The 56,293-nt window shown below is 66.1% G+C and carries 55 protein-coding genes, 1 tRNA gene and 1 pseudogene (2 of these 57 cut by a window edge); 27 read left to right on the top strand and 30 right to left on the bottom strand.

Annotated elements, in window-relative coordinates:
- From CH339_RS06890 to CH339_RS06925, 9 genes and pseudogenes are all read left to right on the top strand, one after another.
- Positions 1–237: the 3' portion of a hybrid sensor histidine kinase/response regulator gene (locus CH339_RS06890; protein ID WP_111433594.1), read on the top strand. 2,076 nt of this gene lie to the left of the window's left edge; only the last 237 of its 2,313 coding nucleotides appear in the window; its start codon lies off the left edge, out of view; the stop codon is at positions 235–237.
- Between the two features lie 224 nt (positions 238–461).
- Complete coding sequence (locus CH339_RS06895) at positions 462–1,274, top strand: Crp/Fnr family transcriptional regulator (RefSeq protein ID WP_111433595.1); 813 nt, start codon at positions 462–464, stop codon at positions 1,272–1,274.
- Positions 1,271–3,250: pseudogene (locus tag CH339_RS06900) on the top strand (heme lyase CcmF/NrfE family subunit); the annotation flags it as partial. The gene CH339_RS06895 and the pseudogene CH339_RS06900, both read left to right, overlap by 4 nt.
- 54 nt (positions 3,251–3,304) lie before the next feature.
- Positions 3,305–3,760 (top strand): cytochrome c-type biogenesis protein, encoded by a 456-nt coding sequence (locus CH339_RS25095; protein ID WP_245408112.1) that lies wholly within the window; start codon positions 3,305–3,307, stop codon positions 3,758–3,760.
- A complete protein-coding gene (ccmI, locus tag CH339_RS06905; protein ID WP_111433596.1) occupies positions 3,757–5,196 on the top strand; it encodes a c-type cytochrome biogenesis protein CcmI in 1,440 nt (479 codons plus the stop codon). The genes CH339_RS25095 and ccmI overlap by 4 nt, the downstream gene beginning before the upstream one ends.
- 167 nt (positions 5,197–5,363) lie before the next feature.
- Positions 5,364–6,377, top strand: a complete 1,014-nt coding sequence (locus CH339_RS06910; protein ID WP_201240958.1) for a phage minor head protein — start codon at positions 5,364–5,366, stop codon at positions 6,375–6,377.
- Positions 6,378–6,420: 43 nt separating this feature from the next.
- Entirely contained in the window at positions 6,421–6,870 is a 450-nt protein-coding gene (locus CH339_RS06915) for a hypothetical protein (RefSeq protein ID WP_146610126.1), read from the top strand.
- Between the two features lie 331 nt (positions 6,871–7,201).
- Complete coding sequence (locus CH339_RS06920) at positions 7,202–9,598, top strand: cytochrome c3 family protein (RefSeq protein WP_184443339.1); 2,397 nt, start codon at positions 7,202–7,204, stop codon at positions 9,596–9,598.
- A 148-nt stretch (positions 9,599–9,746) separates the two neighbouring features.
- On the top strand, positions 9,747–10,169 hold the full coding sequence (locus CH339_RS06925) for a Rap1a/Tai family immunity protein (protein WP_146610127.1): 423 nt from the start codon (positions 9,747–9,749) through the stop codon (positions 10,167–10,169).
- Positions 10,170–10,265: 96 nt separating this feature from the next.
- Here CH339_RS06925 and CH339_RS06930 read toward each other — a convergent pair whose 3' ends face one another.
- A complete protein-coding gene (locus CH339_RS06930; RefSeq protein ID WP_111433600.1) occupies positions 10,266–11,153 on the bottom strand; it encodes an aldo/keto reductase family oxidoreductase in 888 nt (295 codons plus the stop codon).
- A gap of 110 nt (positions 11,154–11,263) precedes the next feature.
- Here CH339_RS06930 and CH339_RS06935 point away from each other — a divergent pair, with 110 nt between their 5' ends.
- On the top strand, positions 11,264–12,154 hold the full coding sequence (locus CH339_RS06935) for a LysR family transcriptional regulator (RefSeq protein ID WP_245408110.1): 891 nt from the start codon (positions 11,264–11,266) through the stop codon (positions 12,152–12,154).
- A 75-nt stretch (positions 12,155–12,229) separates the two neighbouring features.
- On the opposite strand, the gene CH339_RS06940 is transcribed toward CH339_RS06935, so the two are convergent.
- A complete protein-coding gene (locus CH339_RS06940) occupies positions 12,230–13,600 on the bottom strand; it encodes an MFS transporter (protein ID WP_111433601.1) in 1,371 nt (456 codons plus the stop codon).
- 33 nt (positions 13,601–13,633) lie between these two features.
- The gene (locus tag CH339_RS06945; protein ID WP_111433602.1) at positions 13,634–14,314 is read right to left on the bottom strand and encodes a RibD family protein; all 681 of its coding nucleotides are present in this window, start codon (positions 14,312–14,314) and stop codon (positions 13,634–13,636) included.
- 249 nt (positions 14,315–14,563) lie between these two features.
- Between CH339_RS06945 and CH339_RS06950 the strand changes: the two genes are divergently transcribed.
- Positions 14,564–15,004, top strand: a complete 441-nt coding sequence (locus tag CH339_RS06950) for a cytochrome P460 family protein (RefSeq protein ID WP_111433603.1) — start codon at positions 14,564–14,566, stop codon at positions 15,002–15,004.
- A gap of 53 nt (positions 15,005–15,057) precedes the next feature.
- Here the strand turns inward: CH339_RS06950 and CH339_RS06955 are convergent, their stop codons facing one another.
- The 5 genes from CH339_RS06955 to CH339_RS06975 all read right to left on the bottom strand — a co-directional run bounded on the left by CH339_RS06955 (position 15,058) and on the right by CH339_RS06975 (position 18,721).
- On the bottom strand, positions 15,058–15,453 hold the full coding sequence (locus CH339_RS06955) for a (R)-mandelonitrile lyase (RefSeq protein ID WP_111433604.1): 396 nt from the start codon (positions 15,451–15,453) through the stop codon (positions 15,058–15,060).
- Positions 15,454–15,577: 124 nt separating this feature from the next.
- Complete coding sequence (locus tag CH339_RS06960) at positions 15,578–16,216, bottom strand: NADPH-dependent F420 reductase (RefSeq protein WP_111433605.1); 639 nt, start codon at positions 16,214–16,216, stop codon at positions 15,578–15,580.
- An 84-nt stretch (positions 16,217–16,300) separates the two neighbouring features.
- Positions 16,301–17,062, bottom strand: coding sequence for a carboxymuconolactone decarboxylase family protein (locus CH339_RS06965; RefSeq protein ID WP_111433606.1), 762 nt, complete (start codon positions 17,060–17,062; stop codon positions 16,301–16,303).
- Positions 17,063–17,202: 140 nt separating this feature from the next.
- On the bottom strand, positions 17,203–18,099 hold the full coding sequence (locus CH339_RS06970) for a LysR family transcriptional regulator (protein ID WP_111433658.1): 897 nt from the start codon (positions 18,097–18,099) through the stop codon (positions 17,203–17,205).
- 142 nt (positions 18,100–18,241) lie between these two features.
- The gene (locus CH339_RS06975; protein WP_111433659.1) at positions 18,242–18,721 is read right to left on the bottom strand and encodes a (R)-mandelonitrile lyase; all 480 of its coding nucleotides are present in this window, start codon (positions 18,719–18,721) and stop codon (positions 18,242–18,244) included.
- A gap of 380 nt (positions 18,722–19,101) precedes the next feature.
- Between CH339_RS06975 and CH339_RS06980 the strand changes: the two genes are divergently transcribed.
- From CH339_RS06980 to CH339_RS06990, 3 genes are read left to right on the top strand one after another with little or no spacing between them, the layout of a single operon-like run.
- A complete protein-coding gene (locus CH339_RS06980; RefSeq protein ID WP_111433660.1) occupies positions 19,102–19,455 on the top strand; it encodes a cyclophilin-like fold protein in 354 nt (117 codons plus the stop codon).
- Between the two features lie 53 nt (positions 19,456–19,508).
- Positions 19,509–20,651 (top strand): Gfo/Idh/MocA family protein, encoded by a 1,143-nt coding sequence (locus CH339_RS06985; RefSeq protein WP_111433607.1) that lies wholly within the window; start codon positions 19,509–19,511, stop codon positions 20,649–20,651.
- A 33-nt stretch (positions 20,652–20,684) separates the two neighbouring features.
- Positions 20,685–21,431 carry an SDR family oxidoreductase gene (locus CH339_RS06990; protein WP_111433608.1) on the top strand — a complete coding sequence of 249 codons (747 nt, stop codon included), beginning with the start codon at positions 20,685–20,687 and terminating at the stop codon, positions 21,429–21,431.
- 124 nt (positions 21,432–21,555) lie between these two features.
- Here CH339_RS06990 and CH339_RS06995 read toward each other — a convergent pair whose 3' ends face one another.
- Complete coding sequence (locus CH339_RS06995; protein ID WP_111433609.1) at positions 21,556–22,020, bottom strand: cyclophilin-like fold protein; 465 nt, start codon at positions 22,018–22,020, stop codon at positions 21,556–21,558.
- Positions 22,021–22,230: 210 nt separating this feature from the next.
- Positions 22,231–22,854: a class I SAM-dependent DNA methyltransferase gene (locus CH339_RS07000; protein ID WP_111433610.1), complete on the bottom strand. Its 624-nt coding sequence runs from the start codon at positions 22,852–22,854 to the stop codon at positions 22,231–22,233.
- 363 nt (positions 22,855–23,217) lie between these two features.
- Between CH339_RS07000 and CH339_RS07005 the strand changes: the two genes are divergently transcribed.
- On the top strand, positions 23,218–23,877 hold the full coding sequence (locus tag CH339_RS07005) for a ChrR family anti-sigma-E factor (protein WP_111433611.1): 660 nt from the start codon (positions 23,218–23,220) through the stop codon (positions 23,875–23,877).
- A gap of 4 nt (positions 23,878–23,881) precedes the next feature.
- Positions 23,882–24,655 carry an SDR family NAD(P)-dependent oxidoreductase gene (locus CH339_RS07010; protein ID WP_111433612.1) on the top strand — a complete coding sequence of 258 codons (774 nt, stop codon included), beginning with the start codon at positions 23,882–23,884 and terminating at the stop codon, positions 24,653–24,655.
- Positions 24,656–24,697: 42 nt separating this feature from the next.
- On the opposite strand, the gene CH339_RS07015 is transcribed toward CH339_RS07010, so the two are convergent.
- The 3 genes from CH339_RS07015 to CH339_RS07025 are packed head-to-tail and all read right to left on the bottom strand — an operon-like array spanning position 24,698 to position 28,052.
- Positions 24,698–25,888: an SAM-dependent methyltransferase gene (locus CH339_RS07015; protein ID WP_170138430.1), complete on the bottom strand. Its 1,191-nt coding sequence runs from the start codon at positions 25,886–25,888 to the stop codon at positions 24,698–24,700.
- A gap of 41 nt (positions 25,889–25,929) precedes the next feature.
- The gene (locus tag CH339_RS07020) at positions 25,930–26,730 is read right to left on the bottom strand and encodes a DUF1365 domain-containing protein (protein WP_111433614.1); all 801 of its coding nucleotides are present in this window, start codon (positions 26,728–26,730) and stop codon (positions 25,930–25,932) included.
- The gene (locus tag CH339_RS07025; protein WP_111433615.1) at positions 26,727–28,052 is read right to left on the bottom strand and encodes an NAD(P)/FAD-dependent oxidoreductase; all 1,326 of its coding nucleotides are present in this window, start codon (positions 28,050–28,052) and stop codon (positions 26,727–26,729) included. The genes CH339_RS07020 and CH339_RS07025 overlap by 4 nt, the downstream gene beginning before the upstream one ends.
- 185 nt (positions 28,053–28,237) lie before the next feature.
- Between CH339_RS07025 and CH339_RS07030 the strand changes: the two genes are divergently transcribed.
- From CH339_RS07030 to CH339_RS07040, 4 genes are all read left to right on the top strand, one after another.
- Positions 28,238–28,648, top strand: a complete 411-nt coding sequence (locus CH339_RS07030; protein WP_111433661.1) for a DUF2177 family protein — start codon at positions 28,238–28,240, stop codon at positions 28,646–28,648.
- A 203-nt stretch (positions 28,649–28,851) separates the two neighbouring features.
- Positions 28,852–31,182 carry a methyl-accepting chemotaxis protein gene (locus CH339_RS07035; RefSeq protein ID WP_111433616.1) on the top strand — a complete coding sequence of 777 codons (2,331 nt, stop codon included), beginning with the start codon at positions 28,852–28,854 and terminating at the stop codon, positions 31,180–31,182.
- Positions 31,183–31,194: 12 nt separating this feature from the next.
- Positions 31,195–31,365 (top strand): hypothetical protein, encoded by a 171-nt coding sequence (locus tag CH339_RS24615; RefSeq protein ID WP_170138432.1) that lies wholly within the window; start codon positions 31,195–31,197, stop codon positions 31,363–31,365.
- Between the two features lie 97 nt (positions 31,366–31,462).
- Positions 31,463–32,269: an IclR family transcriptional regulator gene (locus CH339_RS07040; RefSeq protein WP_201240956.1), complete on the top strand. Its 807-nt coding sequence runs from the start codon at positions 31,463–31,465 to the stop codon at positions 32,267–32,269.
- Positions 32,270–32,711: 442 nt separating this feature from the next.
- Here CH339_RS07040 and CH339_RS07045 read toward each other — a convergent pair whose 3' ends face one another.
- The 3 genes from CH339_RS07045 to CH339_RS07055 form a co-directional block, all read right to left on the bottom strand.
- Positions 32,712–33,497, bottom strand: coding sequence for an SDR family NAD(P)-dependent oxidoreductase (locus CH339_RS07045; protein WP_111433617.1), 786 nt, complete (start codon positions 33,495–33,497; stop codon positions 32,712–32,714).
- The gene (locus CH339_RS07050; protein WP_111433618.1) at positions 33,484–35,175 is read right to left on the bottom strand and encodes a thiamine pyrophosphate-binding protein; all 1,692 of its coding nucleotides are present in this window, start codon (positions 35,173–35,175) and stop codon (positions 33,484–33,486) included. The genes CH339_RS07045 and CH339_RS07050 overlap by 14 nt, the downstream gene beginning before the upstream one ends.
- 65 nt (positions 35,176–35,240) lie before the next feature.
- Positions 35,241–36,065: a phytanoyl-CoA dioxygenase family protein gene (locus CH339_RS07055; RefSeq protein WP_111433619.1), complete on the bottom strand. Its 825-nt coding sequence runs from the start codon at positions 36,063–36,065 to the stop codon at positions 35,241–35,243.
- Positions 36,066–36,254: 189 nt separating this feature from the next.
- Between CH339_RS07055 and CH339_RS07060 the strand changes: the two genes are divergently transcribed.
- The 4 genes from CH339_RS07060 to CH339_RS07075 are packed head-to-tail and all read left to right on the top strand — an operon-like array spanning position 36,255 to position 40,223.
- Entirely contained in the window at positions 36,255–37,223 is a 969-nt protein-coding gene (locus CH339_RS07060; protein WP_146610128.1) for a Bug family tripartite tricarboxylate transporter substrate binding protein, read from the top strand.
- 56 nt (positions 37,224–37,279) lie between these two features.
- Positions 37,280–37,741, top strand: coding sequence for a tripartite tricarboxylate transporter TctB family protein (locus CH339_RS07065; protein WP_111433621.1), 462 nt, complete (start codon positions 37,280–37,282; stop codon positions 37,739–37,741).
- A gap of 8 nt (positions 37,742–37,749) precedes the next feature.
- Positions 37,750–39,264, top strand: coding sequence for a tripartite tricarboxylate transporter permease (locus CH339_RS07070; RefSeq protein ID WP_111433622.1), 1,515 nt, complete (start codon positions 37,750–37,752; stop codon positions 39,262–39,264).
- A complete protein-coding gene (locus CH339_RS07075) occupies positions 39,261–40,223 on the top strand; it encodes an NAD-dependent epimerase/dehydratase family protein (protein WP_170138433.1) in 963 nt (320 codons plus the stop codon). Before CH339_RS07070 ends, CH339_RS07075 begins: the two co-directional genes overlap by 4 nt.
- A 21-nt stretch (positions 40,224–40,244) precedes the next feature.
- Here CH339_RS07075 and CH339_RS07080 read toward each other — a convergent pair whose 3' ends face one another.
- The 6 genes from CH339_RS07080 to CH339_RS07105 all read right to left on the bottom strand — a co-directional run bounded on the left by CH339_RS07080 (position 40,245) and on the right by CH339_RS07105 (position 47,750).
- Positions 40,245–41,438: an acetate/propionate family kinase gene (locus tag CH339_RS07080; RefSeq protein WP_111433624.1), complete on the bottom strand. Its 1,194-nt coding sequence runs from the start codon at positions 41,436–41,438 to the stop codon at positions 40,245–40,247.
- Positions 41,438–42,856, bottom strand: coding sequence for a bifunctional enoyl-CoA hydratase/phosphate acetyltransferase (locus tag CH339_RS07085; protein ID WP_111433625.1), 1,419 nt, complete (start codon positions 42,854–42,856; stop codon positions 41,438–41,440). The genes CH339_RS07080 and CH339_RS07085 overlap by 1 nt, the downstream gene beginning before the upstream one ends.
- A gap of 55 nt (positions 42,857–42,911) precedes the next feature.
- Positions 42,912–45,266: a DUF3141 domain-containing protein gene (locus CH339_RS07090; protein WP_111433626.1), complete on the bottom strand. Its 2,355-nt coding sequence runs from the start codon at positions 45,264–45,266 to the stop codon at positions 42,912–42,914.
- Between the two features lie 4 nt (positions 45,267–45,270).
- Positions 45,271–46,035, bottom strand: coding sequence for an enoyl-ACP reductase FabI (gene fabI, locus CH339_RS07095; protein ID WP_111433627.1), 765 nt, complete (start codon positions 46,033–46,035; stop codon positions 45,271–45,273).
- Between the two features lie 268 nt (positions 46,036–46,303).
- Positions 46,304–47,080: an SDR family NAD(P)-dependent oxidoreductase gene (locus CH339_RS07100; RefSeq protein WP_111433628.1), complete on the bottom strand. Its 777-nt coding sequence runs from the start codon at positions 47,078–47,080 to the stop codon at positions 46,304–46,306.
- Between the two features lie 37 nt (positions 47,081–47,117).
- On the bottom strand, positions 47,118–47,750 hold the full coding sequence (locus CH339_RS07105; protein ID WP_146610129.1) for a hypothetical protein: 633 nt from the start codon (positions 47,748–47,750) through the stop codon (positions 47,118–47,120).
- Between the two features lie 286 nt (positions 47,751–48,036).
- Here CH339_RS07105 and CH339_RS07110 point away from each other — a divergent pair, with 286 nt between their 5' ends.
- Positions 48,037–48,465 (top strand): Hsp20 family protein, encoded by a 429-nt coding sequence (locus CH339_RS07110; RefSeq protein WP_111433630.1) that lies wholly within the window; start codon positions 48,037–48,039, stop codon positions 48,463–48,465.
- 95 nt (positions 48,466–48,560) lie between these two features.
- Positions 48,561–48,833, top strand: coding sequence for a BQ00720 family protein (locus tag CH339_RS07115; RefSeq protein WP_170138434.1), 273 nt, complete (start codon positions 48,561–48,563; stop codon positions 48,831–48,833).
- Between the two features lie 107 nt (positions 48,834–48,940).
- Here the strand turns inward: CH339_RS07115 and ptsN are convergent, their stop codons facing one another.
- The 8 genes from ptsN to CH339_RS07155 form a co-directional block, all read right to left on the bottom strand.
- Entirely contained in the window at positions 48,941–49,405 is a 465-nt protein-coding gene (gene ptsN / locus CH339_RS07120) for a PTS IIA-like nitrogen regulatory protein PtsN (RefSeq protein ID WP_111433631.1), read from the bottom strand.
- 104 nt (positions 49,406–49,509) lie between these two features.
- A complete protein-coding gene (gene hpf, locus CH339_RS07125) occupies positions 49,510–50,082 on the bottom strand; it encodes a ribosome hibernation-promoting factor, HPF/YfiA family (protein ID WP_111433664.1) in 573 nt (190 codons plus the stop codon).
- A gap of 365 nt (positions 50,083–50,447) precedes the next feature.
- Entirely contained in the window at positions 50,448–52,040 is a 1,593-nt protein-coding gene (rpoN, locus tag CH339_RS07130; RefSeq protein ID WP_111433632.1) for an RNA polymerase factor sigma-54, read from the bottom strand.
- Positions 52,041–52,117: 77 nt separating this feature from the next.
- The gene (lptB, locus tag CH339_RS07135) at positions 52,118–52,960 is read right to left on the bottom strand and encodes an LPS export ABC transporter ATP-binding protein (RefSeq protein WP_111433633.1); all 843 of its coding nucleotides are present in this window, start codon (positions 52,958–52,960) and stop codon (positions 52,118–52,120) included.
- A 164-nt stretch (positions 52,961–53,124) separates the two neighbouring features.
- Positions 53,125–53,697, bottom strand: coding sequence for an LptA/OstA family protein (locus tag CH339_RS07140; RefSeq protein ID WP_111433634.1), 573 nt, complete (start codon positions 53,695–53,697; stop codon positions 53,125–53,127).
- Entirely contained in the window at positions 53,694–54,464 is a 771-nt protein-coding gene (lptC, locus tag CH339_RS07145) for an LPS export ABC transporter periplasmic protein LptC (RefSeq protein WP_111433635.1), read from the bottom strand. The genes CH339_RS07140 and lptC overlap by 4 nt, the downstream gene beginning before the upstream one ends.
- A 150-nt stretch (positions 54,465–54,614) precedes the next feature.
- On the bottom strand, positions 54,615–55,229 hold the full coding sequence (locus CH339_RS07150) for a ribonuclease D (RefSeq protein WP_111433636.1): 615 nt from the start codon (positions 55,227–55,229) through the stop codon (positions 54,615–54,617).
- 127 nt (positions 55,230–55,356) lie between these two features.
- A tRNA-Leu gene (locus CH339_RS07155) sits at positions 55,357–55,443 on the bottom strand.
- 160 nt (positions 55,444–55,603) lie between these two features.
- Between CH339_RS07155 and CH339_RS07160 the strand changes: the two genes are divergently transcribed.
- Positions 55,604–56,293: the 5' portion of a complex I NDUFA9 subunit family protein gene (locus CH339_RS07160; protein WP_111433637.1), read on the top strand. The gene runs 282 nt beyond the window's last position; the window shows 690 of its 972 coding nt (coding positions 1–690); it begins with the start codon at positions 55,604–55,606; its stop codon lies beyond the right edge, outside the window.

The following is a 56,293-nucleotide window of genomic DNA, read 5'->3' on the forward strand; positions in this document are numbered from 1 at the left end:
GGCGAGGAGGTGGTCGAGGAGGTGCTGCGTCTCAGGCCCGACTGCCCGGTGCTGATCGCTTCCGCCTATCACCCCGAAACGCCGGGCGAGGCGGCCGGGCGCCACGTGGCGTTCCTGGAAAAGCCGGCGGATCCGGCGGTCTTTGCCCGCACCCTGCGTGCCCTCCTCGATGAGGCCCAGGGACCTGGCGATGCTTCCGACCCGGCGGCCCCGCGGCTCCGGCGAAACCGCCCGTAACACTTTTTAACAATTCGGCGGCGCGCCGGAAAAACCGGCGTTACATGCAAGACCTAGCATAACTTCCGTTGCCTCCCCCCGCAGCAGCAGGCGCCTGGCGGCGGATCGTCGTCTCTCCGGAACGCTCTCAAAATGTTCCGAAAAGCCGCCAGGTGCCGGCAACGGGTCCGGCCGCAACGCGCATCGCTGCGCCAACCAGAACAAAAATCTTTGGAGTTACCGCCGTGCCGCAGGAAGGGCCAGACCGGCTTGCCCGTTCGGTGACGGCCGGCCACGACTGTCCGGCCTGTCCCCTTGAGGGCTGCAGCTTCCGCGCGGTCGTTGCCGAGGCGGCGGCGCGCCGGACGGTGCGTCCGCAGCACCAGTACGCGATTTCCCGCGGCGAACGCATCATGGAAGACGGCCCGGCCTGCAAGCGCATCTGGGTCGTCGTCAGGGGACTTGTCGCGCTCGCCACCGTCCTGCCCGACGGGCGGCGCCAGATCACCGACCTCAGCGCGCCCGGCGACGTCATCTGCCCGGTCGGCGCCCTCACCGGCACGGAAAGCTGGGTCGAGGCGCTCGGGCCATCGGTGGTTTGCCAGGTTGCCCTCGCCGACCTGATGGCGCTGAACGGCCACGCTCACAGCCTGATGGCCGGGCTGTTCCGCCACACCCACCGCCAGCTCGAACGCCACAACGGAAACATGGTCATGCTCGGCCGCTTCGACGGCATGGAGCGGGTCTGGCAGTTCCTCGTCGAGATCACGCGGCGGCTCGGCCGGGAGGGCACCGGCGGCCACCGTGTCGACCTGCCGATGAGCCGCGAGGACATCGCCGACTATCTCGGCCTCAACTCCGAGACCGTCAGCCGGCTCTTCAGCCGCATCCGCAAGACCCGCCTGGTGACCTTCATCTCGCCGACGGAGTTCATCGTCCACGACCTCGCCGCGCTGGAGCGCCGCCTGCCGACCTCGGCCCAGCCGACCGAGTGGCTGTTCGGGCGCATCCTGTTCGGCTGGCACGCCCCCGACCCGGCAGAGGAAGCCCCCCGATGATCGTCGAATTCGGACATTTCGCCCTGTGCCTGGCGTTCGTCGTCGCGCTCGCCCAGGCAGTCGTGCCGCTCATCGGCGTCGCCCGCGGCCATGCCGGCGCCATGCAGCTTGCCGACAAGGCGGCCGAGATCCAGTTCCTGGCGATCGCCGCCGCCTTCGCCGCGCTCACATGGGCCTACGTCCAGTCGGACTTTTCCGTCGCGACGGTGGCCGCCAACTCGCACTCCACCAAGCCGCTCATCTACAAGATCTCCGGCGTCTGGGCCAACCACGAGGGCTCCATGCTGCTGTGGGTGCTCATGCTCGCGCTCTTCGGCGCGCTGATCGCCCTGTTCGGCGGCAATATCCCGACCTCCATGCGCGCCAGGGTGCTTTCCGTCCAGGCGATGATCGGCGTCGGCTTTCTCGCCTTCATCCTCATCACCTCCAACCCGTTCCTGCGCCTTGCCAACCCGCCGATCGACGGGCGCGGCATGAACCCGCTCTTGCAGGATCCCGGCATCGCCTTCCACCCGCCCTTCCTCTATCTCGGCTATGTCGGCTTTTCGACGGCCTTTTCCTTCGCCGTCGGCGCGCTCCTTGCCGGCCGCATCGACCCGAGCTGGGCGCGCTGGATGCGGCCCTGGATCCTGATCGCCTGGGCCGGCCTGACGCTCGGCATCGCGCTCGGCTCCTGGTGGGCCTATTACGAGCTCGGCTGGGGCGGCTTCTGGTTCTGGGACCCGGTGGAAAACGCCTCCTTCATGCCCTGGCTCCTGGGCACCGCGCTGCTCCATTCCGCCATCGTCGCCGAAAAGCGCGACGCCCTGCAGAAATGGACCATCCTGCTCGCCATCCTGACCTTTTCGCTGAGCCTCATCGGCACCTTCCTGGTCCGCTCCGGCGTGCTCTCCTCCGTGCATGCCTTCGCTGAGGATCCCGAACGCGGCGTCTTTATCCTGGCGCTGCTCGCGCTCGCCATCGGCGGCTCGCTCGGCCTCTTTGCCTACCGGGCATCGGAGATCCGGGGCGGCGGGCTCTTTCAGCCAATTTCGCGCGAGGGCGGCCTCCTCCTCAACAACCTGTTGCTGGCGGCGGCCTGTGGCGCCGTCTTCATCGGCACGCTCTATCCGCTGTTCCTGGAGATGGCGACCGGCGCCAAGATCTCCGTCGGCGCACCCTTCTTCAACCTGACCTTCGTGCCGATGTTCGTTCCTGTCGCCTTCGTCGCCGGCATCGGCCCGTTCCTGACCTGGAAGCGCGCCGACCTTCGCCCGCTCGCCCAGCGCCTCGGTGCACTCCTCTGCCTCGTCGTCATCGGCGCCATCGTCGTCGCCCTCCTCGACGGGTTCAGAAAACCCTTTGGCGTTGCCGCGCTCGCCGTCGGCGTCTGGCTACTGCTGGCGACCCTTTTCGACCTGTTCTCCCGCGCCGGCTTCATGAAGGTCGGTGTCCTCACCGGCCTCAGGCGGCTGATCGGCCTGCCGCGCACCGCCTGGGGCCTTTTCTTCGGCCATGCCGGCCTGGCGATCGCCATATGCGGCATCGCCCTGGTCTCGACCTGGTCCGAGGAAGCGATCCAGGTCCAGCGACCGAACGAGACGGTCAGCGTCGGCGGCTACGATTTCACGCTGCTCGGCGTCAAGAACGCAAGCGGCCCGAACTACCGCTCCGAGATCGCCACCATCGAGGTCGCGCGCCATGGCGAGATCGGCGGCGTGCTGAGGCCGGAACGCCGCTGGTACCCGGTCGAGGCCAAGTCGACGACGGAAGCGGCCATCGACACGCGCTGGCACGGCGACCTTTACGCCGTCATCGGCGAGCCCGACGGCAAGGGCGGCTTCGTCACCCGCTACTACTACAACGCCGGCGTCGCCTGGATGTGGTTCGGCGCCGTCCTCATGGCCTTCGGTGGTCTCATCTCCCTGACAGACCGGCGCCTCAGGGTCGGTGCGCCCTCCCGGCCTGGCACGGGCCAGGGAGCGCGCCCGAAACTGGGGCGCCGCAAGGCCCGCGCGGCTGCCGCCGCCACCGCCCTTGCCGCCCTGGCCATCGGCCTTGCCGTCCTTGCCGCGCCGCCCGCAAACGCCGCCGGGCTCCAGGCCGACGAGTTCCTCGCCGACCCGAAGCTGGAAGAAAAGGCCCGCGAGATCGGAACGGAGCTGCGCTGCCTCGTCTGCCAGAACCAGTCGATCTTCGATTCCAACGCCACCCTGGCGCACGATCTGCGCATGCTGGTGCGCGAACGGGTGAAGGCCGGCGACGACGCGGACAGCGTCAAGCAGTATGTGGTCGCCCGCTATGGCGACTACGTGCTGCTGCGGCCGCCGGTGAAGCCGCTGACCTATGTGCTTTGGCTCGCCCCGGTGCTGTTCCTCGTGCTTGCCCTGTTCCTCGGCCACCGCGTGCTCAGCGCCCAGAAGCGGCGCGCCGGCGCATCCGGGTCGGGGCTTTCTGACGTCGAACGCGCGCGGGCCCAAAAAATCCTGAAGGGAGATGCCGCATGACGCTCTGGATCGCCATCGGCCTTTGCCTCGCCCTTGCCGTCCTCTGGCTCTGCCGGCCGTTCCTGCGCCGCTCCGCCGGCGTTGTCGGCGAGGCGGACTTTTCCATCTCCGTCTATCGCGACCAGCTCGACGAGGTCGACCGGGACGAGGCGGAGGGCCGCATCGCCCCCGCCGAGGCCGAGGCCGCCCGCGCCGAGATCGAGGCGCGCACGCTCAAAGCTGCCAAACGGCTCGACCCCGTCGCCCATGTGGCGCGGCGGGCGCCGGTGGCCGGAACCCTCGTCATGCTCCTCGTCGCCGGCGGCTCCCTCGGGCTTTATCTCCTCCTCGGCGTGCCGCAACTGGCGGACCAGCCGCTTGCCGAGCGCAAGGCCGAGGTGCTGCAGCGCCGCGCGGCCGGCGGCGACATGAAGGCCCAGGTCGCGCTCCTCATCGAGCGGACCAAGGCCGACCCCAAGGATTTCGAGACCTGGTGGACCCTCGGCCGCGCCTACCTCGCCCTCGACAACCCGACGGAGGCGACCGGCGCCTTGAAGCACGCCGTGGAGCTTTCCGACGACGATCCGGGGGTGCTGACCGCCTATGCGGAGGCCGTGACGCTCGCCAACGGCAACAAGGTCAGTTCAATCGCCGAGATCAGCTTCCACAAGGTCCGCGAAAAGCGCCCGAAGGACCCCCGCGCCCGCTACTACCTTGCCCTCGCCAAGGCACAGCGGCAGGATTTCGACGGCGCGCTACGCGACTGGATGGCGCTGAAGGCGGAGTCTGCGCCCGGCGCGCCCTGGCTGCCGCTGGTCCGCCGCGATATCGCCAACATGGCGCGGTTTTTAAAGCGCGACCTCAAAACCCTGATGCCCGACGCCACCGAGGCCGAACTTGCCCGCGCCGGCTCCCTGTCCAAGCCCGACGAGGGCGGCGAGGACGCCTCCACGCGCATCAAAGAGCTTGAGAAAAAACTCGCGGCCGAGCCGAAGGACTTCCGCGGCTGGATCGAGCTGGCGACGCTGCGCGCGGAAACCGGCGCCAACGACAAGGCGCTCGACGCCCTCAACGCCGCCCGAACCCGCTACGCCGCCGCGCCCTTCATCCTCAGCCAGCTCGACGCCACCGCCCGCAGCCTCGGCCTCGACCACCTGGAAAGCGCCGAACCGGCCGTCAAAGGCCCGACCGCCACCGACATCGCCGCGGCATCCGAAATGACCGACGAGACCCGCGCGGCCATGATCGACGGCATGGTCGAGGGCCTGGAAGCCAAACTCGGCGAAACCCCCGACAACCCCGACGGCTGGATCATGCTCATCCGCTCCTACTCGGTCCTGAAGGAGCCTGGACGGGCCGCCACGGCGCTTGAAAAGGCGCGGGGGCATTTCGAGGGGAACAAGACGGTGCTGGCGGCGCTGGAGGAGACGGCGCGGGAGTTGGGGATCGGGGAGTAGGGAGGGGTGTCACGCCCGGTGCTTTTCAACCGAGTCATACTGAAGGCAAATGGATCGATAGCTCGAACTTATCCTCGTTCCGTTAAGTCGCGGTAGAATAACACCCGACGATGACAACGTATGGTCCTCATCATTGGGAGGATCATCTGAAATTCGGAAAGGGTTCCATGGATAGGGGCGCCATCGCTTATCGTAAAGCTTTCGAAGCATATATGCGCAAAGGAACGCCCTTCGCGTTGACTCTCAAAGAGACACACCCCACGACCCATTACGTCTGGCGTACACGCGGGGATCGAAAAGTCAGACCAAGTCATGCGAAAAATAACGGCAAAATATTTGCCTGGGACGATCCTCCCTCGACCGGCCATCCTGGGGAAGAATATGGGTGTCGCTGTTGGGCTGAACCGTACGACCAAGATGTCGCCGAATATTTCAACATTGCATTGACGAACGTGTTCGATATTGGGCCGCCATGGGGCAGTTGGGATTTTATCAAGCACTATTTTCAAGGCCAGGGAGCGAGCGTAACCGTTCGGCAGACGGGGCATTTGGTCAAAGTTGTTGCCGAGCACAAACGAATTGTGATCGATGATCCAACGAGGTTGTCTGGGCAAATCGCCGATGCCGCTCGGAAAAACATTGGGGAGAGTTTTAAAGCAGAATTTGGAAGATCTTACGCAATGCAAAGCATCGTATTCTCCCTTGGAGATACGAATATCTCAGGCGATTATAGTTGCATATGTGACGAAATAAATGGAATGCTTGAAATCAGCGGAAGTATTAACTTTAGAATTCGTGACGAATTTCGAGACCCTCTTGACATCGGAACGGTTTTGCCAGAGCGAATTGCAAAGATTGACGAGAAAATTTCCGAAATGGTCAAGGATATAGCAGACGCGACCTACGATGCGGCTGTATATGCTATCGAGATTGCCAACGATGTTGCTTCAAACGTCGAGAAAGAGATTGGCAAGCTTGATCGCTTCCTTCGCGATTATATTTCTGACAAGGTGAAACGCGAAATCTTACGCCGCCGAAAGAACGCTATTGACGTTCTGGAAGTTAAGGATCTGCGCGAAATTCCGGGTGGCACGCCATATTCAATCGTCGACGATTGGAGTGCTACCGTTTCGGCAAGGGTCAGTCATGACAAAGGCAAGAGCCGCTTCACGGCGTCATAGGTCCCTGCCGCTTCGCATCCTGAGGCTTTTGATCAAAACGGCCTTGGTCCTCGTTATCCTCGCCGGCCTCTACATCCTTGTCGTTCTCGTCGCCAGGCGCCACGCCTGCACGGAGCTCCCGGGTGGTGCTCGCATCGGCTTTGCCTCGGTGCTGGATTTTTCCGACGGCGAGGAATGGCCGCCGGCGATGAGGCTGCAGGACGGCTCCGGGCGGGTTCTGTATGTCGGCAACGGCGACGTCCGGTTCCACCGGGTTCCATCCAATCCGGGCAAGGTCGTACTCACATTCGGCGAGAACGGCGAACAGCGCCTGGCCATGGAGGGTGAGGAACTGATGACGGCCCTCTATCCCGAGCGTTGGGCCGCGGTCAAAAAGGAACGTCCAGAACGGACGTCGATCATGTTGACGGACCTTTTCACGATCCACCATCAACTGATCTACAACGGCACTTTCGGCAAGAAATGGTGCAGGACGCCTTGGTTCCCGCAATAGGGATCGGCCCGACCAGCCGTCATTGCGAACGAGCGGAGCGAGTGCGGCAATCCAGGGGCCGCGCGCTCCGAGCGAGTGGCTCTGGATCGCCGCGTCGGCCTGGCGGCCTCCTCGCGATGACGCCGGGTCAGGTCTGAACCGTCAGAATGCATCGTGCCGCCGCGTCCGCAAGCCAACAGTCCCTCCCATTCACATATTGAGAATCGTCAATTCCTGACCCACGTCAGGGTCGTTTGCGCGAACCCTCTCTAGCCTTTCCTTCCGTGGAATCGGCTCTTTGCACGCCTCCGCTCATATGCAGGCGCGCGAACTCCGGCATGGAGGGAAAGACGTGATACGCAAACTTGCGCTTCTTTGTGTCTTGACGGCGATGATGGCGGGGCCCGCCCTTGCCGCCGACGAGGCACCGGCTGAAAAGCCGAAATTCGAGACGGTGTCGGCCGAGCTCGCCAAGGACAAGGGCTGCCAGTCCTGCCATGAGGGCATCGAGCGGTTCTCCGAGGGTGACATGATGGAGACCATCGAGGCGACCGGCGTCGACTATGGCGATCCGGGCGGCTGCGTCGTCTGCCATGGCGGCGATCCGGCGGCGACGACCAAGAAGGCGGCCCATACAGGCGCCCCCGCGGAACTCACCGAAGCCGGCGGCCCGCACATGTTCTATCCCGATCCGGGCGCGCTCTGGGGCGCCTCGGAGCGCGCCTGCGGCCAGTGCCACGGCGACTATTCGGAGCGCCTCTCCAAGGCCCTGATGAACACCGAGGCCGGCAAGCTGCAGGGCAATTTGTGGTCCTGGTCGGTGCAGAAGGACCACAAGGTGGTCTGGGCCAACTACAACCTGAAGGACGAGGATGGCAAGACTCCGGTGGTCGGCACCGACGTCTACAAGGAGTACATGACCAAGTTCGCCACGGACCATCCGGACCAGATGCCGAGCGAGGTCGAGCAGGTGCCGGACGTCGACGTCGACGCCATCTCCAAGCATCCGGAAATGGCCGGCATCACCTATTCGCGCCAGCAGTGCCAGCGCTGCCATGTCGGCGTCACCGGCCGCGAGAAGCGCGGCGATTTCCGCGGCTCCGGCTGCTCGTCCTGCCACGTGCCCTATTCCAATGACGGATTCTACGAGGGCAAGGACCCGACGATCGCCAAGGACCAGCCGGGCAAGCTGCTGATCCACAAGATGCAGGCGACCCGCAAGACCAAGGTCAAGCACGCCAATGTGGAATATTCCGGCATCCCGTCGGAAAGCTGCAACTCGTGCCACAACCGGGGCAAGCGCATCGGCGTCAGCTACCAGGGCATCATGGAGTTCCCCTACGGCTCTCCCTATGACGCCAAGGGCGGCAAGCAGCCGAAGCTGCACACCAAGAACTACCTGTTCATCAAGGACGACCTGCACCACCAGATCGAGAGCCGGCCGGGCAACCCGAAGGGCGGGCTGCTGTGCCAGGACTGCCATACGTCCATCGACATGCATGGCGACGGCAATTTGCCGGGCACGACCCTCGCCCAGGTCGAGATCGAGTGCGAGGACTGCCACGGCACGGTGTCGAAATATCCCTGGGAGCTGCCCGTCGGCTACGGCGAGGAGCATAACAAGGATGTCGGCGACAAGGGCCGCGGCCTCACCGAAGACCTGCCGGACTTCATGTACAACGCCACAGTCTACGAGCCCGAGGACGGTTATCTGTTGACTGCCCGCGGCAACCCGTTCGGCAACGTCGTCAAGAGCGGCAAGAAGGTGATCCTGCATTCCGCATCCGGCCTCGACTTCGAGATCCCGGTGCTGAAGCAGATCGCCACCGACAACACCTGGAAGAACCTGAAAGCCCAGGTCGCCATGATGAATGTCGGCAAGCACATGGAATCGATGGAATGCTATGCCTGCCATGCGGACTGGGCCCCCCAGTGCTATGGCTGCCATATCACCGTCGACTATTCGGAAGGAAAGACCGACGTCGACTGGATCCACAACGCCAATTCGCGTGAGGAGAACGGCCTGACCGAGGACAACAAGCTCGGCACCAACGGCCTGAAGTCGGCCGGCAAGGTGTCCGAGACCCGCTCCTACCTGCGTTGGGAAGAGCCGATCCTCGGCATCAATGGCGAAGGTCGCGTCAGCCCGCTGATGCCCGGCTGCCAGGTCATCACCACGGTGATCGACAAGGACGGCAACACGGTGGCCGAGAACGAGATCTGGATGACGCCGGATGCCGGCGGCACCAAGGGTCTCGACCACGCCGCCGTGCAGCCACACACCGCCGGACGCAAGGCCCGCGACTGCGAAAGCTGCCACAACAACCCGAAGACGCTCGGGTACGGCATCCAGGACGGCCGCTACCTGAAGGGTTACGACAAGGGCTTCACCGTCGATCTGGAAACGGCGCTCGGCGAGATCATCCCGGAAAAGACCCAGATGCAGTCGCAGCCGATACCGAAGCTCGACCACGACCTGTCGCAGATCGTGACGCGCGACGGCAAGCAACTGGTGACGATCGGCTCGCACTGGCCGCTGACCGGCCCGCTGCCCCAGGAGATGCGCAACAAGATGGAGCGCACCGGCCTGTGCATGGGCTGTCACCAGAACATGACCAATGAGGAGATGTGGTCGAAGGTCAACTCGCCGACCTTCGTCAACAACGACCAGCATCAGGCGGTCATGAACGCGGCGCTGCAGGCCTATGCCGAGAAGAAGGCCGCCGAGAAGGAGGCCGGCACCAAATAGGCCGGCCACGACGCACCGCAGCCGGGGCATCCTCTTCCCCCAGATCCTCTCATGGGAGGATGCCCCGGCCCCGTCATTCCGGTGCCCCGCGCGCGACCGCCTGAAACGGCATCCCCGGGGCGACAACCGAGGAAGGGAGGACATCCCGATGGTCCCCATTCGAACCTTGATCCTGGCCGCCGCCGCCGGTCTGTGTCTGGCCGGTGCGGCCGCCGCCCAGGACAACGGCAAGGAAGACGACGGCAAGGCCGGCCTGCCCTATTCGGCCGGCGGATTGCTCGCGCCCTGCATGGAAGCAGACAACGACGCCCGCTGGGGCAGCTACGCCGAAACCGAGTGCGAGCAGTACATCTCCGGCTTCGTCGATGCCCTTGAGCTCGCCGGCATGACCGGTCCGGGCCACGACATCTGCCTGCCGGAACTGAACCTGCCGGACGAGATCCGCTGGGCCTTCATGCGCTACGTCAACGAGGACTACGACCGCCGCCATCTGCCGGCCGGCGCCGTCCTGCTCGATACGCTGAAGGCAAAGTTCTCCTGCACGGCGAAAGACAGCGGCGAGGCTCAATAGCCGCGTCGCAAAGGGCCGGAACCGGCCCCGCCGTTCGCTGGCAAACCCCGATCGCGGGTCGCCCCCTGGGGCGGCCCGCTCTTTTTTCGGGCTCCGTCATTGCATCCCGGCGATGCCGTTCAGCCGCTTCATGTGCGCGTCGCTCAATGTCAGCGCGGCGGCGCCGATGTTTTCGCTCAGATGCGCGCGCCGCGAGGTGCCGGGAATAAGCAGGATGTTGGGGCTGCGCCGCAGCAACCAGGCGAGCGCCACGTTCTGCGGCGTCTCAGCCATCTCGCGGGCGACGTCGTTGAGCTCGTCGGTCTGCAAGGGCGAAAAGCCGCCGAGCGGGAAGAACGGGACATAGGCGATGCCGTCCCGCGCCAGGGCATCGATCAGGTCATCGTCGGAACGGTGCACGAGATTGTACTGGTTCTGGACGCAGACGATGTCGCAGATACCCCGGCCCTCGCGGATCTGCGTTTCGGTCACGTTACTGAGCCCGATGTGACGGACGAGGCCTTTTTCCTGCAGGCCCGCAAGAGCCGTCAGCGGTTCGGCGATCGAGCCCTCCGCCGGTCCGTGCGTGTCGAACATGATCCTCAGATTGACCACGTCGAGGATATCGAGCCCGAGATTGCGCAGGTTGTCCTCCACCGCGCGTTCAAGCTCCGACGGCGCGAAGGCCGGCAGCCAGGATCCGTCGTCGCCGCGCCGCGCCCCGATCTTGGTGACGATGACGAGGTCGTCCGGATAGGGATGAAGCGCCTCGCGGATCAGCCGGTTGGTGACGTGGGGTCCGTAGAAATCGCTGGTGTCGATATGGTCGATGCCGAGTTCGACAGCCTCGCGCAGAACGGCGCGCGCCTCGTCGGGATCCCTCGGTTCGCCGAAGACCTGCGGGCCGGCGAGTTGCATGGCGCCATAGCCCATGCGGTTGACGGTGATGTCGGTGCCGGCAAGGGTAAAGCGTCCAGCGGCCGCTGCGGGGGAATGATCGGTCATGGGGGCTCCTTCTCTGGTCCCCCCTTAGATGTTTGATCGATCCGACATTGATAACCGGCACTTTGCCGAATAATTTGTTCGCCATGCCGAACAATAGTCCCTTTCCCCCGATGGACGACCTCGCCGTCTTCCTCGCCGTGCGCCGGGCGGGCGGCTTTCGCGTTGCGGCGCGGTGGTTGCACGTGTCGCCGTCAACGGTGAGTGAGACGGTGTCGCGGCTCGAGGCACGTCTCGGCGTGCCGCTCTTCACGCGAACCACCCGAAGCGTGCAACTCACCGACGCCGGACGTGCCCTGGCCGAGCGGATCGAACCGGTGATGTCGGAAGCCCGTGCGGCGCTGGACGCGGCCGCGAGCTCGACGGGCGAGGTGCGTGGCCGCCTCAAGCTGAACGTGCCCGGCGCGGTGATGGTCGACATCCTGCCGCCGCTGCTCGACGGCTTTCTCGTCCGCCATCCCGAGGTCCAGGTCGAGGTCATGGTCGACGACCGCCTCGTCGACATCACCGCGGTCGGCTGCGACGCCGGCATTCGCTACGACGAGCACCTGGCCCAGGACATGATCGCCGTGCCGATCGGCCCGCGGACCCAGTGGGCTGCGCTGGCCGCGGCGCCCGGTTATCTGGAACGGCGCGGCACGCCCCGGCACCCGCGCGACCTGATGGACCACGACTGCATCCGCACCCGCTTTGCCAGCGGCGCGCTTGCCGAATGGGAGTTCGAACGCGACGGCGAGGTGGTTTTCGTCGATCCTCCGGCACGGATCGTCATGGCCGCGGGTGGCGCAGCGGCGATGATCGACCTGGCAATCGCCGGGCACGGCCTGATCCATATCTTCCGCAACTGGCTGGAGCCGCACATGGAAAGCGGCGCGCTCGTTCCCGTCCTCGCCGACTGGTGGCAGGGCTTTGACGGCCCGAAGCTCTATTTCTCCAGCCGCTTCATGCCGACGGCGCTGCGCGCGTTCATCGACTTCATCGCAGAAAAACGCGGCCAGGCGTGACGGCCGACGCGAAAAAGTCGGGCGCCGCTCCCAGGCGTGCTTGCCGGGAAGGGACGCCGCGTTTCCCCCACCGGTTCAGGACGCTCTGGCGTCGGCCTCGGCGCCGGAGAGCCGAACCATCGCCACGGCGCCGAGAACGCCCAGGGCCGAGGTGACGACGACCGCTTCGTGCCAGCCGGTGAAGAGGCCCTTACCGTCAGTCCCGGCGATCAGGATGGAAATCAGCGCAATGCCGATGGCCGATCCGAGATAGCGCGCCGTGTTGTTGGCGGCCGAGCCCATGGCGGCGCGTTCGGCCGGCACGGTCTCGACGGCGGCATGGCCGAGCGAGGCGTTGAGGATGCCGTTCGAGACGCCGGCAACGAAGAGGCCCGGCAGCACGACCGCCCAGCCCGATCCGCGCTCGGCAAGGATGAGCAGGAGCTGGCCCGCCGCACAGCCGAGAATGCTGACGACGGTGAGGCTGCGGGCCGACAGCGTGTCGGGCAGATAGCGCGCGCCGAGCGCGGAAAAGATCGTCACGGCCGACCAGGCCAGGAGTACGAAGGCGGCAACGAGCGGCTCGACCGCGTAGCCGCGCTCCAGAAGCGTCGGCACCATCGACATCAGCGCCAGCACCCCGGCGCCGGAGGCAAAGGCGGCGACGGTCGCGCCGGTGAAGTCGCTGCGCCGGAACAGGTCGAGGCGCAGGATCGGATTGGCGACGCGGCGCTCGACCCTGAGGAAGAGCGCAATGAGCACGGCGCCGCCGACAACCAGGCAGATGACCGGAACGGTGAGGCCGAACCGCACCTCGATCAGCGCCGCCAGCAAGGCGGAAAGGCCGGTCATCAAGAGGACGCTACCGGCGATATCGACGCGCTCGTCCGCCCTCGGGCTTTCCGGCAGCATGGAGACCGCCCGGATGGCAAGCGCCGCGCAGATTGCGGCAATCACCCAGTGGAGGGTCTGCCAGCCGGCAATGCCCATCATCACGGAGGCAAGGATCGGACCTATGGCAACGCCCGCGCCGATCGCGGCGGCCCAGACGCCGGCTGCATGCCGCCGTGCCTCGCCGCTATAGACCTGGCCTAGGAGGCCGAGCCCGCAGGCCATCACGCCGGCCGTGCCGAGGCCCTGCGCGATCCGCGCGCCGATGAGGATCGCCGCTTCCGGCGCAAGGGCCGCGACCACCGAGGCGACGGCCGTCAGCCAGATGCCGCCGACGAAGGTGCGCCTGCGGCCGAGCGTGTCGCCGAGGGCGCCGGCAGTGAGCAATCCCGCCGCGGCGCCGAGCGGCGTACCGCTCATCACCCAGGCCTGCAGTCCGGACGACATGTCGAAGGTCGCCGTCATCGCCTCCAGTGTCGTCAGCGGGGCGGTAAAGACGACGAGCGCCAGCAGCGTGGCGAGCGCCACGATCACCAGCGGTCCGTTCGAGGGGCGGTCGTTGCCGGAAGAATGCATCTATCGGTCCTTGTTGGGAAAGCGCCGCACCAATCAGGCGCGCTTGACGCGGTGGCGCAGCCAGACGGTGCCGTCGTCGAGGTCTTCGGCCGAAATGAAATCGAGATGCAGCGCCTTGGCGTCGGCCTTGGTATCGTAGATCGCCGGGACGTCGCTCTTGCCGTCGATCACCGGCAGGATGAGCGTGCTGGTCTCGTCGATGAGGTCCGCCGCAAGGAAGGCGCCGTTGAGCTGTCCGCCGCCTTCCAGGAGCAGGCGCCTGGCGCCGAAGGCTTCCGCGATCCGCGGCAGCACGCCGGCGATGTCCTCGCCGTCGGGTCCGGCGAAAAACACCGAGACACCGCGCGCGGCAAGATCGTCTGCGTGTTCGGCGGAGACCCGTTCGGACAGCACCAGGACGAGATGGTCGCCGTCGACCTCGCCGCTTTCGGGACGCAGGCGTCCCCGCCGGTCGAAGCAGATGCCGATGGCACGGCCCTTGGCGTTGGCGACGATGTCCGCGCGCGGCTGCGCCTCGGGCATCGTCGAGCACGGTCCGGTGGCGATGTAGTGTTCCATGGTCTTGCGGCCGACGATCCAACCGTCGGCGCCGAAACGCTCCGCAACGCCGTCGTAGAGGCTCGCGAGGCTCTCCTGGCAAACCGGCCAGCGGTCCGGCAGCAGCCGTCCGTCCAGCGACGTGACCATGTGGCAGATGATTTCCGGTCTCGGCATGTGGATGCTCGTTGGTTCGATGGGTCGCTCGCGCCGCCGGCAGGGGCGCCGCGATAGGCGTGACATAGAGCGGCGGCGCGGAGAGCGGAATGGGCCCGTGGTCGCTGGCACTGATGAGGCCATCTCATGAATGGGCCGGACCGGTTCGGGTTATTGATGAGCAACGCTCATCTCCGGCTTCGCCAATGACCCGATAATCCTTGCGCGCATCAGCGGGTAGTCTTGGGCCTCGATCCTGAGGAGACAGCCATGACTTTCAGAAAAGCCCTCATCGTCCTTGCCGGCATCGTCTTTGCCATGCCGGTTCTTGCCCAGATGCACAATGACGAGGTCGCGCTCCCGGACGGCTACCGCGACGGCGTCCACTACACGACGTTCCGGCGCGGCGGCATCACCGAGGAGATCTACACCTCTGCGGAGGCCGTTGCCGCGGCGCGGGCGGGAAGGCCGTTTGCCGAGGGGACGGTGATCACCATGGACGATTTCCGGGGCGGCAAGCTGACCCGCATCCTGGTCATGGAAAAACGGGCCGAATGGGCCGACCGGTCGGCGTCCGGAAGCTGGATGTACCGGGAATTCGCGCCCGACGGGACGCCGAATGCGGCCGAGGACGGCAAGCGCTGCGAATCCTGTCACGCATCGGAAGCGGCGAACGATTACGTCTTCACCCGCGACCGGATGATGGACTGAGCGCCGGGCGGCGGCCCGCCCGGCGTCTCATGGTCGGGGTCTGCCCTTGGGGGTCAGCCGTTGTAGTCCTCGTCGCTGACCTTCTCCATCCAGGTGACGGGGCTGCCGTCGATGCTTTCCTGGATGGCGATGTGGCTCATCGCGGTCTCCGGGGCCGCGCCGTGCCAGTGCTTTTCGCCGGCCGGGAACCAGACCACGTCGCCCTGGCGGATTTCCTCCACCGGGCCGCCGAGGCGCTGGACGCGGCCGCGCCCGAAGGTAACGATCAGCGTCTGTCCTGCCGGATGGGTGTGCCAGGCCGTCCGGGCGCCGGGCTCGAAGGTCACCAGCGCGCAGCTCGTGCGCCCCGGCTCCTCGGCGGCAAACAGCGGATCGATCCGCGCCGTTCCGGAGAAATAGTCGTCCGGGCCTGGGTTGGAAGGATTGCTTCCTGATCTGACAATTTTCATTTTCTCTCCTTTCCTGTGTGGCTAAAGCGCTTTCCCAAAAAGTTGATAGACTTTTTGGATAAGAAATCGTGTGAAAACAACGGCCTAAAGCATGGTGCGTGTTTCAGGAAAAACCCACCATGCTTTAGGCACGTAGCTTGTCAAAACGATAGGTCAGGGCCGGACCTCCCGGCTGACCATAGGCAAGTTCCGCCGTCACCATGGCGAATGGTTCGACGAACCGCGCGGTATGCAGGCCGCCGGCTTCCAGCGGCTCGAACCCGATGTCGAGAATGAGCTCGCCCGCAATCTTCTTGGCGCCCGCGTCGTTGCCGTAAATCAGCAGGTGCGGGCGCGGCTCTTCCGCCTTGCGGGCAAAGACGCCGGCAAAGCTCTCCGACGGGCTGGTGTTGAATGAGGCGACCCAGCGCGCCTTCGGCCGCATGCGGGCAAGCTCCTCGGCGCCGGACGTCGTCATGCCGACGACGATGTCGGTGTTGCTCTCGTCGAGCGGGACGCAGCAGTTGAGCACGACCGCTCCCGCAAGATCGCCGGCCTGTTCCAGAACGTCGTCGATGCGCGACCAGTGGACGGCGAGAAGCAGCGCATCGGCGTCGGTGACGGCCTCCGCGACGCTGCCGTGGGCGCCGCCGCAGTCGCGTGCCAGCCGCTCCAGCTTTGCCGGGCTGCGCGAATAGGAAAAGGTCACGTCGTGACCGCAGGTGGCCCAGAGCCGGCCGAGCTTGGCGCCCATCAGGCCCGATCCGAGGATGCCGATCTTCATCTGTCTTCCCTGTATCGATGTCCGTGAGGGTATCTGTGTCAATGCCAGCCGGCGGGAATGGGTCTTCCCGCCGGCAATCCCGCTTCACTTGGCGCGCGAGGCAAAGACTTCCTTGGCGACCGGAAGGGCGGAAAAGACCTTCGGCCAGCCGGCATAGAAAGCCAGGTGCGAGAGCATGGCGCCGGCCTCTTCCTGGCTGAGGCCGTTGTCCATCGCCCGGTTCAGGTGGAAGGTCATCTGCTCGGGCTGGCCGGCGGCGATCAGCGCGGCGACGGTGACGAGGCTGCGGTCGCGCGGCGCCAGCGCCGGGCGCAGCCAGAGGTCGAGGAACAGGAGTTCCTGGGTGTTGTCGACGATGCCCTGGCTAACCTCGCCATAGGTGCTGGAGACGAATTCCTGGCGCTTGGACTCCGCCTCCTCGTCGAGCGGCAACAGATCCGGCTCGACCTTGGGCAGGTCTTCCGCTTTGACGCCGCGCTCCTCAAAGACGGGTGCGACGGCCGTGGCGGCGGCGGTGGCGTTGCCCCAGCCGGTGTAGAAGGCAAGGTGGGTGATGGTCTCGGAAATCTCGGCCGGCGTGACGCCGGCATCGAGCGCCAGCGCGGCGTGGGTGCCGAGCGCCTCGGTCTCGTGCCGGGTCATCAGCGCCGCGAAGGTGACGAGGGCGCGGTCGCGCGCGGACAGGTTTTCTTTCTGCCAGACGGTGCCGAAGAGGGCCTTCTCGGAATAGGCCTCAAGCGCCGGGGCGACGCGGCCGACTTCGCCGGGCAGGGTACGGGTCAACTCCTCGGCAAAGGCGCCCGAACTCATCAACATGAGAACGGAGGCGGCGAGTTGCGTTTTCATCGGGGTCTCCTTGGTGCGGAACGGTGACCCGATTTATCTGGGGTGTGGAGGAGCCGAGCTTAATGCGCCGATCTCCCAAAGCACTCATGAGGCTGGCTCATGAAAGCCCGGGGGCGGTCGCAAAAACCGGTGAAGAGCCGTCAGCCGCGCTCCCGGAGGGCGCCGAGCACCACCTCGAAGGCCGAGGACGGCCGCAACCGGCTCGGATAGTAGAGATGGAAGCCGGGGAAATAGGGCGAATATGTCTCCAGGCAGATCCGAAGGTTGCCCGCCGCAAGGTCCGCCGCCGCGAGGCGTTCCGGCACCAGGGCGAGCCCGTGACCGTCGAGCGCGGCGCGCAGCACCGGATTGATGGTGTTGAAGCAGGTCTGGCCCTTGACCTTGACGCGGATCTCCTGGCCGTTCTCGTCCTCGAACTCCCAGGCATAGAGGGCGCCGTGGGTCGACAGGCGCAGATTGATGCAGGCGTGGTCGTCGAGATCCTGCGGCGTCTGGGGCATGCCCTTGTCGGCGAAATAGTCCGGGGCGCCGACGCAGATCATGCGCTCCTCCGGCCCGATGCGCACGGAGATCATGCCGTCGCTGACCTGCTCGCCATAGCGCACCCCCGCATCGCATTGCGAGGTGGCAAGATCGGTGAAGCCGTAGTCCATGACGAGTTCGACATTGACGGCGGGATAGTCCTTCAGCACCGGCGACAGCTTCGGCCAGAGCAGGGTCTCGATGGCATATTCGGTCGCGGCGATCCGCACCGTCCCGGCGGGCTCGGCGCGGCGGTCGTTCAGTGCCTGAAGCCGCGCCTCGATCTTCTCGAAACACGGATTGATCGTCGCCAGCAGGTCTTCGCCTTCGAGCGTCGGGGCGACCGACCGGGTCGTGCGCGTCAGGAGCCTCAGGCCGATGCGCTCCTCCAGCGCCTTGATGGTGTGGCTGAGCGCCGACTGCGACACGTTCAGGCGCGCCGCGGCACGGGTGAAGCTGCGCTCCTCGGCGACCGTGGCCAGCGCGATCAGGTCGTTGATGTTCTCTTTGAGCATGAGGGAAGCCTTGATCTGGGCGTCGATGATCATATTCGGCTCCCCTCAAGATATATGCGCAAGAGTCATGGGTCCACCTCATTATGCGGCCGAGAGGCGGGCCGGAGGGACCCGCCCAACGCTCCTCCGGCCGGCACCGGGGCTACTCGGCGTATTCGGCGTCGGTGACGAGATCGCCCCAGATGACGTTCTTGCCGTCTTTGAACTGCTGGACCGCGATATGGGAGACGGCGGTCTTGTCGGTAGCGCCGTGCCAGTGCTCCACACCGGGCGGACACCAGACGACGTCGCCGGCCTGCATGACCTGCCGTTGCTGGCCGCGTTCCTGGACCCAGCCGGTGCCGGAGGTGACGACCAGCATCTGGCCGGCCGGATGGGTATGCCAGGCGGAGCGGGCCCCCGGCAGGAAGGTCACCTTGCCGGCATTGACGACGAACGGCTCTGTGTTCGGAAAGACCGCCTCGATATAGGCGGTGCCGGAAAATTTGTCGGACGGGCCGATGAAGCCTTCCCGGTCGCCCGCTCGGGTGACTTCCATGGACTGGGCCATGGCCGGCGGGGCGGTGAGGGCGGCGGGGGCGATCAGGCTGAGCCCGATGGCTGCTGCAAAGATACGGGTCATGACGATGTGTCTCCTGAGGTCGTTGATCGGCCTGGAGGCCTCCGGCAGCGGGTCGTTCCGTGCCATTTGGTCTAGCTGGGGTTGCCGCCGCGGGATTTAATGCCGCCCGGCCGGGAAGCGCTCATGAAGACGATTCATCAGTCGAAGAATTCCGGTCGCCGGCGATTAATGAGCATGACTCATGAGCGAAAGGCATGCGCGGGGGCTAATCCCCTGCGCAATCGGCCTTACATTTGCTGACACAAGCGGACCGCAAAGGAATTTCAGAGATGTCCCAGCAGCGGAGAAGCCCGATCCGGATGGCCCTTGCGGCTGTCCTTCTTCTTCCCGGCCTTGCGTTTGCTGAGGCCGCAGATTCGGAAACAGCGATGGAGACCGGCATGACGAAGATCACCGTCACCGTTGGCGATGACACGCTCACCGCGACCCTCGACGACACGCCCGCGGGGCGCGACTTTGCAAAGCTCCTGCCCCTCGACCTCACCCTGAGAGATTTCCACGGCAACGAGAAGATCGCGGACCTGCCGCGGGATCTCGATACCACCGGTGCGCCGCCGCGCTATGCCGCCAAGACCGGCGACATCACGCTCTACGCGCCCTGGGGCAACATCGCGATCTTCTACAAACCCTTCCAGGCATCGAGCGGTCTTGTCCGCCTCGGCAGCTTCGACGGGCCGATCGACGTGCTGGTCAGGGATGAGCCTTTCCCGGTCCGCATCGAACTGGCCGACTGACCGATTGGTGCGCCGGCGTGCCGGTGCAAACGAGAAAAACAAGGAGCACATACGTGACACAGGGGAAAATCAGGGTCGGGATCATCGGCCTCAAGCCCGGCTCGAGCTGGGCCGGCGTCGCCCATGTCCCGTCGCTGCAGGCGCTGGCCGACGACTTCGTCATTGCCGGCGTTGCCAACAGCAATCTCGACAGCAGCGAGGCCGCCGCAGCGGCGCTCGGCATCCCGCATGCGTTCGCCAATGCACACGATCTTATCGCCTCGCCGGAAATCGACGCCGTCACCGTGACGATCACGGTGCCGCAGCATCTCGCCGTGGTAAAGGCCGCGCTTGAGGCCGGCAAGCACGTCTATTGCGAGGCGCCGCTCGGCAACGGGCTCAAAGAGGCCGAGGAAATGGCCGCGCTCGCCCGCGACAAGGGCGTCGTTGCCGTCGTCGGCCTGCAGGCTCGCGTCGCGCCGGAGGTGTTCCATCTGCGCAAGCTCCTGGATGACGGTTATGTCGGCCGCGTGCTCTCCTCCAGCCTTTCCGGCTGGGGCGGCAACTGGGGCCAGACGACGAGCAACGTCGCCCGCCTCGGCTACCTGCTCGACAATGCCAACGGCGCCACCATGCTGACCATCCCGCTCGGCCATACGCTCGCCGCGCTGCGCGACGTGCTCGGCGACGTCACTGAGGTCTCGGCGCTGCTGGATACCCGCGTGCCTGAGGTCCGCTCCGAGGATGACGGCAGCATGCTGACCATGACCGCGCCGGACCAGATCCTTCTCATCGCGCGGCTGGAGAGCGGTGCGCCGCTCTCCGTCCACTACCAGGGCGGCATGCCGAACGGCACGGAAGGCTTCGTCTGGGACATCCACGGCACGGAGGGCGACATCCGCGTCACGGCGTCCTTCGGCCACGGCCAGATGGCAAAGCTTTCGCTCGCCGGCGCAAAGACCGGGGCGGGTACCCTGTCGCCGATCGAGGTGCCGGTAGCCTGTGCCGAGGGCCTGACCCCGGACCCGGTTCCCGGCAACGTCGCCCGCAACTACGCCCGGATGGCCCGGGACATCAAGACCGGCAGCCGCAGCGCCTCGACCTTCGACGACGGCGTCGGCGTCCAGCGGCTGATCGATGCCATCGAAGAATCCTCCCGGTCGGGCGCGCGCGTCACGCTCGCGCCGTCGAACCGGGCCCTGCCGCTGCCCGAATGAGGGCGGCGGACATCAGAAACACAGGAGACACCCATGACAGACAACATCACCGGAAAAGTCATCGTCATCACCGGCGCGTCCAGCGGCATGGGCGAGGCCACCGCCCGTGACCTCGCCGCCAAGGGCGCCAAGGTCGCGCTCGGCGCCCGCCGCGCCGATCGGCTCGAGGCGCTGGTGAAAGACATCAAGGACGCCGGCGGCGAGGCCGTTGCCGTCGCCACCGACGTCACCAAGCTGGACGAGGTCCAGAAGCTCGTCGACACCGCCAAGGAAGCCTTCGGCCGCGTCGACGTCATCTTCAACAATGCCGGCCTGATGCCGTTGTCGCCTCTGGAAAGCCTGAAGATCGACGAGTGGAACCAGATGATCGACGTCAACATGAAGGGAACGCTCTACGGCATCGCCGCCGTGCTGCCGATCTTCAAGGAGCAGAAGTCCGGCCAGGTCATCAACGTCTCGTCGGTCTACGGGCACAAGACGGTGGCGACCGGCGCCGTCTACTGCGCGACCAAGCACGCGGTGCGCTCGCTGTCCGAGGGCCTGCGCCAGGAGGTGAAGCCCTATAATGTGCGCGTGACGGTGATCTCGCCGGGCGCGGTCGACACCGAGCTGACCCAGCACATCTCCGAGCCGGAACTCGGCGACAATGTGCGCGACCTCGTCAAGAAGATCGCGGTGCCGGCGACCACCATGGCCGACATGGTCGCCTTCGCCATCTCCCAGCCGGAGAATGTCGACGTCAGCGAAATCCTGTTCCGCCCGACCGTCCAGCCCGAATAAGAGGCGGACCGGTCTTTGGTCGCCTCCTCCCACGGCCAAAAGACCCGAAGACCGCAGCCTCGCAGCCGCCGGAGCCATCGTGCTTCGGCGGCTGTTTGCGTTCGCGCGAGGAAATTGTGCCGGGTCAGCGGACGACGTCGATCGTCACCGATCCTTCGAGCTTTTTGAGCTCTTCCGCCGACGCATCGTACTTGCCGATATGCGGCGTCTGTTTGGAGAAGGCGGTGCCGGAGGCGTTGTAGTAGAAGCCGAGATTGCCCCAGGGCACGAAATAGATGAGATCGCCGTCTTCCGGGTCGGAGCCCGGAGTGTCCTCGAGCTTCAGCTTGCGCGGCAGATAGCCGATCTTTTCGCGTCCGGCATATTCCTTGAAGTCGATGGTGAGCGGCAGCATCGACAGGAAATCGCGCACCGCCGGCGTGTCGGCCCCGATCGTCACGTCGACAGAGGTCTTTTCGGAGCTGAACTGCACGACGGTGCCGACGACCTCGCTGCTGTCTTGGCTTTGCGCCGACAAGACAGATGCGCCGGCAAAGGTGAGGCCGGCGACCAGCACCACAGCGGCGAGTTTGCGGAAGATGTCAGCCATGTCGTGCTCCCTGTCACTACGTCTTGAAAGGTTCGCCGGTGCGGCGCGTCTATCTGCCGGCCGGACCCGATGTTTCGCGACGAGGGTAACGGATAGGGCGCGCAGAGATTAGTCTCCGTCCATGCATGAGGTCATGAACGCGCTTCATGAATGTTCGCTCAAGCGCCGGCCACGCTGATCGGGCAGGCAGGAAGCCGTCCCGCCGCTCGCTCAGGCGGCTTCCATGACGCAGAGCTTGCAGGAGTAGTTCTCCTTGTCGTGGTAGGGCGCCGTGGTGATGGCGCAGGCGCGGATATGTTCCGCCGCCTTCATGGCCTCGATCTGACTTGCGTAGGCGTCCTTGTCCCAGACGTTCTCGTGCACCGTGACGACGACCGGCGCGCCGGGCTTGGCAACGCGGGCCAGTTCGGCGAGCGCATCCGGGCGCACGTGCCCGCTGGTGAAGACGCCGACGCTGATGACGCCGTCGAAGCTGTTGTCCGCGATCTCCAGCGGCCGCGTCAGGTCGGCCTCGCGAAGCGTGCTGTAGACGTCCTTTTTCGCGGCGGCGTCCAGCATGTCGGCGCTGAGGTCGATGCCGTGAAGGTCGGCATCGGTGCGCTTGGCCAGCTCCTGCCCGACGAGGCCGGTGCCGCAGCCGGCATCGAGCACACGGTCGCTGTCGCAAAGGGATTTCGCCAGCACGTCCGCGGCAATCGCCGGCGCCACATAGCCCATCCCTTCCAGCGTGTCCCGATCGTAGGCGTCGGCCCAGTCGGCATAGAGGCGGCGGATCTCTTCCGGGTCGCCGGAGAGCTCATAGGCGCGCTTCAAGAGCGGATTGTTCGGCTCCATGACAGATTTCCCTCTAGTTGTCTGATTGCGACGAAACCTAGTCAGAAATCGACAAGTATGCAAATCGACCGGCCGCCGCGCCGCCGCGATGGCGGCTTTTTTTGGGAACTTGAAACGTCTCTGGGACCGCCGCGGAGCCAGTGGTCTGCGGAACCCGGTGGAAAACTGATCCGATGGCGCCGTTCGCGCGTAATCAGGAGACAGTAACAGACCCGAAGGCCCCTTTGGATCGCATCTCCGGTTTTCCTCCCGCCGGAGCGGGCGAACCGACGCGGGGGCACCCCCGCCAATGACCGGCCGGCTGCGGCGGCGGCCGGTCGGCGGGGGAACCGGGTCGACGAACAAGCGTTGAGACGTAGCGTAATGACGACTCATCATCTGGAATCCGAAACGATCCTGAGGCTCGCCGGCGGCAGTCTCGACCCGGTGCTGGCCCTGGTGGCGCGTACCCACATCGCCTGTTGCCCGGAGTGCGGTGGCGCGCTCGCCGCCCTCGAAGACGCCGGCGGCGTGTTCCTCGACGACATCGCGCCGGAGCCCGTGTCCGCCACATTGCGCGAGCGCGCACTGGCGGCCCTGGACACGGCCCCGGAAACGCCCGCCACGCCGGCGCAGCGGCCGATCGCGCTGCAGCCGGGAACGGTGCCCGCACCGCTCGATGCGATGATCGGGGACGACCTTTCGGCCGTGCGCTGGAGATCGATCGCGCCGGGCGTGGCCAAGCACGACCTGCCGACGCCGAAGGGCAGCCGTGGGCGGTTGTTCCTTCTGAAGATCGCCCCCGGCAAGCGGGTGCCGGAGCACGGCCACGGCGGCACCGAACTGACGATGGTGCTGTCGGGCTCCTACAGCGACCACCTAGGCTGCTTTGGCCCGGGCGACGTCGCCGACCTCGATGCCGATCTGGAGCATCGGCCCCATGTCGATCCCGGTGCGCCCTGCATCAGCGTCGTCGCCTCCGAAACCCCGGTCCGCTTCAAGGGCCTGATCGGCCGCCTGCTGCAGCCCGTTCTCGGCATCTGACGCGATGGCCGACACCAAAAAAACCTGGAAATCCGTCTGGATCACCGGCGCCAGCTCCGGCATCGGCCTGGAACTGGCACGGCTGATGGCGGACAAGGCTGACCATGTGGCGATCTCGGCCCGCTCCGCCGATCAACTGGAAGCGGCCGCGGCGGACCACGCGGCGCTTGCCGCCTTCCCGCTCGACGTCACCGACGCCGATGCCGTGAAAGACTGCGTCGATCGCATTGCCGTACAGGCGGGCCCGATCGATCTTGCCGTGCTCGGCGCCGGCACCTGGAAGCTGATGGATGCGGAGGAATTCGACCTTGCCGGCATCCGCACCGGCGTCGAGGTCAACTATATGGGCGTTGCCAACGCGGTCGCCGCGCTGCTGCCGGGCATGCTTTCCCGCGGCAGCGGGCATATCGCCATCGTCGCCTCCGTCGCCGGCTATCGCGGCCTGCCGAAGGCGGTCGCCTACGGGCCCACCAAGGCGGCGCTGATCAACCTTGCCGAGACGCTCAAGGCGGAGCTTGCCCCGCACGGCATCAAGGTCTCCGTCGTCAATCCGGGCTTCGTGGACACGCCGATGACGAAGGACAATCCGTTCCCGATGCCGGGCATGATCCCGGCAAAGGAGGCTGCACGCGCGCTGCTCGACGGCCTTGAAAAGGGCCGCTACGAGATCGTCTTTCCGACCGGCTTCGTCATGGGCATGAAGCTCCTGAGGCTGCTGCCGAACGCACTCTACTTCTGGGTCGTGCGCAACTTCATCCTGAAGAACGCCAACAAATAGCCGGGGGCCGAGCGCCGCCCGGCCTTCCCAACCATACGATCCTCATGCCTTCCGCATCCGGTAGAGGCCGACGTCGATCGTCCCCTCCAAAAAACCCGCCTCGCAATAGCAGAGATAGTAGTGCCACTTGCGGCGGAACGCTTCGTCGAAGCCGAGCCGGGCGATCTGGGGCCAGGCGGCCTCGAAGCGGTCGCGCCAGTCGCGGAGCGTTCTGGCATAGGACGCGCCGAAGCGCTCGATCCGGTCGAGGGTGAGGCCCGCGCGCCGCGCCTGGCCGGCGATGATCGTCGCCGTCGGCAGCATGCCGCCTGGAAAGATGTAGCGCTGGATGAAGTCCGGCTTGCGGCGATAGCGCTCGTAGCGCGCTTCGGCGATGGTGATCGCCTGGACGACCGCCGTGCCGCCCGGCCGCAAGCGGTCGTGCAGGGTGCGGAAATAGCGCGGCCAGTTCTCCTCGCCGACCGCCTCGATCATTTCGATGGAGGCGATCCGGTCATAGGTGCCGCCGGTGTCGCGATAATCCTCCAGTCGGAACTCGCAAGAACTGCCGAGCCCGGCCGCATGAGCCGCCGCTTCGGCATGCTGGAGCTGCTCGCGCGACAGGGTCAGCCCGGTAATCTGCGCGCCATGACGGCCTGCGGCGCGCCGGGCGAACGCGCCCCAGCCGCAGCCGATTTCCAGGATCTCCTCGCCGCCGGCAAGCTCCAGAAGGTCGATCACCCGGTCCAGCTTGGCCTCCTGCGCTGCCTGGAGCGAGACCTTCCCCCGCTCCGGATAGATACCGCTGGAATAGTTCATGTCCGCATCGAGCCAGAGCCGGTAGAAATCGTTGCCGAGATCGTAGTGCTCGGAAATGTTGCGCTGGCTGCCGCGCCTGGTATTGCGGCGCATGCGGTGGGCCAGCTTGTCGGCGATGCGGCGCTTGAAGAGCCCGCGCCCGGCCTCCTCAAAGCCCTCCATGTTGTGGACGAAGAAGCGGAAGAGCGCGGTAAGGTCGGCGCTGTCGATGTCGCCGTCGATATAAGCCTCCGCAAAGCCGAGCGTGCCGCGCCTCAGCGCCTTGCCGATCACCCGGTAGCTGTTGATGCGAAGATGCGCGTCCGCGCCGATGCCGGGCGTGCCGAACAGGGCCTTGTGGCCGTTCGGAAGCTCCACCAGCACCGAGCCCTTCGGGTTCCAGCGCAGCATGCGCCGCGCGCTGCTCGTGACGAGGGGCGTCAGAGCCCGGGTCAAAATGTCGGTTCGGGTCGGCGGTCCCGCCGTCAACTCCGTTATCATCGTTCCTGGCCTTCCTCCCTGGGGTGCCGAACAAAGGTGATCGGGGGCTGCGGCGCCGCCGGCCGCGGCTTGAGGGAAAGCCCCTTCAGCCACAGGCGCAGCGCTTCGTAGTGGATGCCGGCGATGACCTTGACCGTCATCCAGCCGGTGCGGGCGAGCGCCTTCAACAGCTTTCCGTCCGTGAACGGGGCAAAGTCGCCGGCGAAATGCGCCGTCATCAGCGGGCCATCTCCGGTGCGCAGCGCAACGCCCACCGTGATTTTGTCGCCCGGCGGCGTCACATGGAACTGGTAGCGGCCCTCCACGGCATTGAACGGCGAGACGTAGAACCGCTTTTCGCACTCCTGGAAAATGACGTCGCCCGCATCCGGTTCCGTCGGCAGCACATAGGTCATGCGCTCGCCGAAGGTGTTGCTGACCTCGTAGACCATCAGTCGGACGCGGTCGTCGCCGTCGAGCCCGTAATAGACGGTGAGCGGATTGAAGACGTAGCCGAGCACCCGCGGATAGCACAGCATCAGGAAGCGGGTGACGCCGTCGCCGTGGCCGCTTTCCTCTGCCACCTGCCGAAGATAATCGCCAAGTGGGACGTCGCCCGAATGGTCCTTGTCGTTGAGGGAGACGAGGTTGAAGCGATTGTAGGAGAAGAGGCGCAGCCGCCGGTCGAGGTCGCCGAGCCGGTCGACGTCGAAGAGGCACGAAAAGACGCGGTAGGACAGCGCATGGCGCGTCGGCCGAACGCGCTTGTGCACGACGGTGCCGTTGTAGATGCCTTCGAAAAACGCGGCGGCCGTCATTGCGCCGCCTCTGCCGCGGGCGGGGCGACCGCGATGACCCGCTCCGCGCCCTCGACGGTCCAGGGCCGGGCAAGACCGCCGAGCCGTTCGGCGACCGCGATGCCGCTCGCCGCCCCGTCCTCGTGGAAGCCGTAGCCGAAATAGCTGCCGCAGAACCAGGTCCGGTTGGCGCCCTGAAGCTCCGGCAGCGCCGCCTGGGCCGCCATCGCCGGGCCGTTGAAGACCGGGTGATCGTAGTCGATCACCCGTTCCGTCAGGTCCGGATCTATCGGCGAGGTCGGGTTGAGGGTGACGAAATAGTCGTCGGCCGCGTCAAGGTTCTGCAGCCGGTTCATCCAGTAGGTGACGCACAGGTCCGTGTCGTCGCCGGCGGTGCTCTTCAGGTAGTTCCAGCTCGACCACAGCCGGCGCCGCTTCGGCATCCAGGAGCGGTCCCGGTGCAGCACGGCGCGGTTGGTCTGGTAGGAAAAGCGCGACAGCAGATCGGCTTCCAGCGCGCTCGGCCGGTCGAGGAGCGCGAGCGCCTGGTCGGCATGGGCGGCAATGACCACATGGTCGAAGCCGCGCGCGGCGCCGGAGGCATCGACGACGGTCACGCCGCCGGGGCGTCGCTCGATGCGGGCAGCAGGGGTGCCAGGCAACCGCTCGATCGGGGAATCGTCGAGGAGCTTTTTGACGTAGGTCCGGCTGCCGCCGCTGACGGTGCGCCAGGCCGGCCGGTCGCGGAACTGCAGCATGCCGTGATTGGCGTAGAACCTCACGAAGCTTTGCGCCGGAAAGGCCAGCATCTCCGTCATCGTCGTCGACCAGATTGCCGCGCCCATCGGCACGATGTGGTTCCTGACGAACGCGTCGCCGAAGCCCTCCCGTTCGAGGAACTCGCCGAGGCTGACCGACGTCGGATAGGCGGCAACCCGCGCCTCGGCGGTGCGGAAGAAGCGGGCGATGTCGCGCAGCAATTGCCAGTGGGATGGCCGGGCGAGATTGCGCCGCTGGCCGAAGAAGCCGTTGAAACCGGCGCCGGCATATTCATAGCGCCCGCCGTCGAGCGACAGGGCAAAGCTCATCTCGGTCGGCTCGGTCGCGACCCCGAGGGCATCGAACAGGCCGATGAGGTTCGGATAGTTGCGGGTGTTGTAGACGATGAAGCCGGTATCGACGGGGTGCCTGCCGTCCGGCCCGCTGACGTCGACCGTGTTGGCGTGGCCGCCGAACCGTCCGTCCGCCTCATAGAGCGCGACCCGGTGGCGCTTTGCCAACAGCCATGCTGCGGACAGTCCGGCAATTCCGGATCCGACAACGGCGATTGTCAATTCTGGCATGGCTACTCCCGACTTGCCCGCGCACACCCTTGATCTACGTCGCATTTCCCGATCCGGATCACCGGCTGGAGGAGCGTTTTCGGCCCCGGCCGGCTCCACCGGTCCTGTCTAGCGCCGTTGTCACCCGGTGATCCGCATGCCCCATTTCTACGTATTTCTACGAAAGTCCGAAGGAGAGGATGTCCATGGCCCGCATGATCACCGCCTATGTCGTCACTGCGATCGTATTTCTCGGAATAGACTACGTCTGGTTGTCGAAAGTCGCCAAGAGCTTCTATTTCGACCGGCTCGGCGACATGGTCCTCGACAAGCCGAAAATGGGCGCCGCGGCGCTGTTTTATGCGGTCTATGTCGTCGGCATCGTCATCTTCGCCGTCGCCCCGGCGCTGAAGGGCAGCGGCAGCGCAACGACCGCCGCGCTCTACGGCGCGCTGTTCGGCTTTTTCGCCTACGCCACCTACGACATGACCAACTATGCGACGCTGAAGAACTGGCCGGTCGTCATCACCGCCGTCGACATCGTCTGGGGCACGGTCCTGACCGGCGTCTCGGCCCTCGCCGGCTACCTCGTCACGCGCGCGATCTTTCCGGCCTAGGGGTCATGCAATCGTCTCTTGGCCTTGCCGAATTGCCCGGAAATACTCCGGCTTAATTCCCGAAAAACTGTCTATCCATAAGTAAATACAAGTTATACGAAGTAAAATATTGCCGCTTGAGCGGCATTTTCACCAACCGTTAATGCTGCTGCAGCGTAGTGCAAGGGTTCGGAGTCTTCCTCTTGCTTCAGGCTGCACGACCCATGATCCAACGCCTTCTCCAGCGGATATCCATCGGTCCGCGCATTGCCGCGCTCTGTCTGGTTCCGATCATCGCCTTCGTCGGGATCGATATCGTCGAGCTCATGGAGGAACGGGAAGCCGCCGAAGAGGCCGCCTTCGTCGCGAAGGTGGTGGAACTGGCCCCGGCGATCTCCGGCCTCGTGCACGAATTGCAGAAGGAGCGCGGCACCTCGGCCGGCTTCATCGGCTCCAAGGGCAAGGCCTTTTCTGACACGATCGGAGCCCGCCGCGCCGACACCGACCGGGCGCTGGCCCGGTTCCGGTCCGGCATCTCCGAGCCGACTGGCAAGCTCGACACGCCGTCCTTTACGGACCCCTTCGCGCGGGCGCGCGAGCGCCTGGCCGAGCTTCAGGCAAAGCGCGGCGAGGTCGACAGCTTCGCACTCACCGTGCCGGAGATGGCGGGTTTCTACACGCCGCTGATCACCGACCTGCTCGACATGATCGAAAGCACGGTTGGCGTCATCGGCGACGGCTCGACCCTGCGCCCGGTGCTCGGCTATGCCGCCCTTTTGCAGGCCAAGGAGCGGGCCGGCATCGAGCGCGCCATGGGCGCCGCCGGCTTCGGCGCCGGGACCTTCAAACAAGGCATCTACCGCAACTTCATCCGCCTCGGCGCCATGCAGGACACTTATTTCGCCCTGTTCCGGCGCTACAGCGCGCCCGCCGACGTCGCCTTCTTCGATGAGACGCTGAAGGGGCCGGTCGAGGAGGACGTCCTTGCCCTGCGCAAGCTCGCCACCGGAGCGCCCTTCGGCACCGACATTTCCGGCGTCACCGGCCCGCAGTGGTTCAAGACCTCGACCGCGCGCATCGACGCGCTGAAGACGGTGGAGGATCGGCTTGCCGACGGCATTGCCGCGACCGCCCGCAGCGCTGGCGGCGAAGCGCGTCTTGAGTTCTGGGCCCTGGCCATTGCCCTCGTCGTTCTGCTCGCCGGTGCTCTCGTCGTCTCCTACGTGGTGGCGCGGTCGATCATCGATCCGGTGAAACGCCTCAACGAAACGCTGCGGCGGCTTTCCAGCCACGACTACGACGTCGACCTCGGCGACAGCGACCGCGCCGACGAAATGGGCGCCATGGCGCGCTCCGTGGCGATCCTGAAGGACAACGCCCTTGCCCGCCTCGACCTGGAGGCAAGGGCGAAGCGCGAGCGCGACCGCGAGCGGGATCGCCAGGGCCATATCGAGGAAATCGTCGCCGCCTTCCGGCACAGCATCGACACGACCATGCGCGAGGTCTGCGAACGGGCCAAGGAAATGAGCGGTTCCGCCGGCCGCCTCGTCGACGTCGCAAAGACGGCGACCGGAAAGGCGTCCGAGGCCGACGCCGCCTCCGGAAATGCGGCCGAGAACGTCGGGCAGGTCGCTGTCGCGGCCGACGAGCTGACCCACGCCATTCACGAGATCGCCCAGCAGACCGGCAAGGCGACCGACCTGGTCTCGACCGCGGCCGAGACCGCTGCCGCCACCGATCGCGACGTCTCGGCCCTGTCGGAGGCGGCCGAGCGCATCGGCGAGGTGATCACCCTGATCCAGGGCATCGCCGAGCAGACCAACATGCTGGCCCTCAACGCGACCATCGAGGCGGCCCGTGCCGGCGAGGCGGGCAGGGGCTTCGCCGTCGTCGCCTCCGAGGTCAAGTCGCTCGCCAACCAGACCTCCCGGGCGACCGAGGAAATCGCCGCCCAGATCACCGGCATCCAGCAGTCGACGGAAGGCGCCGTTGCCGCCATCGGCCGCATCACCGACGTGGTCGGCGAGATCCGCGACCTTACCGCGATCATCTCCGGCGCCGTGGAGAAGCAGCAGGCGGTCACCGGCAACATCGCCCGCTCGGTCGCGGCCGCGTCGGACGGCACCGGGGAAGTGGCCCGCAATGTCGGCTCTGTCTCCGCGGCGATCGGCGAGACCGCCCACGAGGCCCAGTCGGTTAACGATTTCTCCGACGAGCTGTTCAAGGCGATGAAGCTGCTTTCCGGCAACATCGAGGACATCCTCGGCAACATCAGCCGCGACGTGGAGGACCGCCGCGCCGCCCTCAGGGAGAAGCTGCGCGAGGTCGTCGTCATCGACGGCGACGGACGCCACTTCAACGCCTCGCTCACCGAGGTGACGGCGACCGGCGGGCGCATCGGGGCGGTCGACGGTATCGAGGCCGGCGACGTCGTCGGCATCGAGATGATGGGCGGGCGCATCGTCTCCGCCACCGTCTCCGGTGCCGGAGGCAAGGGCCTGGACCTGCGGTTCGCCGAGGACGTCTCCGATGTCGCTGCAGCGCTCGCGGCCTGAGCGGCCCGACCGGTGATCCGCCGCACCCGTGCCACGCTCTCCCTGCCGCATGTCGCCGCCGTGCCGGCCGGCCGGCGCACCACCTTCGCCGCAACGGCCGCACAGAAGTCCTTCGGCGTCTTCGGTCCGGCCCGCTCCCGATTCTCGCGGGTGGCGGCAAAAAAAGCGCCGGCCTATTCTTGAACAGCGAAGTCTTTCCCGGCTATCGATTTGCCGGGCCGTTGCCGTTAACGTGCGGCACCGGCAAAACGGGCAGCGAAAAGGCCCGAAGGGAGGCCGTTTGTCGAGACGGAAAGAAGCGCCGCAAAAGGACACCGGCGAAAAGGACTACCGCTTCATGTCGGCGCTGGCGCGCGGGCTGTCGGTGCTGCGCGCCTTCGGGCCGGACAACCGGCCGCTCGGCAATGGCGAGATCGCCGAACGGGTCGGGCTGCCGAAGCCGACCGTCTCGCGCATCACCTTCACGCTGACCGAGCTCGGCTATCTCGACTATGTGGAGGACTCCGGCCGCTACCGGCTCGGGCCGGGGATCCTGACCCTCGGCTACGACGTGCTGGCGCAGATGGAAATCCGCGACATCGCCCGGCCCTACATGCAGGAACTCGCCAATTACGCCAATGCCTCGATCTATCTGGGCGTGCCGAACGGGCTTGAGATCATCTATATCGAGGCCTGCCGGGCGCCGGCCTCCATGGCCATCCGCCTCGGCGTCGGCTCGCGCATTCCGCTTCCGACGACTGGCATGGGCCGCGCCTATCTGGCGGCGCTGCCCGAGGCCGACCGCAAGGCCCTCATCGCGCGCCTGAAGGTCTCCTATGGCGACGACTGGAAGACCGTCGAGCCGGGCATGACCCGGGGCATCGAGGAGACGCGCGAGCGCGGCTTTTCGCTCGCCATCGGCGAATGGGTGTCGGAGGCGAATTCCGCCGGCGCCGCCATCCGCCGCTCCGACGGCTACCCGGCCTATGCCATCAATGTCGGCGGGCTCAGGTCGATCATTACCCGCGAACGGCTGGAAAAAGACCTCGGCCCCCGCGTCCTCGGCGTCGCCCGCCAGATCGAACTGGTCGCCCGCGGCCTGCTGTGAGGGTGGGCCGTCCGACGCTTCGGCGCCGTCAACGGGCTTGAACCAATGGCCTCGGGTTCAAGGCTCTTGCACTCCGGGTCCCACACACTCTGCGTCACCACCGGACGTGATCCGGTGGTCCATGATGACGTGCGGCATAATCCAGCCTATCAGTTTGAAATCAAAGGCCCTATGGATTGCCGGGTCGAGCCCGGCAATGACGCGGAGTTATGGCAAGGGCAAATGCAAGAGAACGTGCCTTCAACACATAGGCCAACTCTGCCGTCACCGCCGATCTGGATTGCGTCGCTGCGCTCGCAATGACGCTTTTCACAGTGATTTCAACGTCATTGCGAGGAGGCCGGCAGGCCGACGCGGCAATCCATGTGGTGCCGGCAGCAGGCGCCACGTTCATTTGGGTGAACCGTCGCTCATCCAACGACGTCGTCACCCTGCCGCACCCTCAGATCGTCATGCCCTGGCCGCCATTGACGTCGAGGCAGGCGCCGGTGACGAAGCCGGCTTCTTCCGAGGCGAGATAGGCGATCGCCGCGGCGACGTCCTCCACCTCGCCGTGGCGACGGACCGGGATCGTGGCGAGCACCCGCTCGCGCTCCTCCTCCGACTGGCGTTCGGCGAGAAGTCCGCGCACCCTGGGCGTCAGGATGGCACCGGGGCAGACGCTGTTGCAGGTGATGCCGGCGGGGCCGAATTCCTGGGCGATCTGCAGGGTCAGCGCCTGCATCGCGCCCTTGGCCGCCACATAGTTGGCACCGGCAAAGAGGCTGCCGTAGCGGCCGGCCTTGGAGCCCATATTGATGATCCGGCCGTAGCCCGCCGTCACCATGTGCGGGATCACCGCCCGCGTGGTCCTCACGCACGCCGTGACGTTGACGTCCATGACGCGCTGCCAGTCCGCGTCCGATTGCTCCAGGAAGCGGAACGGGGTGTGCAGCGAGCCGCCGATATTGTTGACCAGCACGTCGATGCGGCCGGTCGTTGCGGCAAGCTCTGCCACCGCGTCCGCGATCATCTCGCCGTCGGTCATGTCGAGGGATCGGGTGGCAAGGGAGAGCCCCTTGCTCTCCGCTTCCGCCGCGGCCTCGCTGAGCGCATCGCCGTCCCGGTCCCAGATGGTGACCGACGCCCCCTCGGCGGCGAGCCGCATCGCGACGCCCCGGCCGACGCCGCTTGCCGCGGCAGTGACCAGGGCAACGCGGCCCGCAAAGCGTCCCTCACAGCGGTCCATTGTCGACCGCCTGGTGGTGGCTCGCATCCGGGTCGACCTTGACGTCGACGACGACCGGCCCGCCCATCCTGTGCGCCGTCTCGATGGCGTCGCGGATCTCGCCGGGGTGGTAGACCCGGATGCCCTTGCCGCCGAGGCCCTCCGCGACGGTGACGAAATCGATGTCCTCGAAATCGACCGCGATGCGCCGCTCGCCGAGATTGTCCCGGACCATGCCGAGGCCGGAATTGTTGTTGACGACGAAGACGGTGGAAAGGTTCTGCTGGATGCAGGTAGTGATCACCTGCAGCGTCATCATGAAGCCGCCGTCGCCGGAAAGACAGGTGACGCGCTTGTCCGGGTGCACCAGCTTTGCCGCCGCCGCCGCCGGTCCGCCCCAGCCCATGACGCCGGTGCCGCCCGGAACGAGGAGCTGCTGCGGATAAGGCATGCGCAAGCCGAAGGTCGACCAGATGCGGTTGGAGCCGGCATCGAGCGCCAGGATATCGTCGGGACCCAAAAAACCCTGCATCGCCCTGACGAGGTCGACATGATGGACGCTGCCCTGTGCCGCCGGCAGGTCCGGCAGGACGTGGTAGTCGGTGCGGTCCTTGAGGTCGGCGATGGCCGAGAGCCGCGCCGCGCGCGGGCCGGCGTCGAGCCCGCTCTCGGCAAGCATGGAAATCACGTCGGCGACGTCGCCGGTGATCGCCAGGTCGACCGGATAGACCCAGCCGGCATTGCGCGGGTCGATGTCGACCTGCACCAGCGTCTGGTCGCCGGGCCGGATCAGGTCCGGGTCCCTGAACCGGGTATAGTCCGGCCCCATGGAGGCGCCGAGCATGACGACGAGGTCGGCTTCCGCGACGGCCCGGTTCGCGGTCGGCATGCCCCAGGTGCCGAGCATGCCGGCGGCGACGTCGGAGGTCTCGGCGATCGCGCCCTTGGCGTTGTAGCTGGTGGCGACCGCAATGCCGGCCGCCTCCGCCAGCGCCTGCAGCGCGGCGCCGCTGTTCGACGCAAGGACGCCGTTGCCGGCGATGAAGACCGGCCTCTTCGCCTTGTCGAGCAGATCCTTCAACCGCGCCACCGCGCCGGCGTCGGGCCGGGCAGGGGTGTAGGAGAGGTATCCCTTGGACGGGTAGAGGCCGGGCTTGGGTGCCTCCGGCATCTCCTGGCGGATGATCGAGGTCTTCATGATGACGGCGGCCGGGCCGGTGCGCGGCAGGCTGGCGTGCTTGACCGCCATCTGGGTGCCGAAGACGGCCTCTTCCGGCGTCGTCGCATAGGTGCAGTATTTGGTGATCGGCTTCAGGGACGCCATGGCGTCGGCGCCGCCATAGTCGCCGGTCATGGTCTGGTAGACGCCGAGCTGGCCGTAGCCGTCATAGTCGGAGGTCTCCGTCAAAACCACCATCGGCGAGCCGGCGAAATGGGCCTCCAGGATGCCGATGGCGCCGATGGTGGTGAGCCACGGGCCCTGGCCCATCAGGACGGCGGGACGGCCGGTCAGCCGCCCCGTCACCTGGGTCATGATGGAGGCGATCCATTCGTTGCGTGTCAGGACGACGTCGAGTTCGTCCCGACGGTCGTAAAAGGCCGGCAGCGACCAGGTGACGCCGAGACCCGGCAAGGTGAAGGCCCGTGTGACGCCGGCCTCGATCAGAGTGTCGACGACACGTTCGTTTGTCTTGGTCATGGTTCCTCGTTGATTTTATTGTGTTGTTTTTATTGGAGATATCAGTGCATGCCGGAGGTGGCGGATCAGGCGGCGTGGCTGCCGTGTCCGACCGAAAAGTCGTTGCCGGCCCGGTCGGTGCCGCGCATCAGCCAGATCGGCCTCAAGGGATAGTTCATGGTCGGCGAGACCTTCATGGCGTAGGCCGTTGCCGGATGGTCCGGGCTGCGGTCGTAGAGCGAGGTCGCCGGCATGTAGCGGATGGCGTAGTCGGCGCGGCGCGTGCCCGACCGGTTATGGTTGGAGCCGTGCACGGTGTAGACGTCGTGCAGGGAGATCTGGCCGGGCGCCAGCACCACGTCGCGGGCCTGTGCCTCGTCGATCTCCTCCATCTCCTGTTTGATGGCGTAGTCGTCCCGGTCGGCGACGGCGTGGCGCTCCAGCGTCTTTTTCCTGTGCGAGCCGGGGATGTAGCGCATGCAGCCGTTCTCCACGCTCGAGCCGTCGATGGCGATGCGCACGGTGCAGGTGGCGAGCGGCGAGATCGGCCAGTACTGGCCGTCCTGGTGCCAGGGCACGGCCTTTCCCTCCTTCGGCGGCTTGGCGAACAGCATGCTGCCCCACAGGATGATGTCCGGGCCGATAACCTGCGCGACCATGTCGAGGATTTCGGAAAAGCCGCAAAAGCTGAGGAAGTCGTAATTGCCGATCATCCTCGCCGACTGGCCCCACGGATTGTGCGGGCCGGAAAGCTGCTCCGGACGCACGTTCGGGTGGTCGGCGATCAGCCGGTCGACGGCGGCCTTCAGGCCGCTAAGCGTTTCCTCCGGCAGGCGGTAGTCCGGAATGACGAGGCCGTCGCGGTGGTAGGTCTCGATCTCGGCATCCGACAGGCGCGTCTTGCGCGTCATGGCTGGTCTCCTCCCTTGTGGTCGTTCTTGTCGTCTTTTCAGCAAGCGTAATTTTTTTGGAATTTAATTTCAATTTCGAAATTGAAAACCGTTTTTAAAAATGTATCGTAGGGAAATCTTGTGGCGTAAAATGCGCCCGAGGGCCCGGCCGAAAGGCAAGAGGCCAACAAGAAAAAGGGAGGAATATCAGTGGTTCGCACGTCCGTTCAGCATGCCGTTCTCGCCGGCGCCGTGGCCCTTGGCCTTGGCGCCGCGCTCAGCGTTGACGCCCAGGCGTTTCCGGAAAAACCGGTCACCATCATCGTGCCGTTCGGCGCCGGAGGTGGCACCGACATCACCACCCGCACGCTCGCCGGCCCGATGGCCGAGGCGCTCGGCACCGAGATCGTCGTCAAGAACACGGCCGGTGCCGGCGGCACCATCGGCGCGGCGGAAACGGCGCGCGCCCGGCCCGACGGCTACACCGTCGGCATGATGCCGGTCGGCCCGATGACGACGCAGCCGCATCTGCGCCGCCTGCCCTACGGTCCGGACTCCTTCGACTATATCTGCCTCGCCTATTCCGCGCCGTCCTCGCTGGTTGTGCGCAAGGATTCGCCCTTCAATTCGCTCAAGGACATGATCGACTACGCCAAGGCCAATCCGGGCAAGCTCAACTACGGCATCCAGGCGGTCGGCTCGATCCCCCATGTCGCCGGCCTCGGCGTCAAGGAGGCCTCCGGCGCCGACTTCCAGTTCATCCCGTTCAAGGGCTCGGCGCCGACCTTCAAGGCGATGCTCGACGGCACCGTCGACATGTTCGTTGCCCACATCTCGTTCCTGACCAAGAACGCCGACCAGGTGAAGTCGATCGCCATGCTGATGGACGAGCGGGTCGCCACCGCCGAGGACCTGCCGACGGCCAAGGACCAGGGCTTCGACCTCAACTTCCCGATCTGGGGCGGCATCGTCGCGCCGAAGGGGATTCCGGCCGAGGCCAAGGAAAAGCTGGAAGCGGCCTGCGAGGCCGGCATGAAGTCGGACGCCTTCGGCGAGCGCATGAGCCAGCTCCGCATGCCTGTCACATACATGTCCGGCAGCGACTTCGAGGCCTTCGTCCGGTCCGAATTCGCAAGGAACGAGGGCTTGCTCGCCAAGGCCGGCCTGAAGAAGAACTGAGTGCGCGGATGGCCCGGGAAGGCCGCACGGCCTTCCCGACGGCGTGAGGTTTTTCGATGACGCGCGTATCCTGGACGACGGTGATCGGCGCGATCTCGCTGTTGATCGCGGCCTATCTCTTCTACCACACCTTCGATCCCGTCTATGACGTCTCCATCGTCACCGCCGGGCGCGGACCGGTGTTCTTCCCGCGCATCCTGCTCGCCCTGATGCTGGTGCTGTCCCTTGCGGTGGCGATCGAGGGCTTTCGCCTGCCGCACCGCTTCTTCAGCGGCCGAACCGCGCTCATCGTCGTCTCCGCGGTCGCGCTCACCGGGCTCTACATCGCCGCCATCACCAGCGCCGGATTCCTGATCTCCACCGTCGTCTACGTCTTCGCCCTGCCGTTCCTTCTCGGCTACCGCAACGTGCCGGTGATCGGTGCGGTCGCCGCCATCTACCCGCTGACGGTCTGGTACGTCTTCGACAAGGTGTTCCTGATCATCCTGCCGTCCTCGCCCTGGTTCGACAGCTTTTAAGGCCGCCCATGGACGCCCTTTCCCTCGGTATCGGACATCTCCTGACCCTGCCGGTTCTGGTCTCGGTCTTTGCCGGCACGGTGCTCGGCGTCATCGTCGGCGTGCTGCCGGGGCTCGGCTCGGTGGTCGGCATCACCATGGTGCTGCCGTTTACCTTCACCCTCGGCCAGATCCCGGCGCTCGCCCTGATGCTCGGCATCTATTGCGGATCGGTCTATGGCGGCTCCATCTCGGCCATCGTCATCAACACGCCCGGAACGCCCCAGGCCGCGGCGACCGCGCTTGACGGCTACCCGATGGCGCGGCGCGGCGAGGCGGACCTTGCCATCGGCTGGACGACGGCCGCCTCCGTCATCGGCGGGCTCTTTTCCGTCGCCGTCCTCATCGTCGCCGCGCCCCAGCTTGCCGCCTTCTCGCTCAACTTCACCGCGATCGAGTATTTCGCCCTCGGCGTCTTTGCCCTCATCTGCATCGCCAACGTCTCGCGCGGTGCGATGCTGAAGGGGTTGCTCTCCGGCGTTATCGGCCTCTTCGTTGCCACCGTCGGCGTCGACCACGTCACCGGCGACATGCGCTTCACCTTCGACAATTTCGAGATGACCGCCGGCATCTCGCTGGTGCCGGCGATCGTCGGCCTGTTCGCGCTGTCGGAGGTGTTCGTGCGGGCCTCGGAAACCCACGTCCTGAAGGAAACGTCGATGTTCCGGGTCGGCTTCCGCCTGCCGCCCTGGTCGGAGTGGAAGCCACGGCTCGGAATTCTCTTCAAGTCCTGCGCCATCGGCTCCTTCGTCGGCGCGCTTCCGGGCACGGGCGCGGCGACAGCCGCCTTCATCTCCTATTCGGAGGCCAAGCGCTCCTCACCGCGCCGCGACAGGCTCGGTACCGGCGAGCCCGACGGGCTGGTCGCGGCGGAAAGCGCCAACAACGCCGTCACCGGCAGCGCCATGGTGCCGACGCTGGCGCTGGGCATTCCGGGCGACCCGGTCACCGCCGTCATGCTCGGCACCTTCGTCGTCCATGGTCTTGCGCCCGGCCCCCGCCTCTTCACCGAACATCTCGACCTCGTCTATGCGGTGTTCTTCATCCTCATCGCGGTCAATCTGCTGATGTTCGTCGTCGGTGCCGTCGGCGCACAGGCGTTCACGCGGGTGCTCCGAATTCCCGAACCGATCCTGATGGCCTCAGTCGTCGTCATCTCGCTGATCGGCGCCTATGGCGTGCGCGGCAATCCCATCGACCTCATCATCGCCTTCGTCTTCGGCGTCGTCGGGTTCCTGTTCCGCAAGAACGGCTTTCCGCTCGCGCCCATGGTCATCGGCATGGTGCTGAGCGAAATGATCGAGAACTCCCTGCGCCAGGGATTGCTGATCACCCGCGGCGACTTCCTCGCCTTCTTCGAGCGCCCGATCGCACTCGCTCTCTTCGTGCTGACTGCCGCGATCCTCTTATGGCCGCCCATCCGCTGGGCGCTCGACCGACGCGGCAAGGCCAATACGAAAAACATGGACTGGACTTCCGAATGACAGCCGATGCCCGCCCCGTCCTCATTACCGGTGCGACCGGCTTTCTCGGCTCCTGGATCATCGCCCGGCTGCTTTCCACCGGCAGCAAGGTGGTGGCGACCGACGTTACCGACGACCGCAGCCGCATCGACAGCCTGGTACCGCCAGCGGACCAGGGCGCGATCGACTGGCGGCACTGCGACGTCTCCGACGGTTATGCCGTGGACGCCCTCTTCGCCGAGGTCGCGCCGGCCGCCGTCATCCATCTCGCCGCCCTGCAGATCCCGGCTTGCCGGGCCAATCCCGTCGCCTGCGCCAGGGTCAACATCATCGGCCAGATCAACGTCTTCGAGGCCGCCCGCAAGCACGGCGTCGGCAACCTCGTCTACACGAGTTCGATTGCCGCAAAGCCGCGCGGGCCGGCCAATGCGCCGGCCAATCTCTACGGCGTCTTCAAGAAGACCGACGAGGAGATCGCCCGGCTCTACTGGGAGGACCACGGCATCTCCAGCCTCGGGCTCCGCCCCTTCATCGTCTATGGCGTCGGGCGCGACGACGGCGAGACCTCGGCGATCACGCGCGCGATCCGCGCCGCCGCACTGGGACATGCCTACGAGCTGCCGTTCCGCACGGAAAGCTGCTTCCAGTATGCCGGGGAGGTGGCCGAGATCTTTGCCCGCGCGACCGAGGCGCACTGGGACGGCGCGCTCGTCTCCGACCTCACCACCGAGGTCGCGTCCACCGACGATCTCCTTGCTGCGATCCGCATGATCGTGCCGGGCGCAACTGTCACCACGGCCGAGATCCACCGCGCCTCGCCGACGGACGGTTTCGACAACGCGCCCCTGAAGCGGGTGATCGGCGATTGGCCGGCGACATCGCTCGCCGACGGCGTCAGGGAAACCGTCGCCCGCTTCCGTGCACTGGAAGGTGGCCCGGCCGCCGCGACAGCAGCGGGCGCCGCGCGAAAGAACTGGTGAGAGCGAGAGCGGGCCGGCGGCTCAGCCGATTGCCGGCGAGGAAGCCTCGGCCATCAGCCGCGCCGTGTGGCTGGCGATCATCGCCTCTTCATTGGTCGGGATGACGAAGACGCGCACGCGCGAGCGGTCGGAGGAAATCACCGTGCTGCCGTGCCGGTTGCGGGTCTCGTCGAGCTCGATACCGATCCAGTCGAAGCCCTGGCAGATGCGCTCGCGGATCCTGACCGCGTGCTCACCGATGCCGCCGCAGAACACCAGCGCGTCGAGGCCGGAGAGAATGGCGATCATGGCGCCGATCTCGCGGCGGATGCGGTAGACGAAGTAGTCGATCGCCTGCAGCGCTTCCGGCGTGCCGGCGGCCTCTAGCAGCCGCATGTCGTGGGAGATGCCGGACAGGCCCTTGAGGCCGGAGCGGCGGTAGAGCACGTCCTCGATCTCCTCGGCCGACATGCCGAGCTCGCTCATCATGTAGAGCACGACGCCGGGGTCGAGCTGGCCGCAGCGGGTGCCCATCGGCAGGCCGTCGAGGGCGGTGAAGCCCATGGAGGAGCCGACGCTCTGGCCGCCCTGGATGGCGCACATGGACGAGCCGTTGCCGAGATGGGTGACGATGACCCGGCCGTCGGCATGGTGCGGCGCCACCTCGTGCAGCCGGTTCTCCACATATTCGTAGGACAGGCCATGGAAGCCGTAGCGCCTAACGCCCTGGTCGTAGAGCTCGCGCGGCAGGGCGTAGGTGTCGTTGACCCAGGGGTGGGCACGGTGGAAGGCGGTGTCGAAGCAGCCGACCTGGACGGCATTCGGGAACGCCTTTTTCGCCGCGCGTACGCCGGAAATGTTGTGCGGCTGGTGCAGCGGCGCCAGCGGCCGGAATTCCTCCAGCTCCGCCAGCCGGGCGTCGTCGAGGACCACCGGCTCGGTATAATCCGGGCCGCCATGGACGATGCGGTGGCCGACGGCGGCGATCGTATCGGCGGCGAAATGCGCCTGCAGGAAGCCGAGGACGGCGGCAAGGCCGCTCGCATGGTCGTTGACCCGGGCCTCGTCGAGCACCTCGTCGGCCAGCACGGACTGTCCGGTCTGCGCCTTCAGGCGCGGCATGCTGCCGAGGCCTTCGACCTGGCCGCGGACCTTTTCCACCGGCGTGCCGTTGACCGCGAACAGGGCGAATTTGATGGAGGAGGATCCGGAATTGAGGGTCAGGATGTGATGCATTATTCCGCTGTCTCCGCGATCATGGACCGACCCCCCACCTGCCACGCTTTAAAGAGCGCGGCGATGGCGCAGGAAGCGAGCCGCGCCTTTTCGCCATCGGCGCGGCTGGTCAGGATGATCGGGACGGCGGCGCCGAGGACGACGCCCGCGGCTTCGGCATGGGCGATGAAGGCGAGTTCCTTGGCCAGCATGTTGCCGGCTTCCAGGTTCGGCACGATGAGGATGTCGGCGCGGCCGGCGACCAGCGAGGTGATGCCCTTGGACTGGGCTGCCTGCAGGTCGATGGCGTTGTCCATGGCCAGCGGTCCGTCGACGAGGCCGCCGGTGATCTGGCCGCGGTCGGCCATCTTGGAGAGCGCCGCCGCATCGAGCGTCGAGGGGATCGCCGGATTGACGGTTTCCACGGCGGAGAGCACGCCCACTTTCGGCTGGCCGATGCCGAGCGAACGGCCGAGGTCGATGGCGCTCTGGGTGATGTCGATCTTTTCCTCAAGGCTCGGCGCGATGTTGATCGCCGCATCCGACACGATCAGCACGTGGTCGAGGCCCGGGACGTCCATGATGAAGGCGTGGCTGAGCCGGCGCCCGGTCCGAAGGCCGCCGTCGCGCTTGACGATGTGGCGCAGCAACTGGTCGGTGTGGAGATGCCCCTTCATGATCGCCTGGACCTGGTCGGCGCGGGCCATTTCCACCGCCTTTGCCGCGGCGGCGTCATGGTTCGGAACGTCGATGATCTCGATGCCGGAAAGGTCCTCGCCGTGCTTCTTGGCGACCGCCTTGATGGCCTCGGCCGAGCCGATCAGGATCGGCACGATGAGGTTGCGCTTGGCCGCCAACAGCGCGCCGCCGAGCGAGGCCGGATCCTCCGGCGCGACCACGGCGGTCGCCGCGCTCGGCATGCCGGCGCAGGCTTCCAGGTAGCGGTCGAAATGCTGATGCCGGCGGATCAGGAGATCCGGCAGCCGGTCGTCGTCGAGGGCCACCTTGCGGGTCGGGGCGAGCACTTCGGCAACGCCGTCGGCGACCACGTCGCCGCCGCGCCCGGTGATCACCGTGTCGAGGACGACGGTGTTGTTGGCGCGCTTTTCCGCGACCGTGACGGTGACGGTCAGCTCGTCGCCGACATGGACCCGGTCGACGAAGCGGAACGTCTGGGTCTTGTAGAGCGTGCCGGCGCCGGGGAGGATGTTGCCGAGGACCGAGGAGATCAGCGCGCCGACCCACATGGACGGGGCCACCGGCTCGGACGTCTCGCCGTTTGCCTTGCCGTTGTGGTGCTCGTCCTCCGGCAGGTGCAGCGGGTTGAGGTTGCCCGATGCGTGGGCGAAGACGAACAGGTCGTTGGCGGTGCACACGCGCTTGACGGAGGCGCTGTCGCCGACTGTCAGTTCGTCGAAAAGCTTGTTCTCGCGGATCATTTTTTCGGCTCCTCGTCCCCGGAGTGGGCCTTTTTTCTCTGTCTCAGGCGACGTTTCAGGCGGTCGGCGCGGTCGCAGCATCCGGCACGGTGCCGGGGATGTGGCCCTCGACCTCGTGCTGCGGTTCGTGCCAGTCCTTCGCCATCGTCTTCAGCACCTGCTGGATGTGCTTGAACATGGCGATCGTCGGCGGGTCCATTTCTTCCACCGCGCCGGCGATTTCCATCACCAGATTGACCGCCCTCATGCGGTCGACGTCGTCGCGCAGAAGCTCCGGCAGGGTGGCGATCGCCTCCTTGCCGGCGAATTCCACGATCATCGTCTGCTCGTGGATGAGGCGGCTGCGGTGTTCAGGCGTCATGGTGTCGAAGGGCGGCCGGGAATGCAGGATGCGGTTGGAGCGTTCGAGGCGGTCGCGCCGTACCGACCCGCGTGCCCGGGCGATCAGAATCAGCATGCGGATGATGGCTTCCGCATACCCTCCGACGCCCGATTTGGCCAGTGCTTCCTTGACCTGAGGGTATTGCAAAGCGTCGCGCACCTCATGCTTGCGGGCGCCGTTTTCTGCAAGCCGCTTCATCCACGGCGTGCCGTAGATACCGTGGAAGGCAAGCTCGATGAAGGCGTCGCGGGTGTCGCGGAAGAGGTTCCAGTTGCACTCCACGATGTCGGCCATCAGCTTTTCGGCCTGGAAGAACGGATTGTCCGCGGCGATCGGCGTGCGGGTCCGGCGGCGCCGGTCGGCCATCGCCTTGACGCTGCGCATCGCCGGGTTGGCGCCGGAAAAGAGGTAGCGCTGGGTGCGCATCGGATGCATCACCCGGCTGGCCTCGGCGATCTCGGGCGTCACCATGCTCTGCACGAAGGGGCGCACGGTCAGCTCGTAGGTCTTCGTTGCCCATTCGGAGAGCTGGGCGACCGCGGCGAACTCCTCCTCTTCCTCGCGGCCGTCGTCGAGCGCCAGGATGTCGTCGATGGTGCGGGCCTCGAAGGAGACGGAATAGACGCCGTCCTCCTTGCCGATCTTCATCTCGTAAAGGCCGGGCGCCAGGGCCTCGATGGTCTTGACGACGGAGGTGATCTGCTTGTGCTGCTTGCTCGCCACCTTGGCGGAGACGAAGATGCCGAGATGGCCGACGCTGTCGTGCAGGGTGTAGACGACGACGTTGCCGCGTGCCTGCATCTCTTGGACGGAATCGTAGAGGTCGGGGATCCAGTTCAGTGCCTGCTGCGGCGGCGTGATGTTGTCGCCGTGCGAGGCAAAGACCACCACCGGCGCCTGGATGCGGGTAAGGTCGATCGGCGTGCCGTCCGGCAGGGTTGCCTCGCCGCGGGTCAGCTTGTTGCCGATAAAGAGATTCTCGACGATCCAGCGGATCTCGTTGTCGTTCATGAAATAGAAGCCGGACCACCATTTCTCGAAATCGAGGAACCGGTCGGCCTCGTTGTCGACGTCGGCGAACACCGTGTAGTTCTTGCGCCACCAGGTGTTGGCCGGGTTGAGGCTCTCGAAGTTCATGACCAGATGCGCGCCGTCGAACTTGCCGCCGCCGAGGTCGGAGGAAAACAGCGCCGGCACGGCACCGCCCATGACGCCGCCGAAATAGCGGAACGGGTTCTTGCCCTTTTCGCCGGCCCAGTAGGAGAGCGGCGCGCCGGCAATGACCAGCGGCCCGATCAGATCGGGATGGATGGCACCGAGGATCATCGAGGCCCAGCCGCCCTGGCAGTTGCCGGTGACGAGCGGCAGCGGCGCGTTCGGGTGCCGGGCGTGGATTTCCTTCAGGAACAGCGCCTCGGCCTCGCAGACGTCGCCGAGGGTCTGGCCCGGTTCCGGGTCGGGATAGAAGATGACGAAATAGACCGGGTGGCCGTCCTTCAGGGCGACGCCGACCTCCGACTCGCTCTTGAAGCCGCCGATGCCGCTGCCGTGGCCGGCGCGCGGATCGATGATGACGAAGGGACGGCCGTCCTCGCGCTGCGGCGGCGAGCCTTCCGGCGGCAGGATGCGAACCAGCGCGTAGTTGACGGGTTTCGGAAGCTCGCGGCCGTCGAGGATGAGGTCGTAGTCGAAAACGAGGACCGGTTTGAAGCCTTCCTCCTCGCGCTCGATATAAGAATCGCCGCGCTGGCGCAGGGTGTCGAGGAAGAGGAGCGAGCGCTCGGCGAAGTCGGTGGCGTAGTCCTGGAAGGCCGTCGCCGGATTGCCGCTCCAGAACTGCGGTGCAAGGGCGCGCATCGCCGCGGTCGTGCCGGTGACGGCCTTGGCCTGGCTGTCCCGCAGCGCATTGGCGTGGTGGAGCGTTAGTTCGCCCATCAGGCGCCACTGGCTGCCGAGGTCGCCCCATCCGTTGCCGAAGGCCGCAAAGGGGGAGGTGTTGCTGCTGCTGGACGTGTCGTTGTTTGTCATTGGGTCAACCCACGATGTGGTAGCCGCCGTCGATCATGTGGACGCCGCCGGTGACGTTGGCGGCCTCGCGGCTGGCCAGGAAGGCTGCATAGGCGCCGACATCCTCGATCGTCGCCAGGTGATGGGTCGGCGTGCGGTCCGCGGTGCGCGCCATCAGTTCGTCGAAATGGTCGATGCCCGATGCCGCGCGGGTCTTCAGCGGTCCCGGCGACAGCGCATGGACGCTGATGCCCTTGGGGCCGAGTTCGGCGGCGAGGTAGCGCGACGTGGATTCCAGCGCGGCTTTCACCGGGCCCATGATGTTGTAGTGGTCGACGACCTTTTCCGAGCCGTAGAAGGAAACGGTCATGCAGGTGCCGCCGTTCGGCATCAGGTGTTCGGCCCGGCGCACCATGCGGATGAAGGAATAGACCGAGATGTCCATGGCCGAGGTGAAGCCGCTGCGCGAGCAGTCGAGCACCCGGCCGTGCAGATCCTCCTTCGGGCAGAAGGCGATGGAATGCAGGCAGACGTCGATGCGGCCCCAGCGCTGGCGGATGGCGTCGAACACCTCGCCGAACTCGCCGTCGCGCTGGACGTCGAGCGGCAGGCAGATTTCGGCACCGAGTTTTTCCGCAATCGGACGCACGAAGCGTTCGGCACGGTCGTTCAGATAGGTGATGGCAAGGTCGGCGCCCTGGTCGCGAAACGCCTTGGCGCAGCCATAGGCAATCGACTCTTCGTTGGCGATCCCGACGACGAGCGCCTTTTTTCCGGCAAGCGAGAACACGGGGAAACCTCTTCGATAATGCGCTGCAGCATAGCGAATGAGTGTGAATTTTTTATTCCGATACAGTCAGTTCACTGATGATTGACCAGACACTTCCGCAAACAATTTCAACAGCATGAAGAAATACCTAAAATACAATCCAGAAAACCGACCCTCGCGTGCAAGGTCGCGTCCGGACTCCTTCTCGTAGGGCTCGCACGGTCGGTTTGTGCAGATGCACAACGGGCATGGCTTACCGCCACCGGCCCGCGTAAACGGGGGCCGGCACTCAGAGCGGGCCGCGGCCGCCATCGACGACGAAGCTCTGGGCGGTGCAGGCGCCGCCGTCGTCTGCGGCGAGGAACAGGACCATCTGGTTGAACTCTTCGGCAGTGATGCGCCGCTTCAGGCACTGCATCTCCATGGTGCCGGCCTCGCCCTCCGGGCTCCACCATTTCTGCAGTTGCCGCTCGGTCGCGACCCAGCCGGGCAGGACGGCGTTGACCCGGATGTTGTCGGGTCCGAAGGTCCGCGCCATGGTGTGGGTGAGGCCCTGGACCGCCGACTTGGCGATGGCGTAGCCGGGGAAGAAGTCTTCCTTGATCATCCAGCACGAGCTGCCGATGTTGACGATGGAGCCAAAGCCGGCCCGGCGCATCTGCGGGACGACGGCCTGGATCGCGAAGAATTGATGCCTGAGGTTCACCGCGAAGCGGTCGTCCCAGTATTCCGGCGTCACCTCGGACCAGTCGTGCCGGTCGTCATTGGCGGCATTGTTGACCAGCACTGTGATGTCGCCGAAATGCCTGCCCGTTTCGGCAATCGCCGCCTTCAGCGCGTCGATGTCGCGAAGGTCGCCGGCAATGAACAGCGGCGCGTGCGCGGCCCCGGCCGCAATGCAGGCCGCAACGGTTTCCCTGCCGGCCTCTTCGGCAAGGTCGATGAAGCCGACCTTCGCCCCCTGTCCGGCGAACTGGCGGACCATGTCGCCGCCGATGCCGGCGGCCCCGCCGGTGATGAAGACGACGCGGTCCTCAAGGCTCGGATAGCGGGCATAGTCGGGCATCGGAACGGCTCCTTCGAAGGAGGGGGGACGCTACCCGCTATTTCACACGAAAGACCTCGTGGCAACCGAGGCACGAATTGGTCATGTCGGACAGCGCGATGAAGAGTTTCTTGTAGTTCTCCGCGCTCGGATCGGCCTTGGTCGCCCGGGCCGCATCGGCGAGCGGATAGGCGGTCTTGTGGAACAACTGGCCGATCGCCACCAGCTCCTCCGGCATGAAGCGGCCGACGCCGCGCCCGCCTTCCAGGCCCCGCCTGGCCATTTCCTTCGGCATATCGGTGCCGAGGTCCTCGGCCATCTGCCGCATTTCCCTGATCGCGGCCGCGATCTTGGCGTCCTGGGCGCCCATCTCCTCCATCCGCAGGATGCGCATATGGCCGAGGCCGATCCTGCGCTCGGCAATCCGCGCCGCCAGTTCCAGGTCGTCCTCCGCGATTGCGGTGATCACCGCGTCGAGATTGATAAGGTCCTGGCGCATTTCCTCCAGGAACTGGTCGCGGACCTCCGGCGCCACCTCGACCAGTTCGCGGGTGTCCTCGGCAAGGGCCGGCCGTGCCCCGGGTGCGGCGACCGTCAGGGTGCCGGCTACAAGGGCGCAAAGGACGGCGGGAAGCGTGGCGGAAAGGCATCCGGCCACGCATCGGCCGGGCCGTGCGAAAAGCGTTTTCATGTGGTGGGTCCTCCGCTCGCTGCGGCGGCGGACCGTCGGCCCGCCTGTCATCGCGTCGCGCATATTCAAAGACAGGAACGTCACGGATTGCATTGAAGTCCTTCAAGGAAAGTCGACTTTCCGCATGCCTGCCGGACCGGGAAGGCCCGGGTTTGCGGGGCCCCGGAGCCCCGCTGCTTGAACGGATGCCACAGTCTCACCATATTGGCGTCGACGGCGCAGATGCCGCACCGGATGCCAGTAACGGGTCCGGAACCTCAAGGTCGCTTCGCGAGAGGACTTTGACATGACACGAATGTCGGCGTTTTCCAGCCCCTATCTCCTGGGGTTCGACGATATCGAGCGCGTGCTCGACCGCGTTTCCAAAGCCACCAATGACGGCTATCCGCCCTACAACATCGAGCGGATCGCGTCCTCCGACGGCTTCGGGGAGACGCTTCGCATCACCCTTGCGGTGGCGGGCTTCACGCGCGAGCAGCTCGACGTGGCTGTGGAAGAAAACCAGTTGGTGATCCGCGGCCTTCAGAGCGAAGACAAGGAGCGCGATTTCCTGCACCGGGGCATTGCCGCGCGGCAGTTCCAGCGCACTTTCGTCCTTGCCGAGGGCATCGAAATCCTCGGTGCCGACCTGAAGGACGGCCTCCTCTCGATCGATCTTGCGCGTCCCGAGCCGGAACGCATCGTTCGCAAGATCGAAATCACGGCCCACGACTGACGGCAGTCCCCTGCCGGCTCAGGCCGCTGCGATGGCGGGCAAAGCCTTGCCGAAGCGTGCCTCGCGCCACATGTGAGTATGAGGAGGCGTAAGCCATGAATGACACCAAGAACCATGATGCCCAGAAACACCCCCTGATGCCGCCCCACGTGTTCGCCAAGCTGGGCGGCGATCAGCTCGCCTATGTGCGCCCGGTCGCTTCCGAAGACCTGGCGACCATGTTCCCGGACGCGCCGGAGGTGGCGCCGGGCCTGAAGCTGTGGGCATTGCTCGCCGCCGATGGCAGCCCGATCCTGATCGCCGACAGCCGCGATGCAGCCGTTGCCAACGCCATGAGCAACGACATCCACGCGGTCAGCGTCCACTGATCCCGCCGCAACGTCAGCGGTAAAACGACAAACGGCTCCGCCGGTCCTCGGAAATGAGGCCTTGCGGAGCCGTTCGTCGTTCAGAAGGGCGTTTGTGCGCGGCCCGGTCAGGCCGCGTTGGAGGCGAGCGGTTGCGTCAGCAGCGCATAGAGCGCCGCCGGGTCGGAGGTCGCCCGCAATTTGGCGATGATCGTCGGGTCGCGCAGTTGCCGCGCGATCCGTGCCAGCGCCTTCAGGTGGTCGGCGCCGGCGCCCTCGGGCGCCAGCAGCAGGAAGATGATGTCGACGGGTTCGTCGTCGAGGGCGTCGAAGTCGACCGGCCGCTGCAGGCGCGCGAAAATGCCGACCAGCCGGTCGAGGGCGACCAGCTTGCCGTGCGGGATGGCGACGCCGTGACCGACGCCGGTCGAGCCGAGCCGCTCACGCTGCAGCAGCGTGTCGAAGATATCGCGTTCCGGCAGGTGCACCCGGGACGCCGCCCGGCCTGCCAGTTCCTGGATCACCTGCTTCTTCGAATTCGCTTTCAGCGCCGGAACGATGGAGTCCGGGCTGAGAAGATCGCTCAGATCCATGGCGAAGAGTCCTTTGACTGACATCCGATCTACTCCCGCGGCCGGAAGGCCGCTCCGCGGGAGGCGTTTCAGGATGAAACGACGATCCGAAAGACACCGGACCGTCAGTCTGCCGCGCCGTTGCCGGCGAGAGACGGGTCGACCCAGCCGATATGGCCGTCGACCCTGCGGTAGACCACGTTGATGCCGCCATTGCCCGCATTGCGGAAAACGACGACGGGCGACTCGATGAGATCGAGCTGCATGACCGCCATGCCGACCGTCATGGTCTTCATGTTGGTGGACGTCTCGGCGATGACGACGGGATTGAAATCTTCCGGGAGCTCGTCTTCTTCCTCGCTGGAGGCGAAGACGACGTAGGAGGCCTCTCCCTTGGGCTCGGCCCGGTGGGCCTTGAGCTTGCGCTTGTAGCGCCGGAGCCGCTTTTCGATGCGCTCCGCGGCCTGGTCGAAGGACGATTGCGGTTCCTGGGCCTGGGCCGAGGCCTGCAGGACGATGCCGGTATCGAGATGGATGCTGCAGTCGGCGCGGCAGCCGGAGCCTTCGCGTTCGAACACCAGATTACCGGAATAATTCCCGTCGAAATACTTGTCGACGGCATCGTCGATGCGGGCTTCCACATGGGTACGCAAAGATTCGCCGATATCGACGTTCTTACTGGAGATTCGCAGTGTCATAAGGTCCTCTGGGATCGTATCCGCCGGCGGCTCGCTGGTCGCTTGGGTCCGCGCGCCGCTGTTATATGCGCCGACGTCGAGCAAATGCGCTGCTCACAATGCGATGTCATATCGCCTCGTCCTGTCGCGCGCGGACTTCTACGGCCCTGCCGCGCCGAAGTCAATGACCGGTTTTCCCGTTCCGCGTTCAACCCGGAGACCATCACCCCAAAGGTCATGGCCGGCTCTGGCCCGTCCTCCTTGCGGCCGCAGGAACGGTCGCAACACTGTCACGAAAGGATCATGCGCCCGTTGAGGGCCGCCGTCAAAGCCGAAAAACTACCGGCGGTTAAGTCGCTGGCATAGCAGGGAAAACGGGTCCGGCGTCAGGCCGCGCCGTGCTGCAGGGCGCGCTTTTCGCGGCGCCGCTGGACCGAGGAGGGAATGCGCATGGATTCCCGGTATTTGGCGACCGTGCGCCGGGCGATATCGACGCCGGAATCCCGGAGCATCTTGACGATCGTATCGTCGGAAAGGATCGCCTCGGGGTTTTCCGCATCGATCAGGCGCCGGATCTGGTGGCGCACCGCCTCGGCGGAATGGGCCTCGCCGCCCTCGGACGACGATATCGCCGAGGTAAAGAAGTATTTTAATTCGAAGATGCCGCGCGGCGTCGCCATATACTTGTTCGACGTCACCCGGCTCACCGTCGATTCGTGCATGCTGATGGCTTCCGCCACGGTCCTGAGGTTCAGCGGCTTCAGATGGGCGACGCCGTTGGCCAGGAACCCGTCCTGCTGGCGGACGATCTCGGTGGAGACCTTGAGGATGGTGCGGGCCCGCTGGTCGAGGCTCTTGACCAGCCAGTTCGCCGTCTGCAGGCAGTCGGAGAGGTAGGTCTTGGCCTTCTCGTCGACGGCGGCCTTGGAGACGGTGGTGTAGTAGGTCTGGTCGACCAGCACCTTGGGCAGCGTCTCGGTATTGAGTTCGATGATCCAGCCGCCGGTGTTGGACGGGCGCACGATGACGTCGGGCACGACGGTCTGCACGACGGTGGTGCCGAAGGCGTTGCCGGGCTTGGGATTGAGCGCGCGGATCTCGCCGATCATGTCGATGAGATCCTCCTCATCGACGCCGCAGATCCGCCTCAGGGCCGAAAAATCGCGCCGGGCGAGGATCTCCAGGTTGTCGACGAGCGCCTTCATTGCCGGGTCGAGCCGGTCCCGCTCCTTGAGCTGCAGGGCGAGGCATTCGGCGAGGCTGCGCGCGCCGATGCCGCTCGGATCGAAGGACTGGACGACCCCGAGCACGCGCTCCACCGTCTCAGGCTCGGTGCCGAGCTGTTCGGCCATGGTCTCGACGTCGCCGGTCAGGTAGCCGGCCTCGTCGATCATGTCGATGAGATACTGGCCGATCATCCGCTCGGCCGGGTCGCTCACCGCCAGCACGAGTTGGTCGGCAAGGTGGTCCTGCATCGACTTTTCCGCGCCCAGCACCGAATCGAGGTCGAAGTCGTCGCCGGTACCGCCGCGGCCGGAGACCTGCGACCAGCTACTGCCGGCAAGGGCGCCGGGATCGCTGACCGGGGCCGGGCTGTCGCTCGGCCCGTCCTCGGCATAGACGGAGCCGAAATCGGCATCGAGGTCGGAGACGTTGGCATCGGCGCCGGAGGTCAGCGCATCGGCGAGCGGCGCGGTATCAAGGTCCGGCCCGTCGCTGTCGGAACTGTTGTCGGAGGAGTTGTCGGAATTGCCCGCATCGGACGAGGTGTCGCCCCGGTCGGTCCCCTCATTGCCCTCGCCGGGGCCGCGCTCGTCGCTTTCGTCGCGCACCAGCAGCGGGTTGCGTTCCAGCTCGGTCTCCACATGGGCGACGAGATCGACATTGGACAGTTGCAGGAGCTTGATCGCCTGCATGAGCTGCGGCGTCATGACGAGCGCCTGGCTCGTCCGCATTTCGAGTTTCGGCGTCATTGCCATGCTCGAGAGCTGCCCCTGTCCCTGTCCGGCCGGTTGGTCCGTTTCTTGCCTTGCCCCTTTTTAATAGGATGTTCCGACTAAAGCGTAAACCGCTCGCCGAGGTAAAGGCGGCGCACGTCCGGATCGGCGACGATCTCGTCGGGGCGGCCTTCGGTGAGGACGGCGCCGGCGGCGATGATGTATGCGCGGTCGATGAGGCCGAGGGTTTCGCGCACGTTGTGGTCGGTGATCAGGACGCCGATGCCGCGCTGGGTGAGGTGCCGGACGAGGGCCTGGATGTCGCCGACGGCAATCGGATCGATGCCGGCGAACGGCTCGTCGAGCAGCATGAAGGCCGGCCTGCTGGCCAGCGCCCGGGCGATCTCCACCCGCCGCCGCTCGCCGCCGGACAGCGCGATCGCCGGCGAATCGGCGAGATGGGAGATGCCGAACTCCTCAAGCAGTTCCTTGAGCTCGGCCATCCGCTTCTTGCGGTTCGGCTCCGTCACCTCCAGCACCGCAAGGATGTTGTCGCGCACGGTGAGGCCGCGAAAGATCGAGGCCTCCTGCGGCAGGTAGCCGATGCCGAGCCGGGCGCGCCGGTACATCGGCAGGCCGGTGATGTCGAAGCCGCCGAGTTCGATGGCGCCGTGGTCGGGCCGGATCAGGCCGGTGATCATATAGAAGACGGTGGTCTTGCCGGCGCCGTTCGGACCGAGGAGGCCGACGGCCTCGCCGCGTCCGACCGCCAGCGTGACATCGCTCACCACCTGGCGCTGGCGATAGCTCTTGGCGAGGCTGCGCACGGCCAGCACGTCGCCGCCGGGCGCCGCCGCCTCGGCGGCAACGATCTGCGGCCCGGCGGGCTCGATCGCCGCATCGCCGTCGCGGCGCGCGCGCCGCGGCCTCGCCGGTGCTCCTCGGCCGGTCAGTCGGCCCATTAGCCCGCGCATCTTCAAGCTCGGCTCCTCCCGAGGCAACTCGCTGCCGCCGCGCGCAAAAAAAACGGCAGTCCGATTATCCGAAGTATGCAGCGTGAATCGTTCATGGGGGCGTCATATCCGTCTCGCCGGCATCTGTCGAGCGGACCTTCCGGTGCGCCCCGTCAATTCCCGGGCGGGGTTTTTTCTTTGCCAAGGCTCTTGGGCTGGATCAGCATGCGGATGCGCGACGGGCTGCGGAATTTCGCCTGGCCGGTCTTCATGTCGATCTCAAGGACCTCGCCCTGGATCACATTGGGGCCCTTCGACAGCACCACGTTGCCGCTCACGGTAAGCTGTTCCGCCTTCAGGTCGAAGACGGCCTTGTCGCCGGTCGCCACTTGGTCGCCGGAGGAGACATAGACCTTGCCGCCGGCCTCCAGCTTGGAAATGTCCTGCGCGCCGCCCTTGGCGCCCGGCCCGCCGGTATAGAAGACCTTCAGGTTCTGCGCCTTCAGCACCGCGTTCTGCTGGCGCACATTGACGTCGCCGCGGAAGATCGCGACCCGCTCCTTGTCGCGCACCTCCAGTTCGCGGGCCTCGATCTGGATCGGATCGTTGGAATTGACGCCGAGGCCGGTGAAGGATTCGGTGAACGTCTGGGCCGAGGCGGCGGGCGCATACAGCACCGCACCGGCGAACAGGACCGCGACAGCGAGGCGCGCAGTCGTCCCAGGGGTTGAAAAAAAGCGGGTCATTGGCCGGTTCCTTGTTCGCCGCCGGATGCGGCGGGGGCCGCGGCGCCTTCCGCGCGCGGCCGTTTTGTCTTGGCGGCGTCCTTCAACTGCGAGGAAACCTCTTTCGGCAGCTTGTTCCCGGCCGCCGGATTGAGCGTCATCTTGATGCCGTCGCCGAAGAGGATGGTCTGGCCGTCGTCCTTGACCTCAAGCCGACCGGCCTCGATCGTCCCCTTTTCCGAGGTCAGGCTGAACGGATCGGCGCTGGTCACCACGCCGTCCTTCAGGTTGATCTCGGCGCCGTTCAGCGTCGCCTGGTAGCCGAGGCTGGAATCGATGGTGATCCGGTCGGTCAGCGAGAGCGTCTCGCTGCTGCCGTCGAAGACGCCTTCGACCGCCTTGAAGGTGGCCCAGGAGCCGTCGCCGAGTTCGACCCGGGCGCCGATCTTTTCCATGGTGATGACCTTCGGGTTGGCAAGGCTCTGCACGGCCCGGTCGGCGGTGACCTCATAGGACCGGTTCTGCTTGTCGTGGCCGGACAGCCGCGGATTGGCCATGACGATGCCGTCGCCGCCGAAGCTGAGCGCCGACAGGTCGATGGCCGGCGCGAAGGTGGAGATCACCACCATGCCGGCAATCACCGCGACGATGACCGCGGCAACGCTCGGCAGCACGATCTTCAGCCGCCGCACCCGCCGGCTGTGGCGCACGGCGTCGACACGCGCCCGCTCGCGCTGGCGCGTGGCAAGCGGCGCGGGGCTGTCGGCCGTGGTCGGGTGCGCGGTCACTGGGGCTTGGCGGTCCTGTCGCCTGGATCAAGGAAAAGAAATGCGCGCACGGGCGTCATCTGCCGTCCGCGCCGCATCCGGTTCCCACAACAATATGATGGATTTCGGGCGGATCGCCAGTCGCCGGGCCGTGCCGCCTGTGTCGCGGCATCAGGAATGGGCGAAAATATCCTGTTCCGGCCAGCCGGCAAGGTCGAGCTTCGCCCGCGTCGGCAGGAAGCGGAAACAGGCCTCGGCCATCTCCGTGCGCCCCTCGCGGGCGAGCATCGTCTGCAGCCTGTCGCGGAGTTGGTGCAGGTGCAGCACGTCCGATGCGGCATAGGAGAGCTGGGCGTCGCTGAGGGTCTCGGCCGCCCAGTCGGAACTCTGCTGCTGCTTCGACAGGTCGATGTTCAGCAATTCGCGGCAGATGTCCTTGAGGCCGTGGCGGTCGGTATAGGTGCGCACCAGCCTGGAGGCGATCTTGGTGCACCAGACCGGCTCCGGCATGACGCCGAAGGCGTGATAGAGCACGGCGACATCGAAGCGCGCGAAATGGAAGATCTTGACGACATCCGGATCGGCGAGGAGCCGGACGAGGTTCGGCGCCTCGCTCTGGCCGCGGGCGATCTGCACCACGTCGGCGGTGCCGTCGCCGGGCGAGAGCTGCACCACGCAGAGCCGGTCGCGATGGGGATTGAGGCCGAGGGTTTCGGTGTCGATGGCGACCGAGCCCGTGTAGCGGGACAGATCGGGGAGGTCGCCTTTGTGGAGCCGGATGGTCATCGGTGTTCCCGTGGTCTTGCGGGCGGGCTGCTCATCCCTCCGGCCGTCCAACGAAAACGCCGGCCGCCCCGTTTCCCGGGCGCCGGCGCCGAATGAAGCGGCCGGGCGTTTTTTCAAACGCTCCGGATGGTGCCCAGGAGAGGACTCGAACCTCCACGCCCTTTCGAGCACTAGCACCTGAAGCTAGCGCGTCTACCAATTCCGCCACCTGGGCCAACGGCGAAGGAGCTTTAAGGGTCGCTTGCCGGCTTGTCAATCGGTGTGTGCGGCCGCGGCAGCATCGATGCCCCGCCGCCGCCCCTGTACAGGCTTCGGGCGAGCGGGTAAGAGAAATGCGAACCTTTGCATTCGGCTTCGAACGGCGGTGGATTCCAATGGCAGTCTCGCAGAACTCCAAACTGGTGACGGTTTTCGGCGGATCGGGTTTCGTCGGCCGCCATGTGGTCAGGGCGCTGGTCGCCCGCGGCTGGCGCGTGCGCGTCGCGGTGCGCCGGCCCGATCTCGCCTTCTTCCTGCAGCCGATCGGTGCGGTCGGCCAGATCCACGCCGTCCAGGCCAATCTGCGCTATCCCGAATCGATCGAACGGGCGCTCGTCGGCGCCGACGCCGTGGTCAATTCCGTCGGCATCCTGGTGCCGAGCGGCAAGCAGACCTTCGAGGCTCTGGTGGCCGAAGGCGCGAAACAGATTGCCGAGGCCGCGGCCAGGGCCGGCATCACCAATGTGGCGCACATCTCCGCCATCGGCGCCGATGCCGAATCGGCCGCCGGCTACGGCCGCGCCAAGGCGGCCGGCGAGGCCGGCGTCCTTGCCGCCGTGCCGGGCGCGACGATCCTCAGGCCCTCCATCGTTTTCGGGCCGGAGGACGACTTCTTCAACCGCTTTGCCTCCATGGCGACGATGTCGCCGGTCATCCCGCTGATCGGCGGCGGCACGAAGTTCCAGCCGGTCTTCGTCGGCGACGTCGCCGAGGCGGTCGCCATGGCCCTTGAGGGCAAGACCGAGCCGGGCGGCGTCTACGAGCTCGGCGGGCCGGAGGTGAAGACGTTCCGGGAATGCATCGAG

The sequence above is a fragment of the Rhodobium orientis genome (assembly GCF_003258835.1).
Lineage (GTDB): Bacteria > Pseudomonadota > Alphaproteobacteria > Rhizobiales > Rhodobiaceae > Rhodobium > Rhodobium orientis.

Coding starts and splice junctions, on each gene's coding strand:
- CH339_RS07100 (WP_111433628.1), bottom strand. CDS start 47,080: ATGCCCGACTATGCCCGCTATCCGAGCCTTGAGGACCGCGTCGTCTTC.
- lptB (WP_111433633.1), bottom strand. CDS start 52,960: ATGGGCCGACTGACCGGCCGAGGAGCACCGGCGAGGCCGCGGCGCGCG.
- CH339_RS06975 (WP_111433659.1), bottom strand. CDS start 18,721: ATGACCCGTATCTTTGCAGCAGCCATCGGGCTCAGCCTGATCGCCCCC.
- CH339_RS07150 (WP_111433636.1), bottom strand. CDS start 55,229: ATGACCATCCGGCTCCACAAAGGCGACCTCCCCGATCTGTCCCGCTAC.
- CH339_RS07070 (WP_111433622.1), top strand. CDS start 37,750: ATGGACGCCCTTTCCCTCGGTATCGGACATCTCCTGACCCTGCCGGTT.
- CH339_RS06995 (WP_111433609.1), bottom strand. CDS start 22,020: ATGGCTGACATCTTCCGCAAACTCGCCGCTGTGGTGCTGGTCGCCGGC.
- CH339_RS06945 (WP_111433602.1), bottom strand. CDS start 14,314: ATGCCGAGACCGGAAATCATCTGCCACATGGTCACGTCGCTGGACGGA.
- CH339_RS07055 (WP_111433619.1), bottom strand. CDS start 36,065: ATGACGCGCAAGACGCGCCTGTCGGATGCCGAGATCGAGACCTACCAC.
- CH339_RS06970 (WP_111433658.1), bottom strand. CDS start 18,099: ATGCTCAAAGAGAACATCAACGACCTGATCGCGCTGGCCACGGTCGCC.
- ccmI (WP_111433596.1), top strand. CDS start 3,757: ATGACGCTCTGGATCGCCATCGGCCTTTGCCTCGCCCTTGCCGTCCTC.
- CH339_RS07030 (WP_111433661.1), top strand. CDS start 28,238: ATGGCCCGCATGATCACCGCCTATGTCGTCACTGCGATCGTATTTCTC.
- CH339_RS07045 (WP_111433617.1), bottom strand. CDS start 33,497: ATGGACCGCTGTGAGGGACGCTTTGCGGGCCGCGTTGCCCTGGTCACT.
- CH339_RS07115 (WP_170138434.1), top strand. CDS start 48,561: ATGAATGACACCAAGAACCATGATGCCCAGAAACACCCCCTGATGCCG.
- CH339_RS07075 (WP_170138433.1), top strand. CDS start 39,261: ATGACAGCCGATGCCCGCCCCGTCCTCATTACCGGTGCGACCGGCTTT.
- CH339_RS07110 (WP_111433630.1), top strand. CDS start 48,037: ATGACACGAATGTCGGCGTTTTCCAGCCCCTATCTCCTGGGGTTCGAC.
- CH339_RS07010 (WP_111433612.1), top strand. CDS start 23,882: ATGGCCGACACCAAAAAAACCTGGAAATCCGTCTGGATCACCGGCGCC.
- CH339_RS07140 (WP_111433634.1), bottom strand. CDS start 53,697: ATGACCCGCTTTTTTTCAACCCCTGGGACGACTGCGCGCCTCGCTGTC.
- CH339_RS07065 (WP_111433621.1), top strand. CDS start 37,280: ATGACGCGCGTATCCTGGACGACGGTGATCGGCGCGATCTCGCTGTTG.
- CH339_RS07105 (WP_146610129.1), bottom strand. CDS start 47,750: ATGAAAACGCTTTTCGCACGGCCCGGCCGATGCGTGGCCGGATGCCTT.
- CH339_RS07000 (WP_111433610.1), bottom strand. CDS start 22,854: ATGGAGCCGAACAATCCGCTCTTGAAGCGCGCCTATGAGCTCTCCGGC.
- CH339_RS07080 (WP_111433624.1), bottom strand. CDS start 41,438: ATGCATCACATCCTGACCCTCAATTCCGGATCCTCCTCCATCAAATTC.
- CH339_RS06950 (WP_111433603.1), top strand. CDS start 14,564: ATGACTTTCAGAAAAGCCCTCATCGTCCTTGCCGGCATCGTCTTTGCC.
- CH339_RS06980 (WP_111433660.1), top strand. CDS start 19,102: ATGACGAAGATCACCGTCACCGTTGGCGATGACACGCTCACCGCGACC.
- CH339_RS06990 (WP_111433608.1), top strand. CDS start 20,685: ATGACAGACAACATCACCGGAAAAGTCATCGTCATCACCGGCGCGTCC.
- CH339_RS06960 (WP_111433605.1), bottom strand. CDS start 16,216: ATGAAGATCGGCATCCTCGGATCGGGCCTGATGGGCGCCAAGCTCGGC.
- CH339_RS07050 (WP_111433618.1), bottom strand. CDS start 35,175: ATGACCAAGACAAACGAACGTGTCGTCGACACTCTGATCGAGGCCGGC.
- CH339_RS07025 (WP_111433615.1), bottom strand. CDS start 28,052: ATGCCAGAATTGACAATCGCCGTTGTCGGATCCGGAATTGCCGGACTG.
- CH339_RS06940 (WP_111433601.1), bottom strand. CDS start 13,600: ATGCATTCTTCCGGCAACGACCGCCCCTCGAACGGACCGCTGGTGATC.
- CH339_RS06910 (WP_201240958.1), top strand. CDS start 5,364: ATGGATAGGGGCGCCATCGCTTATCGTAAAGCTTTCGAAGCATATATG.
- CH339_RS06935 (WP_245408110.1), top strand. CDS start 11,264: ATGGACGACCTCGCCGTCTTCCTCGCCGTGCGCCGGGCGGGCGGCTTT.
- hpf (WP_111433664.1), bottom strand. CDS start 50,082: ATGACACTGCGAATCTCCAGTAAGAACGTCGATATCGGCGAATCTTTG.
- rpoN (WP_111433632.1), bottom strand. CDS start 52,040: ATGGCAATGACGCCGAAACTCGAAATGCGGACGAGCCAGGCGCTCGTC.
- CH339_RS07020 (WP_111433614.1), bottom strand. CDS start 26,730: ATGACGGCCGCCGCGTTTTTCGAAGGCATCTACAACGGCACCGTCGTG.
- CH339_RS06955 (WP_111433604.1), bottom strand. CDS start 15,453: ATGAAAATTGTCAGATCAGGAAGCAATCCTTCCAACCCAGGCCCGGAC.
- CH339_RS06930 (WP_111433600.1), bottom strand. CDS start 11,153: ATGACCGATCATTCCCCCGCAGCGGCCGCTGGACGCTTTACCCTTGCC.
- CH339_RS07085 (WP_111433625.1), bottom strand. CDS start 42,856: ATGATCCGCGAGAACAAGCTTTTCGACGAACTGACAGTCGGCGACAGC.
- CH339_RS07005 (WP_111433611.1), top strand. CDS start 23,218: ATGACGACTCATCATCTGGAATCCGAAACGATCCTGAGGCTCGCCGGC.
- ptsN (WP_111433631.1), bottom strand. CDS start 49,405: ATGGATCTGAGCGATCTTCTCAGCCCGGACTCCATCGTTCCGGCGCTG.
- CH339_RS06965 (WP_111433606.1), bottom strand. CDS start 17,062: ATGAAAACGCAACTCGCCGCCTCCGTTCTCATGTTGATGAGTTCGGGC.
- CH339_RS06925 (WP_146610127.1), top strand. CDS start 9,747: ATGGTCCCCATTCGAACCTTGATCCTGGCCGCCGCCGCCGGTCTGTGT.
- CH339_RS07090 (WP_111433626.1), bottom strand. CDS start 45,266: ATGACAAACAACGACACGTCCAGCAGCAGCAACACCTCCCCCTTTGCG.
- CH339_RS07035 (WP_111433616.1), top strand. CDS start 28,852: ATGATCCAACGCCTTCTCCAGCGGATATCCATCGGTCCGCGCATTGCC.